At 65.1% G+C, this 57,671-nt stretch carries 49 protein-coding genes (1 of these 49 running past the window's edge); 9 read left to right on the forward strand and 40 right to left on the reverse strand.

Annotation, left to right across the window (positions count from 1 at the left end; genetic code table 11):
* Nucleotides 1-106: 106 nt before the first annotated feature.
* The 7 genes from carB to M2432_RS22570 form a co-directional block, all read right to left on the reverse strand.
* The gene (gene carB / locus M2432_RS22540) at nucleotides 107-3,451 is read right to left on the reverse strand and encodes a carbamoyl-phosphate synthase large subunit (RefSeq protein ID WP_280829066.1); all 3,345 of its coding nucleotides are present in this window, start codon (nucleotides 3,449-3,451) and stop codon (nucleotides 107-109) included.
* Nucleotides 3,452-3,454: 3 nt separating this feature from the next.
* A complete protein-coding gene (gene carA, locus M2432_RS22545; protein ID WP_280829164.1) occupies nucleotides 3,455-4,579 on the reverse strand; it encodes a glutamine-hydrolyzing carbamoyl-phosphate synthase small subunit in 1,125 nt (374 codons plus the stop codon).
* A gap of 8 nt (nucleotides 4,580-4,587) precedes the next feature.
* Nucleotides 4,588-5,091 carry a transporter gene (locus tag M2432_RS22550; protein ID WP_280829067.1) on the reverse strand — a complete coding sequence of 168 codons (504 nt, stop codon included), beginning with the start codon at nucleotides 5,089-5,091 and terminating at the stop codon, nucleotides 4,588-4,590.
* Between the two features lie 73 nt (nucleotides 5,092-5,164).
* Nucleotides 5,165-6,454 carry a dihydroorotase gene (locus tag M2432_RS22555; RefSeq protein ID WP_280829165.1) on the reverse strand — a complete coding sequence of 430 codons (1,290 nt, stop codon included), beginning with the start codon at nucleotides 6,452-6,454 and terminating at the stop codon, nucleotides 5,165-5,167.
* An 8-nt stretch (nucleotides 6,455-6,462) separates the two neighbouring features.
* Nucleotides 6,463-7,413 carry an aspartate carbamoyltransferase catalytic subunit gene (locus M2432_RS22560; RefSeq protein WP_280829068.1) on the reverse strand — a complete coding sequence of 317 codons (951 nt, stop codon included), beginning with the start codon at nucleotides 7,411-7,413 and terminating at the stop codon, nucleotides 6,463-6,465.
* Nucleotides 7,410-8,006: a bifunctional pyr operon transcriptional regulator/uracil phosphoribosyltransferase PyrR gene (pyrR, locus tag M2432_RS22565; RefSeq protein ID WP_280829069.1), complete on the reverse strand. Its 597-nt coding sequence runs from the start codon at nucleotides 8,004-8,006 to the stop codon at nucleotides 7,410-7,412. Before pyrR ends, M2432_RS22560 begins: the two co-directional genes overlap by 4 nt.
* Nucleotides 8,007-8,070: 64 nt before the next feature.
* Entirely contained in the window at nucleotides 8,071-9,375 is a 1,305-nt protein-coding gene (locus M2432_RS22570; protein ID WP_280829166.1) for an MFS transporter, read from the reverse strand.
* Between the two features lie 97 nt (nucleotides 9,376-9,472).
* On the opposite strand from M2432_RS22570, the gene M2432_RS22575 reads away from it, so the two are divergent.
* Both M2432_RS22575 and M2432_RS22580 read left to right on the forward strand, forming a co-directional pair.
* Nucleotides 9,473-10,690 (forward strand): serine hydrolase domain-containing protein, encoded by a 1,218-nt coding sequence (locus M2432_RS22575; protein WP_280829070.1) that lies wholly within the window; start codon nucleotides 9,473-9,475, stop codon nucleotides 10,688-10,690.
* A gap of 96 nt (nucleotides 10,691-10,786) precedes the next feature.
* Nucleotides 10,787-11,104 (forward strand): type VII secretion target, encoded by a 318-nt coding sequence (locus tag M2432_RS22580; protein ID WP_280829071.1) that lies wholly within the window; start codon nucleotides 10,787-10,789, stop codon nucleotides 11,102-11,104.
* Nucleotides 11,105-11,154: 50 nt separating this feature from the next.
* Here M2432_RS22580 and M2432_RS22585 read toward each other — a convergent pair whose 3' ends face one another.
* From M2432_RS22585 to M2432_RS22645, 13 genes are all read right to left on the reverse strand, one after another.
* Nucleotides 11,155-11,595 (reverse strand): hypothetical protein, encoded by a 441-nt coding sequence (locus M2432_RS22585; protein ID WP_280829072.1) that lies wholly within the window; start codon nucleotides 11,593-11,595, stop codon nucleotides 11,155-11,157.
* A gap of 73 nt (nucleotides 11,596-11,668) precedes the next feature.
* The gene (locus tag M2432_RS22590) at nucleotides 11,669-13,504 is read right to left on the reverse strand and encodes an alpha/beta hydrolase (protein WP_280829073.1); all 1,836 of its coding nucleotides are present in this window, start codon (nucleotides 13,502-13,504) and stop codon (nucleotides 11,669-11,671) included.
* Nucleotides 13,505-13,594: 90 nt separating this feature from the next.
* Nucleotides 13,595-15,265 (reverse strand): sulfatase-like hydrolase/transferase, encoded by a 1,671-nt coding sequence (locus tag M2432_RS22595; protein ID WP_280829074.1) that lies wholly within the window; start codon nucleotides 15,263-15,265, stop codon nucleotides 13,595-13,597.
* A gap of 131 nt (nucleotides 15,266-15,396) precedes the next feature.
* Entirely contained in the window at nucleotides 15,397-18,084 is a 2,688-nt protein-coding gene (locus M2432_RS22600; RefSeq protein ID WP_280829075.1) for a fumarate reductase/succinate dehydrogenase flavoprotein subunit, read from the reverse strand.
* Nucleotides 18,081-18,824: an ABC transporter ATP-binding protein gene (locus M2432_RS22605; protein ID WP_280829076.1), complete on the reverse strand. Its 744-nt coding sequence runs from the start codon at nucleotides 18,822-18,824 to the stop codon at nucleotides 18,081-18,083. The genes M2432_RS22600 and M2432_RS22605 overlap by 4 nt, the downstream gene beginning before the upstream one ends.
* Nucleotides 18,825-18,852: 28 nt before the next feature.
* Nucleotides 18,853-19,725, reverse strand: coding sequence for an ABC transporter permease (locus M2432_RS22610; protein ID WP_280829077.1), 873 nt, complete (start codon nucleotides 19,723-19,725; stop codon nucleotides 18,853-18,855).
* Complete coding sequence (locus M2432_RS22615) at nucleotides 19,722-21,143, reverse strand: ABC transporter substrate-binding protein (RefSeq protein WP_280829078.1); 1,422 nt, start codon at nucleotides 21,141-21,143, stop codon at nucleotides 19,722-19,724. Before M2432_RS22615 ends, M2432_RS22610 begins: the two co-directional genes overlap by 4 nt.
* 16 nt (nucleotides 21,144-21,159) lie before the next feature.
* Complete coding sequence (locus M2432_RS22620) at nucleotides 21,160-21,390, reverse strand: ferredoxin family protein (protein ID WP_280829079.1); 231 nt, start codon at nucleotides 21,388-21,390, stop codon at nucleotides 21,160-21,162.
* The gene (locus tag M2432_RS22625; protein WP_280829080.1) at nucleotides 21,387-22,142 is read right to left on the reverse strand and encodes a GntR family transcriptional regulator; all 756 of its coding nucleotides are present in this window, start codon (nucleotides 22,140-22,142) and stop codon (nucleotides 21,387-21,389) included. Before M2432_RS22625 ends, M2432_RS22620 begins: the two co-directional genes overlap by 4 nt.
* A 200-nt stretch (nucleotides 22,143-22,342) precedes the next feature.
* Nucleotides 22,343-24,574: a molybdopterin-dependent oxidoreductase gene (locus M2432_RS22630; protein WP_280829081.1), complete on the reverse strand. Its 2,232-nt coding sequence runs from the start codon at nucleotides 24,572-24,574 to the stop codon at nucleotides 22,343-22,345.
* 134 nt (nucleotides 24,575-24,708) lie between these two features.
* A complete protein-coding gene (gene nusB / locus M2432_RS22635; protein WP_280829082.1) occupies nucleotides 24,709-25,191 on the reverse strand; it encodes a transcription antitermination factor NusB in 483 nt (160 codons plus the stop codon).
* Between the two features lie 20 nt (nucleotides 25,192-25,211).
* Nucleotides 25,212-25,775 carry an elongation factor P gene (gene efp, locus M2432_RS22640; RefSeq protein ID WP_280829083.1) on the reverse strand — a complete coding sequence of 188 codons (564 nt, stop codon included), beginning with the start codon at nucleotides 25,773-25,775 and terminating at the stop codon, nucleotides 25,212-25,214.
* 28 nt (nucleotides 25,776-25,803) lie between these two features.
* A complete protein-coding gene (locus M2432_RS22645; RefSeq protein WP_280829084.1) occupies nucleotides 25,804-26,895 on the reverse strand; it encodes a Xaa-Pro peptidase family protein in 1,092 nt (363 codons plus the stop codon).
* 33 nt (nucleotides 26,896-26,928) lie between these two features.
* Between M2432_RS22645 and M2432_RS22650 the strand changes: the two genes are divergently transcribed.
* The gene (locus tag M2432_RS22650) at nucleotides 26,929-27,495 is read left to right on the forward strand and encodes a B-4DMT family transporter (RefSeq protein WP_280829085.1); all 567 of its coding nucleotides are present in this window, start codon (nucleotides 26,929-26,931) and stop codon (nucleotides 27,493-27,495) included.
* Nucleotides 27,496-27,557: 62 nt separating this feature from the next.
* Here the strand turns inward: M2432_RS22650 and aroB are convergent, their stop codons facing one another.
* The 8 genes from aroB to alaS all read right to left on the reverse strand — a co-directional run bounded on the left by aroB (nucleotide 27,558) and on the right by alaS (nucleotide 36,501).
* On the reverse strand, nucleotides 27,558-28,637 hold the full coding sequence (gene aroB / locus M2432_RS22655) for a 3-dehydroquinate synthase (protein WP_280829086.1): 1,080 nt from the start codon (nucleotides 28,635-28,637) through the stop codon (nucleotides 27,558-27,560).
* A gap of 96 nt (nucleotides 28,638-28,733) precedes the next feature.
* Nucleotides 28,734-29,369: a shikimate kinase gene (locus M2432_RS22660; RefSeq protein WP_280829087.1), complete on the reverse strand. Its 636-nt coding sequence runs from the start codon at nucleotides 29,367-29,369 to the stop codon at nucleotides 28,734-28,736.
* A 4-nt stretch (nucleotides 29,370-29,373) separates the two neighbouring features.
* Nucleotides 29,374-30,567 carry a chorismate synthase gene (aroC, locus tag M2432_RS22665; protein WP_280829088.1) on the reverse strand — a complete coding sequence of 398 codons (1,194 nt, stop codon included), beginning with the start codon at nucleotides 30,565-30,567 and terminating at the stop codon, nucleotides 29,374-29,376.
* 173 nt (nucleotides 30,568-30,740) lie between these two features.
* Nucleotides 30,741-31,178, reverse strand: coding sequence for an A24 family peptidase (locus tag M2432_RS22670; RefSeq protein WP_280829089.1), 438 nt, complete (start codon nucleotides 31,176-31,178; stop codon nucleotides 30,741-30,743).
* Nucleotides 31,179-31,239: 61 nt separating this feature from the next.
* Nucleotides 31,240-32,025, reverse strand: a complete 786-nt coding sequence (locus M2432_RS22675) for a shikimate dehydrogenase (protein ID WP_280829090.1) — start codon at nucleotides 32,023-32,025, stop codon at nucleotides 31,240-31,242.
* Entirely contained in the window at nucleotides 32,022-33,299 is a 1,278-nt protein-coding gene (locus M2432_RS22680) for an endolytic transglycosylase MltG (protein WP_280829091.1), read from the reverse strand. The genes M2432_RS22675 and M2432_RS22680 overlap by 4 nt, the downstream gene beginning before the upstream one ends.
* Nucleotides 33,296-33,802, reverse strand: coding sequence for a Holliday junction resolvase RuvX (gene ruvX, locus M2432_RS22685; protein WP_280829092.1), 507 nt, complete (start codon nucleotides 33,800-33,802; stop codon nucleotides 33,296-33,298). The genes M2432_RS22680 and ruvX overlap by 4 nt, the downstream gene beginning before the upstream one ends.
* Nucleotides 33,803-33,807: 5 nt before the next feature.
* Nucleotides 33,808-36,501 (reverse strand): alanine--tRNA ligase, encoded by a 2,694-nt coding sequence (gene alaS / locus M2432_RS22690; protein ID WP_280829093.1) that lies wholly within the window; start codon nucleotides 36,499-36,501, stop codon nucleotides 33,808-33,810.
* A 196-nt stretch (nucleotides 36,502-36,697) separates the two neighbouring features.
* Between alaS and M2432_RS22695 the strand changes: the two genes are divergently transcribed.
* Entirely contained in the window at nucleotides 36,698-37,321 is a 624-nt protein-coding gene (locus M2432_RS22695) for a hypothetical protein (RefSeq protein WP_280829094.1), read from the forward strand.
* A gap of 98 nt (nucleotides 37,322-37,419) precedes the next feature.
* On the opposite strand, the gene M2432_RS22700 is transcribed toward M2432_RS22695, so the two are convergent.
* The 8 genes from M2432_RS22700 to M2432_RS22735 all read right to left on the reverse strand — a co-directional run bounded on the left by M2432_RS22700 (nucleotide 37,420) and on the right by M2432_RS22735 (nucleotide 48,412).
* Nucleotides 37,420-38,763 carry a replication-associated recombination protein A gene (locus M2432_RS22700; RefSeq protein WP_280829095.1) on the reverse strand — a complete coding sequence of 448 codons (1,344 nt, stop codon included), beginning with the start codon at nucleotides 38,761-38,763 and terminating at the stop codon, nucleotides 37,420-37,422.
* A 37-nt stretch (nucleotides 38,764-38,800) separates the two neighbouring features.
* Nucleotides 38,801-39,640, reverse strand: a complete 840-nt coding sequence (locus M2432_RS22705) for a DUF3097 domain-containing protein (RefSeq protein WP_280829096.1) — start codon at nucleotides 39,638-39,640, stop codon at nucleotides 38,801-38,803.
* A gap of 108 nt (nucleotides 39,641-39,748) precedes the next feature.
* Nucleotides 39,749-40,072, reverse strand: coding sequence for a DUF4333 domain-containing protein (locus tag M2432_RS22710; protein WP_280829097.1), 324 nt, complete (start codon nucleotides 40,070-40,072; stop codon nucleotides 39,749-39,751).
* Nucleotides 40,073-40,127: 55 nt separating this feature from the next.
* Entirely contained in the window at nucleotides 40,128-41,048 is a 921-nt protein-coding gene (locus M2432_RS22715) for a transglutaminase family protein (protein ID WP_280829098.1), read from the reverse strand.
* Nucleotides 41,045-43,657 carry a circularly permuted type 2 ATP-grasp protein gene (locus M2432_RS22720; protein ID WP_280829099.1) on the reverse strand — a complete coding sequence of 871 codons (2,613 nt, stop codon included), beginning with the start codon at nucleotides 43,655-43,657 and terminating at the stop codon, nucleotides 41,045-41,047. Before M2432_RS22720 ends, M2432_RS22715 begins: the two co-directional genes overlap by 4 nt.
* Nucleotides 43,657-46,950, reverse strand: coding sequence for a transglutaminase family protein (locus tag M2432_RS22725; protein ID WP_280829100.1), 3,294 nt, complete (start codon nucleotides 46,948-46,950; stop codon nucleotides 43,657-43,659). Before M2432_RS22725 ends, M2432_RS22720 begins: the two co-directional genes overlap by 1 nt.
* 66 nt (nucleotides 46,951-47,016) lie before the next feature.
* Nucleotides 47,017-47,928, reverse strand: coding sequence for a DUF389 domain-containing protein (locus tag M2432_RS22730; protein WP_280829101.1), 912 nt, complete (start codon nucleotides 47,926-47,928; stop codon nucleotides 47,017-47,019).
* Between the two features lie 10 nt (nucleotides 47,929-47,938).
* Entirely contained in the window at nucleotides 47,939-48,412 is a 474-nt protein-coding gene (locus tag M2432_RS22735) for a helix-turn-helix domain-containing protein (RefSeq protein WP_280829102.1), read from the reverse strand.
* Between the two features lie 107 nt (nucleotides 48,413-48,519).
* Here M2432_RS22735 and M2432_RS22740 point away from each other — a divergent pair, with 107 nt between their 5' ends.
* Nucleotides 48,520-49,722: a thiolase family protein gene (locus M2432_RS22740; protein ID WP_280829103.1), complete on the forward strand. Its 1,203-nt coding sequence runs from the start codon at nucleotides 48,520-48,522 to the stop codon at nucleotides 49,720-49,722.
* 52 nt (nucleotides 49,723-49,774) lie between these two features.
* Here the strand turns inward: M2432_RS22740 and M2432_RS22745 are convergent, their stop codons facing one another.
* Nucleotides 49,775-49,987, reverse strand: a complete 213-nt coding sequence (locus M2432_RS22745; protein ID WP_280829104.1) for a hypothetical protein — start codon at nucleotides 49,985-49,987, stop codon at nucleotides 49,775-49,777.
* A gap of 113 nt (nucleotides 49,988-50,100) precedes the next feature.
* Nucleotides 50,101-51,903, reverse strand: a complete 1,803-nt coding sequence (aspS, locus tag M2432_RS22750) for an aspartate--tRNA ligase (protein ID WP_280829105.1) — start codon at nucleotides 51,901-51,903, stop codon at nucleotides 50,101-50,103.
* Between the two features lie 73 nt (nucleotides 51,904-51,976).
* Between aspS and M2432_RS22755 the strand changes: the two genes are divergently transcribed.
* Nucleotides 51,977-52,870: an oxidoreductase gene (locus M2432_RS22755; protein ID WP_280829106.1), complete on the forward strand. Its 894-nt coding sequence runs from the start codon at nucleotides 51,977-51,979 to the stop codon at nucleotides 52,868-52,870.
* 95 nt (nucleotides 52,871-52,965) lie between these two features.
* On the opposite strand, the gene M2432_RS22760 is transcribed toward M2432_RS22755, so the two are convergent.
* Nucleotides 52,966-53,781, reverse strand: a complete 816-nt coding sequence (locus M2432_RS22760) for a universal stress protein (RefSeq protein WP_280829107.1) — start codon at nucleotides 53,779-53,781, stop codon at nucleotides 52,966-52,968.
* A gap of 134 nt (nucleotides 53,782-53,915) precedes the next feature.
* Nucleotides 53,916-55,409, reverse strand: coding sequence for an AAA family ATPase (locus M2432_RS22765; RefSeq protein ID WP_280829108.1), 1,494 nt, complete (start codon nucleotides 55,407-55,409; stop codon nucleotides 53,916-53,918).
* A gap of 165 nt (nucleotides 55,410-55,574) precedes the next feature.
* Here M2432_RS22765 and M2432_RS22770 point away from each other — a divergent pair, with 165 nt between their 5' ends.
* The 3 genes from M2432_RS22770 to M2432_RS22780 all read left to right on the forward strand — a co-directional run.
* A complete protein-coding gene (locus tag M2432_RS22770) occupies nucleotides 55,575-56,639 on the forward strand; it encodes an NAD(P)H nitroreductase (RefSeq protein ID WP_280829109.1) in 1,065 nt (354 codons plus the stop codon).
* Nucleotides 56,640-56,668: 29 nt separating this feature from the next.
* Nucleotides 56,669-57,523: a universal stress protein gene (locus tag M2432_RS22775; RefSeq protein WP_280829110.1), complete on the forward strand. Its 855-nt coding sequence runs from the start codon at nucleotides 56,669-56,671 to the stop codon at nucleotides 57,521-57,523.
* A 66-nt stretch (nucleotides 57,524-57,589) separates the two neighbouring features.
* On the forward strand, nucleotides 57,590-57,671 hold the start of the coding sequence (locus M2432_RS22780; RefSeq protein ID WP_280829167.1) for a response regulator transcription factor. Its footprint extends 566 nt past the window's final position; only the first 82 of its 648 coding nucleotides appear in the window; its start codon is at nucleotides 57,590-57,592; its stop codon lies off the right edge, out of view.

The following is a 57,671-nucleotide window of genomic DNA, read 5'->3' on the forward strand; positions in this document are numbered from 1 at the left end:
TGCTCCTCGCGTGCACCGGAACCTGATTGCTCCTCGCGTGCACCGGAACCTGATTGCTCCTCGCGTGCACCGGAACCTGATTGCTCCTCGCGTGCGCCGAAGCTGGTCACTTGCCGTTACCGAGCTGGCTGTGCAACTCCTGCAGCGATCGCACCCCGATGTCACCGCGGATTCCGGCCTCGATGCCCTGCACGGCCGCAGACGCGCCCTGCACCGTGGTGACGCACGGGATGTTCACCGACACCGCCGCCGACCGAATCTCGTAGCCGTCGATGCGCGGTCCGGAGTTGCCGTACGGAGTGTTGATCACCATGTCGACGTCACCGGCCTTGATGGCATCCACCGCCGACACATCCGGGCGGCCCTCGCCCGGATGCTCAAAGTTCTTGCGCACCACTTCGCACGGAATACCGTTGCGGCGCAACATCTCTGCGGTCCCCTCGGTGGCCAGCACCCGGAAACCCAGATCCGCCAGACGTTTGACCGGGAACACCAGCGAGCGTTTGTCCCGGTTGGCCACGGACACGAACACCGTGCCGCCCGACGGCAGCGATCCGTAGGCCGCAGTCTGGCTCTTGGCGAACGCCGTGCCGAAATCGCTATCGATGCCCATGACCTCACCGGTGGATTTCATCTCCGGTCCGAGGAGCGAATCAACCTGCGTGCCATCGGCTTTGCGGAAGCGATGGAACGGCAGCACAGCTTCCTTGACCGCAATCGGCGCGTTGGGCGAAACGGTGGCACCGTCCCCCTCGGCAACCAGGATGCCTTCGGCGCGCAGCTGGGCGATGCTCTCGCCCAGCATGATGCGGGCGCAGGCCTTCGCCAGCGGGACCGCAGTGGCCTTGGAGACAAACGGCACCGTACGGCTCGCTCTGGGGTTGGCCTCCAGGACGTACAGCACATCGTCCTTGAGTGCGTACTGCACGTTGAGCAGGCCGACCACACCGATGCCGTGGGCGATGGCCTCGGTGGCCTTGCGTACCGCTGCGATATCGGTGCGGCCCAAGGTAACCGGCGGCAGTGCACAGGCCGAGTCGCCGGAGTGGATGCCGGCCTCCTCGATGTGCTCCATCACGCCGCCGATGTACACCTCGGTGCCGTCGCACAGTGCGTCGACATCGATCTCGATGGCGTCTTCCAGGAAGCGGTCGACCAGTACCGGGTGCTCGGGCGAGAGTTCGGTGGCCCGCTCGATGTAGCCCTGCAGGTTCTGCTCGTCGTAGACGATCTCCATGCCGCGGCCGCCCAGCACGTAGGACGGGCGCACCAGAACCGGGTAGCCGATGTCGGCGGCGATCCGGCGGGCCTGCTCGAAACTCGTTGCGGTGCCGAAGCGCGGCGCCGGCAGCCCGGCTGCGCGCAGTACCTCACCGAACTCACCACGGTCCTCGGCCAGATCGATCGCCTTGGGGCTGGTGCCGACGACGGGCACCCCGGCCTTCTCCAGGCGCTCGGCCAGACCCAGCGGGGTCTGGCCGCCGAGCTGGACGATCACCCCGACCACGCCGGGACCGCCGGCCCCGGAGGCCTGTTCGGCGTGGTAGACCTCGAGCACGTCCTCGAAGGTCAGCGGCTCGAAGTACAGCCGGTCGGCGGTGTCGTAGTCGGTGGACACCGTCTCGGGGTTGCAGTTGATCATCACGGTCTCAAAACCGGCCTGGCTCAACGTGGTTGCCGCATGCACGCAGCTGTAGTCGAACTCGATGCCCTGGCCGATCCGGTTCGGCCCGCTGCCCAGGATCAGCACCTTGGGCTTCTCGGTCTGCGGGGCCACCTCGGTCTCGGCCGCGGGATCCAGCTCGTAGCTGCTGTAGTGGTACGGCGTGCGCGCCTCGAACTCGGCGGCGCAGGTGTCGACGGTCTTGTACACCGGTCGGATGCCCAACCGCTCCCGCAGTGCCCGAACCCCGGATTCACCGGCCAATTCCGGTCGCAGCGCGGCGATCTGGCCATCGGACAGACCGTTGTACTTGGCCCGGCGCAGCAGCTTGGCATCGAGCACCGGGGCGTCGACCAGCTCGCCGCGCAGCGCCACCAGGGTGGCAATCTGATCGACGAACCACGGGTCCACGCCGGAGGCCTCGGCGACCTGCTCGACAGTGCCGCCCACACGCAGTGCCTGCTCGATGTCGTACAGCCGGCCGTCGGTGGCGGTGCGCAGCCCCGTGAGCAGCTCCTCGAGCGTCTTGTCCGAGTCGGCCGCGGTCCAGAACCCGGCGCGCTTGGTCTCCAGTGATCGCATCACCTTGCCGAGGGCCTCGATGAAGTTGCGGCCCAACGACATCGCCTCTCCCACCGACTTCATGGTGGTGGTCAGCGTCTGGTCGGCGCCGGGGAACTTCTCGAAGGCGAACCGAGGAGCCTTGACGACGACGTAGTCAAGGGTGGGTTCGAAGCAGGCCGGGGTTTCCTTGGTGATGTCGTTGACGATCTCATCCAGGGTGTAGCCGATGGCCAGCTTGGCGGCGATCTTGGCGATCGGGAAACCCGTTGCCTTGGAAGCCAATGCGCTGGAGCGGGACACCCGGGGGTTCATCTCGATGACGATCAGCCGGCCGTCGGCCGGGTTGACGGCGAACTGGATGTTGCAGCCGCCGGTGTCGACGCCGACCTCGCGCAGGATCGCGATACCCAGGTCGCGCAGCTTCTGGTACTCCCGGTCGGTCAGCGTCATCGCGGGTGCGACTGTCACCGAGTCGCCGGTGTGCACGCCCATCGGGTCGAAGTTCTCGATCGAGCAGACCACAACGACGTTGTCGCGGCCGTCGCGCATCAGCTCGAGCTCGTATTCCTTCCAGCCGTAGATCGATTCCTCGATCAACACGTTCGCTGTCGGCGAGGCGGCCAGGCCGTCGCCGGCCATCCGCTCGACGTCGGCACTGGTGTAGGCCATGCCCGAACCCAGGCCACCCATGGTGAACGAAGGCCGGACCACAACCGGCAGGCCGAGGTCGGCGACGGTGTCGCGCACCTCTTCCATCGTGTGACAGACGCGGCTGCGGGCGGATTCACCGCCCACCTTGGCGACGATGTCCTTGAACTTCTGCCGGTCCTCACCGCGCTGGATGGCTTCGAAGTCGGCGCCGATGAGCTCGACGCCGTACTTCTCCAACACCCCGTTCTCGTGCAGCGCGACAGCTGTGTTCAGTGCGGTCTGCCCGCCCAGGGTGGCCAGCAGCGCATCAATCTTGTTGCCGCGCTGGGCCTGTTGGGCGATGACCTTCTCGACGAAGGCCGCTGTGATGGGCTCGACGTAGGTGTGGTCGGCGTACTCCGGGTCGGTCATGATGGTCGCCGGGTTGGAGTTGACCAGGCTGACTTCCAGGCCCTCGGCGCGCAGCACGCGGCACGCCTGGGTACCCGAGTAGTCGAATTCGCAGGCTTGGCCGATCACGATCGGGCCGGAGCCGATTACCAGGACGTGGTTGAGGTCTGTGCGACGTGGCATTACTTACTTCTCCCCCGCCATGAGATCGGCGAACTTGTCGAACAAGTACTCGGCGTCGTGTGGGCCGGCCGCCGCTTCCGGGTGGTACTGCACCGAGAAGGCGCGCCCGTCGAGCAGCTGTACCCCTTCCACCACACCGTCATTGGCGCAGGTGTGGCTCACCACGGCGCGGCCGAACGGAGTGTCGAACTCTTCTCCGGCTTCACCTTCCAGTGCGAAGCCGTGGTTCTGTGCGGTGATGGCGACGCGGCCGGTGGCGCGCTCCAACACCGGGATGTTGATGCCGCGGTGGCCGAAGGTCATCTTGTAGGTGTCGCGGCCGAAGGCTCGGCCCAAAATCTGGTTGCCGAAGCAGATGCCGAACAACGGAATTCCGGCACTTAGCACCTGCTTGGTGAAATCGACCATGTGGTCGGCGGTGGCCGGGTCGCCCGGGCCGTTGGACAGGAACACGCCGTCCACCTTCAGGTCGGTGATTTCATCGAAGGTCACCGATGCCGGCAGCACATGGCTGCGGATGCCGCGGCGGGCGAAGTTGCGTGGCGTATTGGTCTTGATCCCGAGATCGATTGCCGCGATCGAGAAGCGTTGCTGGCCTTCAGGTTCGACGATGTACCGGTCATCGGTGCTGACCTCGCCGGCTAGGTCGGCGCCCAGCATCGACGGCTGGATGCGCACCCGGTCGACCAGGGTGTCGGTGTCGGCCAAGGCATCTCCGCTGAAAACCCCGGCCTTCATCGAGCCGAAGTTGCGCAGGTGCCGCACGATGGCGCGGGTATCGACACCGGCGACGCCGACGATGCCCTGGCGCACCAGCTCGTCATCCAGGGTTCCGGTGGCGCGCCAGTTCGAGGCCCGCGGCGACGGGTCGCGCACCACGTAGCCGGCGACCCAGATCTTGTCGTCGCGGCTCTCATTGTCCTCGCCGTTCCAGCCGGTGTTGCCGATCTGCGGGGCCGTGGCCACCACGATCTGCCGGTGGTAACTCGGATCGGTCAGGGTCTCCTGGTAGCCAGACATACCGGTGGAGAACACCGCCTCGCCGAGGCTCTGGCCGACGGCACCGAACGGGGTTCCGGTGAATACCCGGCCGTCCTCAAGTACCAGTACCGCGGTCTGATCGCTCATGCTCAGGGTCACTTGCTGTCCTCCTCAACCCATTTGGCCAGTTCGCGACGCTCGTCGCTGCGGAATCCGGTGTCGATTTCGGTGCCCGACGGCAGCCGCCACCGAATCGCCAGAATCCCGTCGTAGGTAAGAACTTTGCCCGCGATGCCCCGCTCGGTGCGGATCGCAGTGATCGATTCGTCAGGAATCCAGATCGGGCTGCCGCCGGTGAGCTGCAGCATGATGCCCTCCGGATAGCGGGTCAGCACAGCCTTGCTGCGAAAACCCAAGGCGCCCACTGCAATCCGGTCCTGCCAGCTCGGCGCGAAGGTGCTGCCGACATACATGCCCTTGGTTGCCGAAACGATTGCCGGGCCGACGGTGTCCGGCAGCGCGGGCAAGAGTCCAATGGAGCCGGCTTGCCGCTGCACCCGGTGCATCCAGCCCTTGAGCATGGCCCGGATGGCCAGCACCATCAGCACCACGATCACCGCGGCCAGCACCAGATACGCGACCAACGTCGGAGTGTTCACGCCTCACACCGCCCAAACGGACAAACGGGCCGCAAAGTGCGGGTAAAACCGGCCATATCGTCGATCTCGGCGCTCATGCGGGGCTCTGTCCGTCCCGCGCAGTCACCTTGCCGCGCAGCATGGTCAGACTCACGGTGGCCGGCAGCTTCATCGACTCGTACGGGGTGTTGTCCGACCGGCTGGCCAGCTGCGTGCCCTGCACTGTCCAGGTGGCAGCGGGGTTCACCACCGTCAGGTTGGCCGGCTCACCGACCGCGAGCGGACGCCCCTGGTCGGGCAGGCCCACAATGGCAGCCGGCGCCTCGCTCATCACCCGCGCTACATCGCGCCACGACAGTAGGCCCGGGTTCACCATGGTCTCGACCACCACCGACAGCGCAGTCTGCAGCCCCAACATGCCGGGGCGGGCCTGGGAGAATTCGCACATCTTCTCGTGCTCGGCGTGCGGGGCGTGATCGGTTGCCACACAGTCGATCACCCCGTCGGCCAGGGCCTGGCGCAGCGCCTGGGCGTCACTGGACTCACGCAGCGGCGGGTTGACCCGATTACGGCCGTCGTAGTCGGCCAGCCGGGAGTCGTCGAGCAGCAGATGGTGCGGCGTGACCTCCGCTGTGATCGAAATACCCTGTGCCTTGGCCCATTTGATCAGCTCGACGGTGCCGGCGGTCGATGCGTGGCAGATGTGGACCCGGGTACCGGCGTCGCGGGCCAGGATCGCGTCGCGCGCGACGATGGATTCCTCGGCCGACCGAGGCCAGCCCGCAAGACCAAGCTTGGCCGCGTTCGGGCCTTCGTGCGCAACGGATCCCACAGTGAGGCGGGGTTCCTCGGCGTGCTGAGCGATCAGCACACCCAATCCGGCGGCGTACTCCAGCGCACGGCGCATTACCAGCGGGTCGTGCACACAGATGCCGTCGTCGGAGAACATCCGAACCTGCCCGACTCCGGCAGCCATCAGGCCCATCTCGGTCAGCTGCTTACCGTCCAGGCCGACCGTGACTGCACCGACCGGGTGCACGTCGACAAGGCCGACCTGCTGCCCGCGGTGCCACACGTGGTCTGTAACCACCACGGTGTCGGCGACCGGATCGGTGTTGGCCATGGCGAACACCGCGGTGTAGCCACCCAATGCGGCTGCCGCCGAACCGGTTTCGATGTCCTCGGCGTACTCCCGGCCGGGCTCGCGCAGATGCGTGTGCAGGTCGACGAACCCGGGCAACAGGACTTGTCCCTTGGCGTCGATCACCTCGGCGCCGGCCGCAGCCAGGCCCGATCCAATTTCAGCGATCTGGCCATCGGCCACCCGCACGTCGACCGGATCACCCTCGCCGTACAGCAGGACACCACGAATCACAAAGCCCACATCAGAACTCATGCGTCGATCACCTCCCTGCCCGCGCCGACCAGCAGATGGAACAGCACCGCCATACGAACATGAACTCCATTCGAAACCTGTTGTAACACTGCCGATTGCGGTGCATCAGCCACCGAATAGGCAATCTCCATGCCGCGCAGCATCGGACCGGGATGCAGCACCACGATGTCTTCGGACAAACCGGCCAGCCGCTTCTCGGAAAGGCCGTAGCGCACCGAATATTCGCGGGCCGACGGGAAGAATGCCCCGTTCATCCGCTCGGCCTGCACCCGCAGCATCAAAACCGCATCGGCGGCAGGCAATTCGGCATCCAGGTCGTGCGAGACCGTCACCGGCCAGTCGGCGACACCGGTCGGCAGCAGCGTCGGCGGCGCCACGAGCACCACCTCGGCGCCCAGGGTGGACAGCAACCAGACGTTGGAACGGGCCACCCGGCTGTGCAGGATATCCCCGACGATCACCACCCGCTTGCCTTCGATGGTCCCGAGCCGTTGGCGAATGGTCAACGCGTCGAGCAGCGCCTGGGTGGGATGCTCGTGGGTGCCGTCGCCGGCGTTGATCACGTTCGGCCCAGCGCCGCCCGACTCCCGCGTCCAGGCCGCAAGTTGTTGTGCCGCACCGGAAGCCGGATGCCGGATGATCAAGGCATCGGCGCCGGCCGCGCGCAGGGTCAGCGCGGTGTCACGCAGCGACTCCCCCTTGGCCACCGACGAGCCGGACGCGCTGACGTTGATCACGTCCGCGCTCATCCACTTACCGGCTACTTCGAACGACACTCGGGTCCGGGTGGAGTTCTCGTAGAACATGGTGATGATGGTGCGGCCGCGCAACGTCGGCAGTTTCTTGACGTCGCGACCGATCAGTGCCTCTCGGAACTTGTCTGCATCATCGAGGATCGCGGTGGCCGCGTCGCGGGATAGGTCGGAGGCTGACAGCAGATGCTTCACCTGGCGGGTCCTCCATGGGACGCGATGGACACGTGATCGTCTCCTCCGTCGTTCTCTGCCAACCGGACCTTCACGTTCTCGGTGCGTGACGTCGGGACGTTCTTACCGACGTAGTCGGCGCGGATTGGCAGTTCGCGGTGGCCACGGTCGACCAGTACCGCCAGTTGGACCATCCGGGGTCGGCCGATGTCACGCAACGCGTCCAATGCCGAGCGCACCGAGCGGCCCGAGTAGAGCACGTCATCGACCAGGATCACCGTCGCGTTGTCGATGCCGCCGGCAGGGATAGAGGTGGCCGCCAGCGCCCGGGGCGGTTTGAAGTTCAGGTCGTCGCGGTACAGCGTGATGTCCAGGGCGCCATGCGGCAGTTCGACGCCGGAGAATTCCTTGACTTTCTCGGCGACGCGGGCGGCCAGCGTGACGCCACGGGTCGGGATGCCGAGCAGGATGACGCGGGGGGCGTCAGCCGCATCGAGTGCGGTCTTTTCGATGATCTGGTGCGCGATGCGCGAGATGGTCCGGCCGACATCTGCGGCGGACAGCAATTCCCGGTCAGGTGTGGTGGGATCCGCTGGACCCGAGGCAGCCACCATGAACCGAACCTCCTTCTCCGCCTCTCGGGACGGATCGTTAAAGGACGTCGAACTGGTGCGTAGCTTAGCAGGCAGGCACAGTGTTGCCGTCGTCACATGCTTTCGTATCGTCGGTCAGCGCGGCACCCCTGGTTTCCGGAAGCAGCAGCGTGCTCACGATGCTGACCAGCACGAACGCTGCAATCATCAGGCCGATCGCCCAACTACCCAGAGCTCCGACCAGTGGCCCGGCAACCAGCGGCGGGATAGCACCGCCGAAGATGCCGGCCAGATTGAAGGCCATCCCGGCGCCCGTATACCGGTAGCGAGTGGCGAATATCTCCGGCAGGAACGCACCGATGGGCCCGTAGGCCAGCCCGAAGATGGCGAAGATGCCCGCGATGGCCGCCGCGAACCCCAGCGCGGACCGCGAGTCGATCAGCGGCATGACCAGGAAGGCCCACGGCAGGGCCAACCCGAAGCCGATCAGGATGACGCGGCGACGGCCGTACCGGTCGCACAGCACCGCCGAGATCGCCGTGAACGCCATCAGCGTCACCCCGGCGAGCACCCCGACGCCCAGGATCAGGCTGCGCGGGTGGTGGACGTGGGTGTTCGCGTAACTCATCAGGTACGTGCCGCCCAGAAAGCTCATGGTGAAAATGCCGACCATGCAGCCCGCGCCGAGCACCACCTGCTTGGTCTGTTCACGGAACAGCTCGGTAAACGGTGCCCGCGGCACCACACCGCGGCGTTGCTCGTCGACGAACACCGGAGTCTCGTCGATACTCAGCCGCACGTACAACGCGACGACCAGCAGCAGCGCGCTGAACAGGAACGGCAACCGCCAGCCCCAGTCCAGGAACACGGCGCTCTTCTCGCCGATGGTCACGTTGGCGATCCAGACCACCAGGTTGCTGACGGCCAGGCCGGCGCCGGCGCCCAGTTGAGTGAACATGCCGTACGTGCCACGCTTTTCGACCGGGGCGTATTCGGCACTGAGCAAAGCCGAGCCGGCCCATTCGCCGCCGACGGCAAACCCCTGCAACAGGCGCAGCGTCAGCAAGATGACGGGAGCGGCGATACCGATGGACGCTGCGCTGGGCACCAGGCCGACGCCGACTGTCGACAGGCCCATGATCAACAGGGTGGCGACCAGAGTCTTCTTGCGGCCCAAGCGATCTCCGAAATGACCGAACACTGCTGCGCCCACCGGGCGGGACAAGAATGCGACCGCGAAGGTGGCCAGCGACGAGATGGTCGCCATCGTCGGGCTGAGGTTCGGGAAGAATACGTGCGGGAAAATCAGCGCTGCGGCGGTGCCATAGATGTAGAAGTCGTAGAACTCGATCGCTGTGCCGATGAAGCTGGCGAACGCCACCTTGTTCATCCCGCTGCTCACTGTCGGCCTTTCTGAACGCCCGCTGAAGGTCTGCTGAGGCAGTATGCCAACGTCGCCCTTAACCGCTGACGCTAACGTGGCACGGGTGAATCTCGATGCGAATACCGAATCGGTCACCGCGGCCATCGACGCAGGTCTGCTTGCCGGGGCCGTCACCCTGGTCTGGCAGGACGGTCAGGTGCTGCAGGTCAACGAACTCGGCCATCGCGATGTGGAGGCCGGTCTGCCGATGCAGCGCGACACCGTCTTCCGGATCGCGTCGATGTCCAAGCCCGTGACGATCGCCGCCGCAATGACGCTGGTGGACGAGGAGAAGCTGGCACTGACCGATCCCATTGCCCAGTGGGTGCCCGAGTTGGCCAACCCGCGGGTGATGACGAGCCTGACCGGGCCGTTGGATCGCACCGTGGCGCTCCGCCGGCCGATCACCATCGATGATCTGATGACGCACCGCAGCGGGTTGGCGTACGGGTTCTCGGTGCCGGCACCGCTTGGTACGGCGTATACCAAGCTGCAGACGTTGCAGGACCCTGACCGTTGGCTGGCCGCGCTGGGCGAACTGCCGCTGGCGCATCAGCCCGGCGAGCAGCTGACCTACAGCCAGTCGACCGATGTGCTGGGCTTCATCCTGGCCCGCATCGAGGGAAAGCCGCTGTCGGATGTGTTGGCAGAGCGCATCTTTGAACCGCTGGGCATGGTGGACACCGGCTTTTCGGTGACGACATCGGGCCGTCGGCGCGCGGCCACCATGTACCGGCTGGTTCCCGGCGACAACGACGATGTCACGCTGCAACACGGTGTCATGGGGCCGCCGCAAGTGGTGCCGCCGAAATTCTGCGCGGGCGGCGGTGGGTTGTGGTCGACGGCCGACGACTATTTGCGGTTTGCCCGAATGTTGTTGGGCAACGGCGAGGTTGACAGAGTACGGGTGCTGTCGGAGGAATCCGCGCAGTTGATGCGCACCGACCAGTTGACCGCCGAGCAGAAGTCGCAGGATTTCCTCGGCGCACCGTTCTGGATCGGTCGTGGGTTCGGGCTGAACCTGTCGGTGGTGACCGACTCGACCAAATCCGCACCGTTCTACGGGCCGGGCGGGGTGGGCACGTTCAGTTGGCCGGGCGCCTTCGGCACGTGGTGGCAGGCCGATCCGCAGGCGAACCTGATCCTGATTTATCTGATTCAGAACGCACCCGAACTCAATGTGGACGCCGCAGCCGCGGTGGCCGGCAACACGTCACTGATCAAATTGCGTTCTGCCCAACCGAAATTCGTGCGCCGGACGTACAAGGGGCTGGGGTTCTAACGCATCTGGATGGCCCCCAGGCTGGTTCAGTTTGTGCAGTTCAACCACCCTCGGCGGCCATACAATTGGGCTAGCAACTTCTTTTCAGGGGGCCCTATGAGCACGTTGATAACGAACTCGGGCGCGATGGATGGCTGGTCGCGGTCTCATGACGACGTCGGGACAGCGGTCAAGGGCGTGGCAGACGAGGCCGATAGGGATCCGAACCTCTTCGACAGCCACGGGGCGATCAGTCAGCCCATTCTCGCTGCCCAGAATGCCACGGATGCAGCCCGAAACGATGCAGTGGGCGCGACCCACACGGCGTCGACCACCATCGCAGAGTTGCTGAGCAAGGCCAGGCAAGCGTACGACGACGGCGAAGCCGCCGCTGCTGACCGCATTCGGGGTACCGCAGCCGGCGGTCCTGGCTAGCGGTAAACCGGGGGTGTTCCCGGCAGCGGACAGCACGTCCGCCGCCCCAGTTAAGTCCCGAAGACGATCGGCTCGGTACTACCCTTTGTCGCCTTTGTTGTGGTGACATCCCGGCACTCGCCGCGAATGTCGAAATTCCGAGTCTCGAAGAAATCGTTTTGCCTGGCGAAGTCGACTACCACATTGTTTTTCTTCAGTACCGAGCCGTGGGAATAAAAATCCGGATCGCCTGACCAACCGTGTTCCTGGAGCACCCTGATCATATTGGCAAGCTCTGCATCAGCTTCGGCGGACGACGCCGCTTTCGGATATCCGACTATGCCTGCGCCACGAAATGGCGGGTCCTCTTGGTCGTTGCAGGATTCGAGCCACACATTCGCCTTCCCATCTACAACGCGCAAGCCCAACAAGCCAACAACTTCACGAGCAGCGTCGATCACTTGGGCCTTCGCCTGATCAGGAGTCAGCGGGTTCGATACTGAATTTGTCATTCCACATTCTGACACTGAGAACATCACCGAGAGGACTACTTGAATGCTCCGAATCGCAGCACGAGGGTACCGACTACGTGTGCTCATGACCACCAGTCCCTCGCCTGGTAAATTCTGGATCGTCAAATAGCGGCAGGTCCGGAATCTGCACGCCAACTTTGGACAACGCGTCCCCAAGCGCGCCCAAACCCGGATGCCGATGCGCGGCAGTCATTTGATCATGTTCGAGAGCATCACCGTGTCCAGAAGCAATATCAGACATACTGAACAAGGATTCACTGCCTGGCTGGTAATAGTGACTGTGGTCCTCCCAGAACTTGGCATTGAACCCTGGGACCTCCGCCTTAAACCGCGTCGAGCCAAAACCGTCCATAGCCGGGTCATTCCCGAGCGACACCTGGTTTCCGGTCAAACCCATGCCAGGGAGTAGGCCTTGCGGGATTTTGCTGAATTGTGGCACAGGGTCACTTGAAGCGTCGCCGACGTATACATGACCTCCATCGAGATGAAAATCTGCGGCAGTCCTAGCCAGATCAGTACCCGGACAACCAAGCAGGACAACGTCATTGGCGTGCATATTGTAACCTGCCGCCGCATCGGACACCGTTGTTGATCCATATGAATGCCCAACGACTGTTAAATGCGAAGGCCCGTCATGAATTGCACTCAACGCATTGACATCCTGCGCCAACAACGAGGCGCCCCGGTGGGCGAGCGCAGTTTGTCCGACCTCGGGGTCGAGCATGCTATCCGGCGCTTGATAGCCCATCCATGCAATCACAGCAGTGTGATTGTCGTAGTCGGCCTTGTTCGCCTCGTTAAAGAGATGTGAAGCGTCGGCCGAATCCAACCAGCCTTTTGCCACACTATTTCCAGTTCCTGGAACTACTACCGTCGTATTGGCCGCCTTGTCCGGGTCACCCATGGCAATGGCTGCGCGTCCCCGCCCATCGAACTTGTCAGGTTCGTAGATCTGCAGGTAACTGGGTGCATTCGTCCGCTTCGCGGTAACGTCCAACCCCTTCTGCACCTGGCTGGCGTTGTTGTATCTCGTGACATCATTTGGCGACAAGCCATAGTTTTCCGGCTGGGCGGTGACTTGATCTGCGCACACATGGTGCTCCCGCGCCGCGTTGTTCACCCTGTCAAGATCCTGTTGCAGCACAGCACGATTCGCGGCGTCACGCCCTACCGGTGGTTCGCCTGATCCCACAGTCGGAACCCCGTTGAGGCCGCCGATCTTGTCGGAGTGGTCTTTGACAAGTTGCTGCTGTTGCGCGGGTGTTAGCGAGTCCCACCACTTCTTGCCGTCCTTGGGGTCCTTGCTCTCCGGAATCTGCGGCTCGGGGTCCGGCGGCTTCGGAATGGGCCCGTCCTTGTCTCCCGGCCCATGCTTCGGTGGTCCGAATTTCTGAGTGTTACCGAGCGCGGCATATTCAGCAGTGATGCCGTTGAACCGCTGCCCGCCCTCGGCTTGGACCTTGGTGGTCTTGAGCATGGTGTCCTGAATTTCCCCCACACCGCTACTGACCAACTTCATCATCAGCGTGCGGTCACCAAGTTTGGTCTCATCGAGCCTGGCTGCGGCCGCCATGAACTTCAACCTGGTGGTATCCAAGCTCCGCCGTCCCGCCATGACCACGGCAGCTGACTTGTCGATCTCAGCGGTATACCGGTTATCCAGGTCAGCAAGCTTGCCGAACACCTCGGCGTGATCCTTGTTGACCCTGGCGTATGCCTCCGACGCGGCGCCCTGCCAACGATCATCGGGAGCCGCTGCCGTGACGGAATCCCGCAATTGCCGAAACTGTGCGCTCTTGTCGAAACGCTCTCCGCCCTGCGGAGTGCCCCGCCCGTATGTCTCGTAGGCCTGTTTCCAGACCGCGTCAAACGCGTCCTTGAGACTCACTACAGCCCCCGCCCCCACAGCTGACAATCAACCTTAAGTATCCCGCAGGTTCACCAGCGTTCAGGACAGAACTTTGGTTTGGAGTCCGCCTCAACCCGCCCGGGCCACCGTCAGCTTCTGCATGTCCGCGAGCCCCTGTTCCTGGGCGTCTCGCAAGAACGCCGGCAGTGGCGCCCGCAACTCCGGCAGTACCTGGTGGTCCAATAGCCCTTGCAGCGCGGCCTGTTTCGCGCTTCGTCCGGCCAGATTCTCCAATTCATGCGCACCGGAAGGTGTTTCGTAGTCGTACAGCTCGTAATTGATGGGTCGGGCGGTGTCGATGTCCATGCCACCGCGTTTCCAGTACGAGTACATGCCGAACTTGGCGTCCGGGGTCCGTACCGCGACGATGTGGCTGGGCGCCGATGTCGGAATCTCCGTCGACGCTGGACCACCACCGAAAATCTTCTGCACCACAGGCGATTTCATCAGTGTTGCCATCTCCTCGACCGACATATCGTCGGTTGCGTGCGCAATCCAGGGTCGACCAGCGGCTGCGGGGTTGGCAGCGATCGCCGCAATGTCGCCGCGGGCCTGAAGGTAGGTAAACCGTCCTTCGGTGCGCCAGCCGTTGCCACCCGTAGCGATGGCCAACAGCAGCGGCGCGATGTCCGCGCTGGAGGTCAGCTGCTGGCGCGCCGCACCCGGTTTCGGCGTCAACCGGCCTGACGGGTCGTGGATGTACAACGGCACGCGGATGGACTCTTCGTAAATGGCCGCGCCCTTGCCGCGCAGGCCATGCGACCCGGCGTATTCGCCGTGGTCTGAGGTGAATACGACGATGGTGTCGCGTTCGACATCCGGGCGCGACGCCAGAGTGGTCAGGACGCGACCGATCTGCGCGTCGACCTGTTGCTGCAGCCACAGATACATGTCCAGACACCGCGCCCACTGCACCGCCATGTCCGGACCGGAGTAGGGCACCGCGCCGGTCATCAGCGGCGACATGAAGTTCATGTAGTCGATCTGCAACTGCGGTTTGCCATGCCGGCGCATGTCCTCAGGCGTCTCGAAATTGACCGGTGTCGTCAAGAACTGATGCGGAACATTATCCGGCAGTGGGTTTTTGGGCCACCAACAAATGTCGTGTGGGTTGACCAGCGACACCGTCACGCACCACGGCCCAGTGCCGGAGTGTTCGGCGAACCAGCCGTCGAATTGGTCGACGATGGTGTGGTCGACCTCGAGCCCCTGGTTTGGCGCGCCGTTGGGTGACGGATAGGTGCCACCTGAAAATCCATGTGCGTCAAGGCCATCCGGCGTGGTATCGGCAAGGTGACCGAGGTGCCATTTGCCCCACCACCAGGTCTGGTAGCCCTGCTCGCGCAGCATTGTGCCCCAGGTGGGAAAGCGTGGCGCCAAGGTCGATTCTGTAGGCCCCTCACCGGTGTAGAGGCAGCCGGTCTGGTGCGAATACAAGCCGGTGGTCAGCACACCCCGCGACGGCACACACATGTTGGACGCGGTGTAGTGCGCGTCGAATGACACGCTGCGCTGCCGCAGCTGGTCCAAGTTGGGCAGCAGTTCGCCCAATTGCTTGGCATCGGGAAACCACTGGGGGCTGCGCATCTGGTCGACGATGATCACCAAGATGTTCGGTTTAGCTGCGCCGTGCCGGTCCCCCAACCTGCTCAGCAGCTGATATCCGCCGAAACCCGCGGCTGCCGCGCCTGCGGCAACCGCACTGCCTTTGAGAACCGCGCGCCGGTCGATGTCCGCCATGACCCCACACTAGGAGCTCATGCTGGGAATCGGGCCGATTAGGCCCTTCGCCCAGCTCAACAGGACCACCGAAACGACGTCGATGGTGTGGATTTCACCGATTTCGCGCCATCAACCGTAGTTTCGACCACTCAGGGGACGGCCAGCGCGTGCCGCGCGTACGCCCGAACGTCGGCGTCGCCGTCGTTCAAGGCAAGATCCAGCGCCTGACGTGCGGCTTCCTCAGATGAGGCCCACCGGGTCAGACTCAGCACCGCTGCCTTACGTACGTCGAGGTGCGGGTCGCTGAGGGCTTGTGCCAACGGCTCCACCGCCACCGACGCCGAGGCACCGGACAACGCCCGGACCGCCCCCTGACGTAGCTGCCACGCCGACTCCCGCAGTGCGCGTTGGACTTCCGGTACATCGTCCACCGCACATCCGACAGCGGCCAGTGCCGCCAAGGCTGCGGCCCGCACCAGCGGGTCCCGGTCAGAGAGCAGACGACGCACGGTGGCCGCGCCGGCCCGTAAGGTGGCCAGGCCATTGCTGGCTGCGATCCGCACCTCGCGGTTATCATCGGCAGCGGCTGCCGCAACCCCGTCCACATCGTCGACAGATACCAGGGCCCGTACTGCCTCGATACGCACCCGGTGGTCCGAATCATCCAGTGCTGCACGATAAGCCGCCGCCGATCCCACCCGCCGCGCACTCAGCACATACAGCGTCGCGGCCCGCACCACCGGATCGGGCGAATCCACCAACGGGGCAGCAAGAACAGGCTCGGGCAGCACCTCAACCAGCTCCCGCAACGCGTTTGCCGCCTCCGAACGCACCGCGCTGTCCTCGTCCCCCAGGGCCGAAACCAGCGGTGGCTGATAGCCCTCGGGCAGGTTTTCCACCAAAGAGGCCACTGCGGCACGGCGCACGCCGGCGTCCGTGTCGATCAGGAATCCTGCCAGATCCTCCAGCGTGGGCTCCTCCAGTGCCACCACGGCAGCGATGCGCGGTGACGGCGGAGTGGTCGGCTCGGCCGAACGCAGCCGCGAGCCCGCAGTCGTGGGGGCCTTACCGCCGATCAGATCGGGCTGATGCAGGTGCTGCACGGCGTGATCCGATGGCAGATGGTCCAGATCCGGCACCGGCACGAAATACGGTGCGACGGGCCGCTTCAAGAACTGCATCTCACCATCGGCACCCTTGCGCAGGTTCAGGTGGTAACGCCACTGTTCATCGTCACGCACAGGCATGTCGGCGCGTTCGTGATACAAACCCCACCGCGACTCGGTGCGAGTCAACGACGACCGGGCAGCCATCTCGGCACAGTCCCTGATGAACGACACCTCGACAGTCCGCATCAGCTCGTGCGGTGTGCGGGCACCCATCTGCTCGATTTCCTCGGCCATCCGCTCGAAAGTCCGCACCGCGATGGACAACTTGCTGGCTGTCTTAGGCGGAGCCACATAGTCATTCACGAACCGACGCAGCTTGTATTCGACCTGAGGCTGCGGCGCTCCGTCCGGGTGCCGCAGCGGCCGGTAGATCAGCTCGTGCGCGTCCCGCAGTTGATCTGCCGGCAATTCAATAGGAGCCGCAACGGATTCCAGCGTGGACGCCGCATGCTCACCGGCCAAATCGCCGTAGACGAACGCACCAATCATGTAGTTGTGCGGGACGCAGGCCATGTCACCGGCGGCATACAACCCGGGCACCGTGGTTCGAGCGTGCTCGTCGACCCACACGCCGGACGCGGAATGTCCACTGCACAAACCGATCTCGGAGATGTGCATCTCGATGTCGTGCGTGCGGTAGTCGTGACCACGATTTGCGTGGAAGGTGCCGCGGGTCGGTCGCTCGGTGGTGTGCAGGATGCCTTCGATCGCGGTCAGCGTCTCGTCCGGCAGGTGGCTGAGCTTCAGATAGATCGGACCGCGGGCCGACACGATCTCGCTTTTGACTTCGGCCATCATCTGCCCCGACCAGTAGTCCGAGTCGACGAACCGCTCCCCCAGCGCGTTGACCTGGTATCCGCCAAAGGGATTGGCGACGTACGCGCACGCCGGACCGTTGTAGTCCTTGATCAGTGGGTTCACCTGGAAGCATTCGATGCCGGACAGTTCCGCGCCGGCGTGATACGCCATCGAGTATCCGTCACCGGCGTTGCACGGGTTCTCGTAGGTGCCGTAGAGATAGCCCGACGCGGGCAGACCCAGCCGTCCGCTGGCCCCGGTGGCCAGGATCACGGCTTTGGCCGCCACCGTCACGAATTCCCCAGTGCGCGTGTTGAATGCGGCTGCCCCTACTGCCCTGCCATTATCGGTGAGTACGCGCACCGGCATCAACCGGTTCTCGATGCGGATCTTCTCGCGCATCGACCGCTGCCGCAGCACGCGGTACAGCGCCTTCTTGACGTCCTTGCCCTCCGGCATGGGCAGCACGTATGAACCAGAGCGGTGCACCCGACGCACCGCATACTCGCCGTGCTCGTCCTTCTCGAACTTGACCCCGTACCGCTCCAGGCGCTGCACCATGGCAAATCCGCGGGTGGCGGTCTGATAAATGTTGCGCTGGTTGACGATTCCGTCGTTGGCTCGGGTGATCTCCGCGACGTAGTCCTCCGGAGTGGCCTTGCCCGGAACGACGGCGTTGTTCACGCCGTCCATACCCATAGCCAACGCACCGGAATGCCGAACGTGCGCCTTCTCCAACAACAGCACCTGTGCACCGTTCTCTGCGGCGGTCAACGCCGCCATGGTGCCCGCGGTGCCACCACCGATGACAAGAACGTCACAGTCCAGGCGGATGGCATCGGCGATGTCAGGTATCTGCACAGTGCTCATTGGTGAAGTGCTCCAAGGATTTCGGCCCGCAGGTCGGTGCGGGAGACATCAGGGTCACGGGGATTCGGAACGTCCAGCAGGGCTCGTAGCGGTTGTCCGGCACGCCCTAGAACGGCTACCCGGTCCCCCAACGTCAGCGCTTCGTCGACATCGTGAGTAACGAACACGACTGTCGTCGGGTGGGCCTGCCAGGTCTGAATCAGCAAGTGCTGCATTGCGGCTCGAGTCTTGGCATCAAGTGCGGCGAAGGGCTCGTCCATCATCACCGCTCGCGGTGCGCCGGCCAGCCCCCGGGCTAACTGCACCCTTTGTCGCATACCGCCGGACAGGTTCTTCGGTAGGAAGTCGGCGAAACCATTCAAGCCGACCTCGTCGATCCAGCGGTCGGCCCGCTCTCGGCGCCCGGTCTTCGGTTCACCCCGCAGCTTGAGTGCCAGTTCGATGTTGGACCGCACAGTGCGCCACGGCAACAGTGCACTGTCCTGGAACACCATGCCCCGATCGCGTGAGGTGGTGGTGACCCGCGACCCATCTGCCAGCACCTTCCCGTAATCTGGTTTGAGCAGCCCGGCCAGCGCACGTAGCACCGTGGACTTGCCGCAACCGGACGGCCCGGTCAGTACCAGAATCTCTCCGGGCTGCACGGTCAGGCTGAGCCCGTCGACCACCGGGACTCCGGTGTAGGACAACCGAACTCGGTCGAGCTCCAGTTGCAATCCAGCTGTCAGGGTGGTCGTCATCGGCGCACTCTCCTCTTCGCGCAAGCGCTCATCGGGCGTTCTCCTCACCGCGCGGCAGCCATCGAGTGAGCCGGCGGCCGATCAGTTCCACCGCCGCCGAGGTTCCGAATCCCAGCGCACCGATGGTGATGATGCCGACGAAGACGCTCGGATAGTCCAGCACTGTGTAGGCCTGCCAGGTGCGATAGCCAACGCCAAGCCTGCCGGAGATCATCTCGGCCGACACCACACAGATCCAGGCCACACCCATACCGACCGACAACCCACCGAACAGTCCCGGCAGCACACCTGGAAAGACGACTTGCCGCAGCACATCCCAGCGGCCGCCACCGAGGGTACGCACCGAGTCCTCCCACAGTGTCGGCAGTGCGCGCACAGCGTGCCGGGTGCTCACCATGATCGGGAAGAACGCCGCCAGGAAGGTGATGAACACGATCCCGGCCTCGTCAGTCGGAAACAGCAGGATAGCTACCGGGACCAGCGCGATCGCGGGAATGGGCCGGGCCAGTTCAGTCAAGGGGCCGACGATGTCGGCGAACAACCGTGATCGCCCCAGCGCGATCCCCACAGCCGCACCGACTACGGCCGCCAGCCCGAAGCCGCTGACGATCCGCACCACCGACTGCGTAAGGTCAAGCCAGTACTGCGAAGTACCCACGCGTTCAACGAACTTCGCGCCGATCTGGGTGACTGTTGGCAAGGTGTCAAAACGCAGCCACAAGCGCACATGCCCGGCGGTCAGTACCTGCCAGATACCTACGGCGGCGAGGACCGATGTGGCCTGGATGGCGCGGCTGCGCCATCTTGGTGCGAGCCGGCGCAGAGTATCGGCAGGTGCAGTCGCGTTCACCGGTGCCGGAATGACGACGCAGACGTCGCCCGGGTGACTGACGGCGGTCATGCCACACCCGCCAGCGCCTGTTGATAGCTGACCTCGGTCGCACCCGGATGTGTCGCGACGTAACCTTTTGCGCCCGCCGGGGTGTCGAAGGGGACGAACTCGCTGCCCTGCTGCACCCATACCGATTTGTCTGCCAGCCAACGGGTTCCGAGCTGGGCGTCGGGAACGTATGCGGCCCGAACCTTGGCACCCTTGGCGTTGGCCGCGCGAATTGCCCTGAGCAGGCATGTCGGATTGGCCGCCGGCTGAGTGGTGCTCGCGCCGTCCAGCCACAGTTCACTGGCCAGGGCCGCGTTGTCGATCGGCGCGTTGCACACCGGGTCGGTGCCGCCCAGCGCCGACGGATTGGATACCCGGGCCAACTCCGCGTTGTAATCGCGACTCCGGGTGCCGTAGGCGGTCCGCAGTGGCCCGTCCTGGACAAAGCCGGCGACGTCCAAATCAGCGAAGTCGCCGATCGACTTCAGATATGGCACATCGCTTTTCAGCGCATTGACCAGGGAAGGCTTGAGCGTCGGATCAAACGACGTGCCGCCCGGACCGTTGTACAGGTAAACCACTTCCTGCGGCAGCCCACTGTTGTCTGCGACGATGCGGGCGGCCTCGAGTGGCTTCTGGTTCAGAAAATCAGTGGCATCCAACTGAGCCTGCAGGAAGGCGTCCAGGACTTCCGGATGGGCCGCTACATAGGCCCGCCGGGCCACCACGCCGTGCAGTGTCGGGTAATCGAGGTCGGCGCCGTCATAAAGCAGCTTAGCCTTGTTCTGGAAAACCAGCAGCCCCGGCCAGGCCACGAACTGCGAAAGTGCCTTCACCTGATCGGATTCCAGTGCCGATGCGCCGATCTGTGGCTGCTGATTGAGCACCTCGACACCGGTCTTGGGGTCGAGGCCGGCCTTTGACAGCGCGCGGACCAGGGTGCCGTGTCCGGCCGAACCGACGCTGGCCGACACCTTTTGCCCGGTCAGATCGGTAAGTGTCTGGGCTGACGAATTCGGTGCCACCACAACCATGTTCAGCGCGCCCTTGGGATTGTAGCCCGTGACCGAGACCAGTTCGGTCTTGGCGCGTTCGTTGGCCTGCGTCTTGGATCCGTTGATCAGCAGCGGGTAATCACCCATGGAGCCGATGTCGATCTTCTCGGCGACCATCTGGGCGGTGATCGGCGCTCCGGTGTCGTAGTCCTGCCACTCGACGTGGTACTTGGTGCCGGTCTTGGCAGTGATGTCGCCGAGTCGGTGTTCGAGATATCCCTGTGCGCGCAGCAAGGTTCCGGCGGTGACGGTGTTGATGGTCTTGGACTGGTAACCCACAACTACGTTGACGACGTCGGCGTTGTCGGATGTCGACTCCAGCGAGCACCCACTGGCGGCTACGACGAGTGTTGCGGCCAAGGCGAAGAACCGGGTGGATTTCATGGTCTTCCTATCGGAGCTATCGGATGAGGTATGGCATGTTGACGGAGACGGCGCCCGTGGGACAGCGCGCCGCACACGGGCCGCAGTACCAGCACTCATCGACGTGCATGTACGCCTTGCCGTCGTCCGGATTGATCGCCAAAGAGTCGAGCGGGCAGATGTCGACACACAACGTGCAGCCTTCGATACAGAGCGACTCGTCGATGGTGACGGGCACATCGGCGCGTTGGTTGTTGACCAGCGTCATGATTCACTCCTCATCAGGTTGCCGCGCATGGTGATTCGGTCACCTCGCAGTCGGATGTATTCGAGGTCGACGGGACGCCCGTCGTCGAGTGTGGTGAGCCGCTCCAGCATCAGGATGGCCCCGCCGCTGGGGATATCCAGCGTGACGGCTGTGTGGGGATCGGCTGAAACCGCCTCCAGCGCAATGGTTGCCGATCCGAGCCGCCGACCGGTGACCTGTTCGATAAGTGCGAACACGTCGTTGGTCTCCAACGAGCGTTCGAGCACGGGCGCGCCGATGTCTGGTACCAGGTAGGTCAGGTCCAGGCTGAGCGGGAGGTCGCCGAGAAAACGCAGTCGTTCGATGAAGACCACTGGCTCGCCGGGGTTCAGCTGTAACCGACGGGCCACCGCCGGCGGAGCGGACAGCTGCATCGCAGCGCGCACCTCGTTGCGGACCTCGCCGTGCTCCTTGAAGGTCTCCTTGAGACCGACCAGCGCATCGAGACCGTGGTCGTATTTGCGTTGCGCAACGTGGGTTCCCACCCGGGGGCCGCGGTCGATCAGGCCCTCGGCCTTGAGGATCGTGAGCGCCTCACGAATAGTGTTGCGGGACACAGAGAATTCGGCGCACATCTCCTGCTCGGTCGGCAGGGCGTCGCCGTATCCATCTTCACGGATCTGCTGACGCAGCACATCGGCGACTTGGCGGGCCCGGTCGGCACGGGCACGCCGCAGCGGCACTGGGGCGGAGGCAGGCTGTGACACGCACATCACGTTAAGGCCGATCGGTACCCGTCGGCAGTACGGTGAAATCGCTTCGGCGACAGGTTAACTGATTACGCCGCTCAGATACCGCCCGTACCTGCTCAAACCTATCGCGTTTCCGGCATTACGCCACCTGCTCCGCACAAAGAATTTACGAATCGCGATGATCTGAAATCGAACGAACACCCGCATACTGGTGCGCGCGCTCAACTACCTGCAGCGCTCACTATCACCGGGATGCCGTTCAACGCGCCATTCCCGGACGGCTCGTCGATGAAGTCCGGCAGCGACAAGATGTTCGTGTTGACTCCGGGTGACGCGTTGGCGACACCGAGCCGGGTACCGGGCTTGCCGTGGCCCCAGCCGTGCGGCATCGACACCACGCCGGGCTTGATCGCATCGGTCACCTCGACGGGCACCACGATCTTCCCGCCGGCGGACGCCACTTCGGCGCTGTCGCCGTCGGCGATACCGCGCTGCACGGCGTCCCGGCTGTGCATCAGCAAGGTGCACCGGTCGCGGCCCTTCATCAGCGCGCCGACGTTGTGCAGCCAGGAGTTGTTGGACCGCAGATGCCTTCGGCTGACCAGCACCAGCTCATCGGGCGGGCGGTTCAGCCGCTCAGCCAGCCGGGGCAGGTCGTCGAGCAGATACTGCGGCGCCAGCCGGATTTTCTTGTCGGCGGTGCCGAGCACCTCGGGCACCCGCGGCACCATCGGGCCGAAGTTGATGCCGTCCGGGTGGGTCTTGAGCTTGTCCAGCGTCAGGCCGTCGGGGTTCTCGCCGTAGCGGTCACCGAAAAGGCCGGTCCGAAGGGTCAGGTCGAGCATGCGTTCCGGGCCGCCGTGCTCGTAGTGCTTGCGAATCTCCGCGCCGTCCAGCCCCTGGGTGAAGCACAGGTAATCGAACCAGCCGTCGTCGAGCGCGGCGATGTCGACGTCTTCTGCCGGGGTGCCGGTACACAGCCCGGTCAGCCGGATCAGGATTTCCCATTCCTCTGGTGCGTCCGGATCCTCGCGATGAAACACCGGCGGCGAGTACCGGGCGAAGCTGTTGACCGCAGCGCCCAGCAGCAAATCGGCAGAATGTGGCTGCTCGAGCGCCGAGGCTCCGGGCAGGATGACATCGGCGTGTCGGGTGGTTTCGTTCAGCCACAGATCCACCGAGATCATTGCGTCCAGCTGCGGCAGCGCCTCGTCGAGCCTGTCGCCGCCCGGCGTGGACAGCACAGGGTTGCCGGCCACCGTGATCAGCGCCTTGAGCTGCCCTTCGCCGGGGGTGACGATCTCCTCCAGCATGCACGACACCGGCACCTGGCCCAGCACCTCTTTGGCTCCGCGCACCCGGGTCCGGTAGCGGCCGAACACCGGCGCGCCGTCCTCAAGCCCCGGGATGGTCTGGCTGGTGACGGTCCACGCCGTCGGGCTGGCGAACATCGCGCCGCCGGGGGTGTCGAAGTGGGCTGTGACGATGTTGACGACGTCGACCAACCAGCTGGCCAGGCTGCCGAACTCCTGGTTGCAGGTACCGATCCGGCCGTAGACCACCGCTCGCGGCGTAGTGGCCAGTTCACGGGCCAGAGCACGGATCCGTTCAGCATCGATACCCGTTGCAGCAGAGACCCTTTCGGGTGACCAGTCGGCTGCCACCTGCTGCAGGGTGGCAACGCCGTCAAGATGGCGTTCCAGCTCGCCCAGGTTCACCAGGCCCTCGTCGAACACGGTGTGCACGATGCCCAGCAGCAGCGCCGCATCAGTACCCGGGGTGATCGGCAGCCACTCGTCGGCCTTGGCGGCGGTGGCGGTGCGTACCGGGTCTATGACAATCACCTTGCCACGCTTACGAATTCCGGCGATGATGCCCATCACGTCGGGGGCGGCCAGCAACGAACCCTGTGAGGCCGCGGGGTTCGCACCCATCACCACCAACAGGTCGGTGCGCTGAATGTCCGGTGTCGGGAAGGCCCACCAACTGCCGTACATCAGGTGCGACGACAGGTTCTTCGGCCACTGGTCGATGGTGCCCGGCGAATACGTGATCGGCATACCGGACAGACCGAGTAGGATCGCCGCGTACCGTGACAGCGAAAACGAGTGCGCCAGTGGGTTTCCCGTGTAGGCCGCCACCGCGCCGATGCCGTACTTCTCGATGACCGGGGCAAGCAGTTCGGTGCAGCGCCGGAACGCGGTGTCCCAGTCCACATCGTGCCACTGGCCGTCGACCTTGATCATCGGCCGGCGAATCCGGTCGGGATCGGAGTGCACCGCAGCCAGCGACGCACCCTTCGGGCAGATGTGACCCGCACTCCACTGGTCGGACTTGTTCGGTCGGACACTGGCGACCGCGCCGTCCTGCACACGAATCTCCAAGCCGCACATGGCTTCGCACAGCGGACACGCGTGCAGATGCAAACCGTCCTCACCGACGGCAGCAATCATTCTCGGCTCTGTACCCATCAGCGGCCTCCGGATGTCATGTACGGGTAGCGATACACCGTAACGACATTGTGGCCCCAAAAAGTATCGAACTGTCCCGATGATCGGGACAGTTCGATACAGACACTGATTTTGACTCAGCCCTCTCCGGCTGCAGTCCCACGAACCGCCGCGGCGGCCGCACGAATCTGCGGCGTCACCAGCATCACCTGGCCGAGCACCCCGTTGACGAACCCCGGAGAGTCATCGGTGGACAACGACTTGGCCAACTCGACCGCCTCGTCGACCGCGACCGGCTCAGGAACATCGTTGGCGTGCAACAGTTCCCACACCGCCACCCGCAGGATCGCGCGATCCACCGCGGGCAACCGATCGAGCGTCCAGCCCTGTAGGTGCGCCGAGATCAGGTCGTCGATGTGGGCAGAGTGCTCGGTCACGCCGTTGGCGACAGTGACCGTGTACGGGTTCAAAAGCGAGATCTCCGGATCGGTCTCGGCCAGGGCGTTGCGCAGCCGCGCGCCTTCGGCCGGAGTGATCCCGCGAGCCTCCGCCTCGAACAGCAGGTCGACGGCCCGTTTGCGAGCCTGGTGCCGACCTTTGTCCGAACGACGGTCAGGCATGGTCGCGACCCCCAATGCCGTTAGGCATTAACTCGGCCCAAGTAACTGGCGTCGCGGGTGTCGACCTTGAGCTTGTCACCGGTGTTGATGAACAGCGGCACCTGGATCTCGGCGCCGGTCTCCAACGTCGCCGGCTTGGTGCCCGCGTTGGAGCGGTCGCCCTGCAGACCCGGCTCGGTGTGGGCCACCACGATCTCGATGCTGACCGGCAGCTCCAGGTACAGCGGCTCGCCGTTGTGGAAGGCGATCTGCACCTGCAGGTTTTCCAGCAGAAAGCCGGCGGCGTCACCGACCAGGGCCTCCGACAGCGGGTGCTGCTCGAAGTCCTCGGCGTCCATGAAAACGAAGTCGCTGCCATCGCGGTACAGGTAGGTCGCGTCGCGGCGGTCGACGGTGGCGGTCTCCACCTTCACACCGGCGTTGAAGGTCTTGTCCACAACCTTGCCCGACAGCACGTTCTTGAGCTTGGTCCGCACGAAGGCCGGGCCCTTACCGGGCTTGACGTGCTGGAACTCGATGATCTGCCACAGCTGGCCCTCGATGTTCAGGACGAGGCCATTCTTGAAGTCGGCTGTCGATGCCACGGTCGGTACTGCTCCTAGCTCTCTGTCGTCAGAGGATGGCCAGTTCCTTGGGGAACCGGGTTAGTAACTCTGGTGTGGATGTCTCGTCGCTGCCCACGACCAACGTGTCCTCTATACGGACGCCGCCCCGGCCGGGCAGATAGACACCGGGCTCCACGGTGACCACGGAGCCAGCAAGCAGTGTACCGGCGGCGGAGGCATTGATTCCCGGCGCTTCATGGATCTGCAGTCCGACGCCGTGGCCGAGCCCGTGCGAGAACGTCTCGCCGTACCCGGCGTCGGTGATCACTTGCCGGGATGCCCGGTCGACGGCCGCCAGCGAAGCGCCCGCTGCCAGCGCCTCACGTCCCGCCCGCTGGGCGCTGGCCACCAGGTCGTAGATCTCCAGCTGCCACTGCGCTGCGTCGCCCAGCACGAAGGTGCGCGTCATGTCGGAGTGGTACCCGCCGACCAGCGAGCCGAAGTCGATCTTGACGAAATCCCCAGCTGCCAGCACCGCATCGGTGGGCCGGTGGTGCGGTATCGCCGAGTTGGCCCCGGTCGCGACGATGGTCTCGAACGACGGCCCGTCTGCGTCGTGGTCAAGCATCCGGGACTCCAGGTCCCGTGCCACTTCTTTCTCGGTGCGACCCGGCCGCAGGCCACCGGCTTCCACCAGGTCAGCCAGTGCGGCGTCGGCCGCCTCGCAAGCCAGCCGCAGCAGCGCAACCTCGCCGGCATCCTTGACCTCACGCAGTGCCTCGACGGTGCCGGGCGCCCGTATCAGCTCGGGGCCCGCGTTGATCCGCTCCAGCGCCGCATGCGCGTCGACAGTCATCACGTGACTCTCGAATCCGAGCCGGCCCACCCCAGCCTTGACGGCCGCGCGCAGCAGCTGCGGCGCACACGCCCGCTCGATTACGACCCGCACGTCCGGCGCCTGCTGCGCCGCTTGGGTGCGATACCGCCCATCGGTCGCCAGGGTCGCGGTGTCGTCTCCGGCGCAGATCAGCAGCGCCGCGTTGGAACCGGTGAACCCGGATAGATATCGCACGTTGACCAGGTCGGTTACCAGCATCGCGTCCAGTCCGACCTCAGCCAGACGACGGCGCAAAATGTGGCGCCGGTGGGATATCGTCACGATGTGTGACGCTACTCGCTACTCTGTGACCTCATGAGTAAGTGGTTGCTGCGCGGAGTGGTCTTCGCGGCGTTGATGGTGATTGTCCGACTGCTCCAGGGAGCGATGATCAGCGCCTGGCAGGCCCAGGCCCTCTGGATCAGCATCGGCCTGGTTTCGGTGTTCACCATCGCCGCCTTCGTCTGGGGTGTTCTCGACGGCCAGAGCGACGCCCGCACGCAGCCCGACCCCGACCGCCGCGAGGATCTGGCCATGGCCTGGCTGCTGGCCGGCCTGTTCGCCGGAATCGTCAGCGGCCTGGTGTCGTGGATCATCGGCCAGTTCTACGACAACATCTACGTCGAGAGCATTCTCAACGAGCTCACCACGTTCGCCGCGTTCACGGCGCTGCTCCTGTTCGTGGCCGGAGTGTGCGGCGTAACCCTGGGTCGGTGGCTGGTCGACCGCAATGCGCCGCCGGCACCCAAGCATGAGCACGCCGGTGAACGGGCCGATACCGACGTCTTCGCAGCAGTCACCGCGGGCGAGAACGGTTCGGCCGAAGCAACCGAAGCTACCGAAGCAACCGAGACGGCCAAGGAACCCAAGCCCGAGGCCTGAGCGCAGACAACAAAATCGCGGCCGGTTGCACCGGCCGCGATTTTTTATGCACGGAATGCGCGTCAGTCTTTGGCGATCTCCGAATACGCGGCGGCCAGCAGTGACGGATCGGGGCCCTCCAGCCGACCCGGCTTGGCCAGACCGTCGAGCACGACGAAACGCAGCACTCCGGACCGGGTCTTCTTGTCCCCGGCCATCGACTCCAGCAGCTGGCCGAAGGCATCGCCGTCATACGACACCGGCAACCCCAGCGACGTCAGTACCCGACGGTGCCGGTCCGCGGTCTCGTCATCGAGACGCCCGGCCAGGCGGCCCAACTCGGCGGCGAACACCAAACCCACCGACACCGCGGCGCCGTGCCTCCACTGGTAGCGCTCACGGCGCTCGATGGCATGCGCCAAGGTGTGGCCGTAGTTCAAGATCTCGCGCAGCGACGACTCCTTCTCGTCGGCGGCCACCACCTCGGCCTTGACCGCGATGGCCCGGCGGATCAGCTCCGGCAGCACCGTGCCGGTCGGGTCCAGTGCGACCTGCGGATCGGCTTCGATGAGGTCCAGGATCACCGGGTCGGCGATAAAGCCGGCCTTCACGATCTCAGCCATGCCGGCGATGATCTCGTTGCGCGGCAGGGTTTCCAGCGTCGCGAGGTCGACCAGCACCGCGAGCGGCTGGTGGAAGGCGCCGACCAGGTTCTTGCCCGCGTCGGTGTTGATGCCGGTCTTGCCGCCGACAGCCGCGTCGACCATGCCGAGCAGCGTGGTGGGCACGTGGACGATGTCGACACCGCGAAGCCAGGTGGCTGCCGCAAAGCCGGCGACGTCGGTGGCCGCACCGCCGCCGAGGCTGACGATGGCGTCCTTCCGGTCAATACCGATGCGCCCCAACACTTCCCAGATGAACCCGACGACAGGGAGGTCCTTACCCGCTTCGGCATCCGGGATCTCGATGCGATGCGCGTCAGTTCCGTTGTCCGCCAAAAACTTCCGGATCGCCTCAGCGGTCTCGGTGAGCACCGGCTGGTGCAGGATGGCCACCCGGTGCCGACCGGCCAGCACCCGGCCCAGGTCGCCGAGCAACCCGGTACCGATGATCACCGGATACGGCCGGTCGACGTTCACATCGACGACCACGGGTTCAGTCATGCATAGCCTCCGCGCTTCTGATCATTTCGAGCCACCGGCTCGCTGGTCATTTCGAGCCACCGGCTCGCTGGTCATTTCGAGCCACCGGCTCACTGGTCATTTCGAGCCACCGACTCGGCGAGCCAACGCCGCGGGACTGGGCGGCGCATCAGTGGCGGGTCCGGGATTGAGGACGGTAGGCAGTCGGCGCCACGCCGAACGGCGGCGGCGACGGGGGTGCTCGTCGCAGCGCGGCTGCTCGAGTTTGTGCACGATGTGCCGAACCACCGCACCGGGATTGCGCCGGTTGGTGTTGACCCGGAAGCTGGCGACCTTGCGGAACAGCGGCGCACGCTGCGCCATCAACACGCGGTACTTGGCGCCGGGGTCGTCACCCGCCAACAGTGGTCGGCCGCCACCGGCGGTGCGCCGAATACCTTCTGCCGCACTGATTTCCAGATATACGACGGTGTGTCCGGCCAGCGCCTCGCGTACTTCGGGGGTGGTCACCGCGCCGCCGCCGAGCGACAGCACACCATCGTGTTCGGCCAGCGCCTCGCGGATGACGTCCGCCTCGATCTTGCGGAACACCGACTCGCCCTCGGCAAAGATGTCGGCAATGCTGCGGCCCGTGGTCTCGACGATCTTGACGTCGGTATCCAGCATCGGGACCTGCAGCGCCTTGGCCAGCCGACGACCGATGGTCGACTTGCCCGAACCCGGCATGCCGACCAATACCGCCTTGGGCGCCATCGATTTATCCCGACATTTGCGGTTCGCGTTCACGCACCGACCGCAGGTAGTTCTCGACGTTGGCGCGCGTCTCGGCCAACGAGTCGCCGCCGAACTTGGCCAGCGCGGCACGGGCCAGCACCAATGCCACCATGGCCTCCACCACCACGCCGGCAGCGGGGACGGCACACACGTCGGAGCGCTGGTGGATCGCGACGGCTTCCTCGCCGGTGGCCATGTCGACGGTGGCCAGCGCGCGCGGCACCGTGGAGATCGGCTTCATCGCAGCACGTACCCGCAGAGCCTGACCGTTGGTCATGCCACCCTCCAGGCCGCCAGCCCGGTTGGTGGACCGGGTGATGCCGTCTGGGCCGGGGTAGATCTCGTCATGAGCGGCACTGCCGCGACGACGCGCGGTTTCGAAGCCGTCACCGATCTCGACGCCCTTGATCGCCTGGATGCCCATCACGGCAGCGGCCAGTTGGCTGTCGAGGCGGTTGTCGCCGCTGGTGAACGAGCCCAGGCCGATCGGCAGTCCGGACACGACCACCTCGACGATGCCGCCGAGGGTGTCGCCGTCCTTCTTGGCGGCCTCGATCTCAGCGATCATGGACTCTTCAGCGGTCTTGTCGAAGGCGCGCACCGGGCTGTCGTCGATGGCATCGAGGTCCTGTGGCTGCGGCACCGGGCCGTCATAGGGCTTGGATGCGCCGATGGAGATGACGTGCGAGATGACCTCGACACCAAGGGCCTGCTTTAGGAAGGCGCGGGCAACGGTGCCGGCGGCCACGCGGGCTGCGGTCTCGCGGGCGCTGGCGCGTTCGAGCACCGGGCGGGCATCGTCGAATCCGTATTTGAGCATGCCGGCATAGTCGGCGTGACCGGGCCGTGGCCGGGTCAGCGGGGCATTGCGGGCAACATCGAGTTCGGCCTGGTCAACCGGGTCGGAGGCCATCACGGTCTCCCATTTGGGCCATTCGGTGTTGCCGATTTCGATGGCGATGGGGCCGCCGAGGGTCTGGCCGTGCCGAACCCCGCCGAGCAGGGTTACCTCGTCCTTTTCGAACTTCATCCGGGCGCCGCGACCGTAGCCGAGGCGCCGGCGCTGCAATTGGGTCGCGATGTCATCGGAGGTGACGGAAAGTCCGGCAACCATGCCTTCGACCATGGCCATCAAGGCGCGGCCGTGGGATTCACCTGCTGTGGTCCATCGCAACACGCGTCCCATTCTCCCATGACGGGGTTTACCGGCTGAAATCCGTCACTTCAGGGTGCATTGCAGCAGCACGGTGTTCCGGACGGAATGCGCGTAGATCTCGGCGATGACGGGCAGATCAGCCGGTGTGGCGGGACGGGTGCTCATAGTGTGCGCAACGCTACCGAGCTGTTTGTCTAAACCACCGCCAGCGCCACGGCAGCCGCACTGGACAGACACATCGACGGGCCGTGTGGCACCGTCTTGCCCCGACGGCACAACAGTGCGACCACCGCGTAGCCCGCGGTCAGTACCGGCGCACCCACAGACCCCAGCACCCACACATCGACTCCGAACATCCCGGTCAACGCGCCCAAGCCCAGCGCCAGTTTGACGTCTCCGCCGCCCATCGCCTTCGGGTTCAACAGGTGCACCAGCAGATAGCACCCGAACAAGGCGCCGGCGCCCAGCACCGCAGCGGTCCCGCGGCCATCGATGTGGGCCACCGTCACGATCACCGCAGCGCCCGGCAAGGTCAGCCAGTTCGGCAGCCGCCGCTCCCGCAGGTCGTACCCGGACAGCACGATCATCCAGATGCCAATGGTCAGGATTCCAATAACGATGCCCGCCCCCATGCTTCGAGGTTAAGGCCGCCGCCGCAGGCCAACCGACGCCAATGTGCCGCGGTCAGGCCGGTCAGGCTTGGTTCAGGGCTGCTGCCATCGCCTCGCGCGGTGCGGGCATCCCGGTGAACTGCTCGACTTGAGCGAAAGCCTGGTTCAGCAGCATCTGCAGTCCGCTGACCACCCGGCCACCCGCCTCGGAAACTGCCTGTGCCAGGGGCGTCGGCCACGGGTCGTAGATGGCGTCAAGCAGCACCTCGGCGGCGGACACCGAACCGGAGAACTCGCCGGCAACCTCCGACGGCAGCGTATTGACCACCACACCAAGGGAATTCAGCGTCTCACCCAACTGCACCCAACGCGCTGCAACCCCCAACCGGTCTCCCAGTTCAACCAGCGGTTCCGCCTTGGCTGCATTGCGCGCAACGACGGCGAGGTCCGTAATGCCGAGTTCGGCCAGGGCAACGACCGCCGCCGGCGCCGTCCCACCCGAGCCGAGTACCGCGGCCGGACCGGACACCGCACCCAGCGCCCCGATCACTCCGTCGACGTCGGTGTTGTCGGCACGCCAGCCACCTGACACTCGCACCAGGGTGTTGGCCGAACCGACCAGTTCAGCCCGCTCAGTGCGTTCATCGGCGAACCGCAGGGCGGCAAACTTGCCCGGCATCGTGACAGATACGCCGACCCACTCCGGCCCGAAACCGCCTACCAATTCCGGTAATTGGGCCTCGGTGCACTCGATGCGCTCATAGGTCCAATCGGTCAACCCAAGAGCTCCGTACGCGGCCAGATGCAACTGCGGCGAACGCGAGTGCGCGATCGGCGAACCGAGCACCGCCGCCCGGCGTGCGGTCATCGGGAACTGTCGAGCACACCGTTGTGCTTGGCCTGCTCGATGTTGGCCAGGTGCTGCTGGTAGTCGCGGGTGAACAGAGTGGTGCCCTGCAGATCGGTGGTCACGAAGTACAGCCAGTCACCCTCTGCCGGTTCCTGTGCCGCAGCCACCGCCGGCTGACCTGGCGAGCAGATCGGCGTGGCCGGAAGTCCTTCGCGCACATAGGTATTCCAGTGAGTCGGCTGCGCCCGGTCGCTGTCGGTCGTCGCCACTTCCTGACGGTCCAGCGGATAGTTGACGGTCGAGTCGAACTGCAACTGCCGGTGGTCCGGGGTCGCGAGGCGGTTGTAGATGACGCGTGCCACCTTCGCGAAATCCTGCGGCTTGGACTCTTTCTGCACCAGGGACGCCACCACCAGGACCTGATACGGCGTCAGGTTCGCGGCCGGCCCGGCATCCAGCAGTCCGCCCTGCTCGTACTGGTGGGCGCTCTCGCTGATCAGCCCCGCCAGAATCGATGCCGCCGGCGCCGATGGGTCGACGTTGAAGGTACCCGGTGCGATCAGCCCCTCGAGCCTGCGATGGTCGCTGCCCAGAGCCTTCACCGGCGCCTGGGCCCATACCGGAATCGACAGTGCCTCAACATCGGCCGCGCCCGCAGCCTGCTTCAGGTCGGCAGCGGGCACACACTTGCGGTTGCCATCCAGGTCGACACAGCTGGCTTCCGAGATCAGGCTGAAAATGCCCTGGTTGACCTTGTTGGTCTTGACGTCGGAGGTGTCATCGAGCTGGCGGCCTTCAGGAATGACCAGGCGCCCTACCCGATTGTTCTTGTCTGTCAGCCGAGTAACAGCGTCGGCAGCCGGAATCTCGGTGCGCACCTTGTAGAAACCGGGCTGGATCTCGGTCATCTGCTTGTTGCGACCAGCGGCGTCGACAAAGGCCTTGACGGTGGCGACGACCCCATGGTCATGCAGGTTCTGCGCAATGGCAGTAGTCGAGTCACCGTTGTGGATCTCGATCACCAGGTCATTGCGACCGCTGCCGGAATAGTCGTTTCCGGGGCCGAAGATTCCGTGCCACATACGGGAGCCGAGGAATACCGCGCCGATCACCACCACGATCAGCACAGCCACTGCTACCCCACTGAACGCGCCGCGCCGCTTGCGATCCCGCTCAGCCCGGATCCGGTTGGCGCGGCTCCGATTTCTACGTGGTGGCCCCACGGACTCCGGTTGAGAGCGGGTGCTGACCCAATCATCGTCATCGTCGACAGCCGTGTCGTTAGAGGTCATACACCGCCCTCACTGTCTGCCCGCGCCGCCAGCACCACTCGGCGCTGATCGAGCCAGGTCTGCAGGATGCCCACTGCCGCAACCTGATCGATCATCTGTCGCTGTCCTTTGGCCCGCACCCCTGCCTCCCGCAGCGAGCGCTGGGCGCTGACCGTCGTCAACCGTTCATCCGCCATCCGCACCGGGATGGGACTCAGCCTGGCAGCGAGTGCGTCGGCCACCGCAACCGCGTCGTGCGCAGAGTTGCTGGCTTTGTCTTTCAACGTACGCGGCAGCCCGACGATGATCTCCACGGCATCCTGCTCGCCGGCCAGTTTCACCAGTCGGGCCAGATGCTTATCGGTTTTGTCGCGGCGCACGGTTTCCAACGGGGTGGCCAGGATTCCATCCGGGTCGCATACTGCAACGCCGATCCGGACCGTCCCGACGTCGATGCCCAGCCGCCGCCCACGCCCGGGGTCGTCGCTCCCGGGCCGGTCGGGCATCCTGTCGGTATAGGTCACGAAATCTAGCTCCGGCCCAGCTCTGCGCGCAGCGCGGCCAGACCCGCGTCGATACCCGCCGCTCCCTTGCCGGAACCCTGTGCCAGATCGGCTTTTCCGCCGCCACGACCGCCGACCGCCGCACCAAGCTGCTGCACCAGTTCGTTGGCTTTCAGTCCCAGGTCTTGCGCGGCGCCGTTGACGGCCACCACGTACGGCACCGAGTCGCCTTCGCCCTCGGAGATCAGCGCGATGACCGCCGGGTCCGCGCCCAACTTGCCCTTGATGTCACCGACCAGGCTGCGCAGATCTCCGCCGGAGAAGCCGCCGGCCATCCGCTGCGCGACCAATCGCACCTTGCCGACCATCTCAGCACCGGCCGCAGCATTGGCGGCCGCGGCCTTGGCGCCGGCCAGGCGCACCTTGTCCAGTTCCTTCTCGGCCGCCTTGAGCCGGTCGACCAGGTTGGCCACCCGGCCGGGCACCTCTTCAGAAGGCACCTTCAGCGACGACGCCAAACCTGCCATCAATGCACGCTCTTTGGCCAGGTGCCGGAACGACTCCAGCCCGACGTAGGCCTCGACACGTCGCACACCCGAACCGACCGAAGACTCGCCGAGGATGGTCACGGGGCCGATCTGGGCCGACCGCTGCACGTGGGTGCCACCGCAGAGTTCCAGTGAGAACGGCCCGCCGATCTCGACCACCCGCACCTCGTCGGGGTATGCCTCGCCGAACATCGCCATGGCGCCCATCGCCTTGGCTTTCTCCAGCTTCTCGTTGAAGGTGTGCACCTCGTAGTCGGCCTGCACCGCCTGGTTGGTGACTTCCTCGACCTGGGTGCGCTGCTCGTCGCTCAACGCGCCCTGGTAGTTGAAGTCGAACCGCAGGTAGCCCGGCCGGTTCAGCGAGCCGGCCTGAACAGCGTTGGGGCCCAACACCTGTCGTAGCGCGGCATGCACCATGTGCGTGCCCGAGTGGCCTTGCGTCGCGCCCCGCCGCCAGGTCGGGTCCACCGCAGCCGTCACGGTGTCGCCCTCGACGAACTCACCGGACTCGACGTTGATGGTGTGCACCCACAGCGACTTGGCGATCTTCTGTACGTCAGTGACCGCCGCCTTCGCGGTGGCCGACGAGCCGGTGCCCGTGATGGATCCCGTGTCGGCGATCTGACCGCCGGATTCGGCGTACAGCGGGGTGCGGTCCAGCACCAGTTCGATGGTGTCCCCGGCGGCAGTCTCGCCGTGGGTGACCACCGGAACGCGCTTGCCGTCCACGAAAATGCCGAGAATCCTTGCCTCGGAAGTCAATTCATCAAATCCGGTGAATTCGGTGGGGCCGGCGTCGACCAGGTCGCGGTAGGCCGACAGGTCGGCATGCGCGTGCTTGCGGGCCGCGGCGTCAGCCTTTGCGCGCTGCCGCTGCTCGGCCATCAGCGACCGGAAGCCCTCTTCGTCGACCGACAATCCTGCTTCGGCGGCCATCTCCAAGGTCAGCTCTACCGGGAAGCCATAGGTGTCGTGCAGGGTGAAGGCGTCCTTGCCGGACACCACTGTGGACCCCGCCGATTTGGTTGCAGCGGCGGCGTCTTCGAAGAGCTTGGAACCGGAGGCCAGGGTGCGATTGAACGCGGTCTCCTCGGCGACGGCGATACGGTTGATCCGCTCGAAATCCGTTACCAACTCGGGGTAAGACGGGCCCATCGCGTCGCGGACAGTGGCCATCAGGTCAGCCATGATCGGCTGTTCGACGCCGAGCAGCTTGGCCGCGCGGATGATCCGGCGCAACAGGCGGCGCAGCACGTAGCCACGGCCCTCGTTGCCGGGGGTGACGCCGTCACCGATGATGATGGCCGCGGTGCGGCTGTGGTCGGCGATGACGCGGTAGCGCACGTCGTCGGCGTGGTTGCCGGCGCCGTAGTGCCGGGGCGCCACTGCGGCCACCTTGTCGATCACCGGACGGACCAGATCGGTCTCGTAGACGTTGTCGACGCCCTGCAGCAGGCAGGCGATGCGCTCGACACCCATGCCGGTGTCGATGTTCTGCCGCGGCAGCGGGCCGAGGATTTCGAAGTCGGTCTTGCTGGTGCCCTCGCCACGTTCGTTCTGCATGAACACGAGGTTCCAGATTTCGATGTAACGGTCCTCGTTGGCCTCCGGGCCGCCGTCGATGCCGTATTCGGGTCCGCGGTCGTAGTAGATCTCTGAGCACGGGCCGCAGGGGCCGGGGATACCCATGGACCAGTAGTTGTCCGCCTTGCCGCGGCGCTGGATGCGCTCAGGCGGCAGCCCGGCGATTTCCTCCCACAGCGCGATGGCCTCGTCGTCGTCGAGATAGACGGTGGCCCACAGCCTTTCCGGATCGAACCCGTAACCACCCTCGGACACCGAGTTGGTCAGCAGATCCCAAGCCAGTTCGATGGCGCCACGCTTGAAGTAGTCACCGAACGAGAAGTTGCCGGCCATCTGGAAGAAGGTGTTGTGCCGGGTGGTGATGCCCACCTCGTCGATGTCCGGGGTGCGAATGCACTTCTGGACACTGGTGGCCTTGTCGTACGGCGGCGTGCGTGCACCCAGGAAATAGGGCACGAACTGCACCATTCCGGCGTTGACGAACAACAAGTTGGGGTCGTCGAGGATCACCGATGCACTCGGCACTTCGGTGTGGCCCGCTTTCACGAAATGATCAAGGAAGCGCTTCCTGATCTCGTGGGTCTGCACGTTATGTCGTCCTTGCGTCTCGCCGCGAGTCTGGCTGCTGCCGACTGATAGTTCGACCGTCTACAGTACCGGTCCGCAGGTTGCAGGCTTTAACCCCAGCCCGAACATGCATTGTGCGTCTCGCCGTCGCGGAGGAGAGTGGTCGATATCCGGCGGCGCCACCGGAGCGCCGCCCCGAATAATGAGGGAGTGGACCGTGTTCGCACGTTCTACCACGATGACGGCGCGCCCAGAGCAAATCGACGCCGGCACTGCGTTCGTACGGGACCAAGTGATGCCTGTTCTGCAAGAACTCCCCGGCTCGATCGGGCTGTCGTTGATGGTCGACCGGCAATCGGGCCGGTGCATCGCCACGAGTTCCTGGGATTCCGAGGACGCCCTGCGCGACAGCGCCGACGAGGGTCGTCGGCTCCGCAACTTGGCGGCCGAACAGTTTGGCGGCGGCAATCCGACAGCCGAAGACTGGGAGATCGCCGTCCTGCACCGCGAGCACGGTTCGGACAACGGTGCGTGCGTACGAGCTACCTGGCTCACGGTGCCGCCGGACCTACTCGACGCAGGCATCGAATACTTCCGCGAGGCCGTGCTGAGGCAGGTCGAACACCTTCCGGGCTTCTGCAGCGCCAGTCTGCTCGTCGATCGTGGGTCGGGTCGCGCGGTGTCGTCGGTGTCGTTCCGCAACCGCGCGATGATGGCGGACTACTGGGACCAGGCCACGGCGCTCAAAGTCGAATCGGTTAAGGCAGCCGGGGCGTCGGAGATAGCCGACTGTGCGTTCGATCTGGTGATCGCACATCTGCGGGTGCCTGAACTGGTCTAACCCCAAGGTCGGATGGATATTGTTGCGCCGCAACACCTCGGCGCGAGTTTTCGATTGCGCGCACAGCCCATCGCGACTGGGCCACGCGAGGCGCTGCGTCAGCGCCGCCGGCGGATGATCGCCCGCAGCTTCTCAAGCCGACCGGCGATCTCGCGCTCGGCACCGTAGGAGGTTGGGCGGTAGTAGTCGACGCCGACCAACTCATCGGGTGGATATTGTTGTGCTGCAACGCCTCCCGGATGATCGTGGGCGTATTGGTAGCCCTGCGCATTGCCCAGCGCGGCCGCACCGGCATAGTGCCCGTCGCGCAGATGCGCCGGGACCATTCCGGCTTTGCCGGCCTTGATGTCGGCCATCGCGGCACTTAGCGCCGTCGTCACCGCATTCGACTTGGGCGCTGTCGCCAGGTGCACGGTGGCGTGTGCCAGCGTCAACTGTGCCTCGGGAAGGCCGATCAACTGCACGGTCTGGGCCGCGGCGACCGCCAGCGGCAGTGCCGTCGGGTCGGCGATACCGATGTCTTCGCTGGCCAGGATCATCAGCCGGCGGGCGATGAACCGCGGGTCCTCCCCTGCGGTCAGCATCCGGGCCAGGTAGTGCAGTGCGGCGTCGACGTCCGAGCCGCGCACCGATTTGATGAAGGCACTGATCACGTCGTAGTGCTGGTCGCCGTCACGGTCATAGCGCACGGCCGCCTTGTCCAGTGACTGCTCGATGACCTCCACCGTGACGCGCTCGCCGGCGGACCCTGCTGTTTCCGAGGCGACCTCCAGTGCGGTCAGCGCCCGCCGCGCATCGCCTGCGCTCAAGGTCACCAGCAGATCGACCGCCTCGTCGTCGACCTCGATGGCGCCGGCCAGCCCGCGCGGGTCGGCGATGGCCCGCTGCACCACCGTCCGGACCGCTTCGGCGGTCAGCGGCTGCAACTGCAGGATCAGCGACCGTGACAGCAACGGCGCCACCACGGAAAACGACGGGTTCTCGGTGGTCGCGGCCACCAGCAGCACCACCCGGTTCTCCACCGCGGCCAGCAGGGCGTCCTGCTGGGTCTTGGAGAACCGGTGCACCTCGTCGATGAACAACACGGTCTGCCGGCCGTGAACCGCCGAGCGCCGCGCTTCATCTATCACTGCGCGGACGTCCTTGACCCCTGCCGACAGCGCCGAGAGCGCCTCGAACCGCCGTCCCGTGGCACCGGATATCAGCGACGCCAGCGTGGTCTTCCCGGTACCGGGCGGACCGTAGAGGATGACGCTGGCCGCGCCCGAACCCTCGACCAGCCGGCGCAGCGGCGACCCCGGCTTGAGCAGGTGGTCCTGGCCGACGACTTCGTCCAGGCTCTCCGGCCGCATCCGTACGGCCAGCGGAGCCTGCATCGAGGACGCGGCGGCACGACTGCTCTCAACGCCGCCGCCGTCTACTTCGAAGAGACCGTCGGACACAGTTCAGACTTACCACGCCCGGCCTCAAGCCAGCGGCTCAGCCGTCTGCAGGTTGGGTCACGAAGTCGATCAGCTCCTCGACCCGGCCGATCAGCTCGGGTTCCAGGTCGTTCCAGTCCCGCACCTGGCGACGGATGCGCTGCCAGGCCCGGGCGATGTCGGCCTGGTCGGCGTGCGGCCACCCGAGCGCCTCGCACACCCCGTGCTTCCACTCCACCCCGCGAGGGATCACCGGCCAGGCCGGCTTGCCGATCCGGGCGGGTTTGACCGCCTGCCAGATGTCGATGAACGGATGACCCACCACCAAGGTGTGTTCTCCGCCGGGACCGCGGCGCACCTGCTCGGCAATCCGGGCCTCTTTGGACCCGGCCACCAGATGGTCGACCAGGACCCCCAGCCGCCGGCCCGGGCCGGGTCGGAACTCGCGGACGATGCCGGCCAGATCATCGACACCGCCGAGGTAGTCGACCACCACGCCCTCGACCCGCAGATCATGTCCCCAGACCTGTTCGACCAACTCGGCATCGTGCCGACCCTCGACGTAGATTCTGCTGGCCAACGCGGTGCGGGCCCGAAGTCCTTGGACGGCAACCGATCCCGACGCCGTGCGGGTGGGCGCCGCGGGTGTGTTGCGTTTCGGTGCGGTGAGAATGACGGGCCGGCCGTCGATCAGATACCCGGGGCCAAGGGGGAACGGCCTGCGGTGGCCGTCGAAATCCTCCAACTCCACGCGGCCGTGTTCGACCCGGGTCACCGCACCGACGTATCCGGTGGCGGCATCCTCGACTACCAGGCCGATCTCGGCGGGCTGCTCGGTCGAGCGCTTCTTGGCGTTCGGGTTGCGGGCCAGGACATCGGATCCGTATCGGTCACTCACCCAGCCGATCCTAGGAACGGCGGCGAGCCAAATCCGGTTGCGCCACTCGCGTTTTCGTCACGGGACGGTCACGATGCGGCGACCCGGCACCTGGCGCGGCCCGAAGGGCTACTTGGCCGGATCGACCTTGATATCCAGCGTGACCTTCTGACCGTCCACCTTGGCGATCTTCATGTGCGCGACGTACTTCACCGAGCGCGGCCCGGTGAATTGGCATTCGAACTTGCCGCCTACCTTGGCCGGCACATCGGCCGGGCACGTGACGTCCGTGGGCCGGAAGTTGTTCTGGCTGGCCACCAACTCGGTCACCTTCTGGGCGGCATCGTCCGGCTTGACGGTGTTCGTGGTGTTCGCGTTGCACGCGGTCAGTTGTAGAGCTGCCACGCCCACGAGGACTGCAGCTCCCGATCGCCAGATAGTTACGCGCGCCATAGGCGGATAGTGCCCTTACCACCGGGTTGGCGTCAATGCGGCGCGCAGGGCCGTCTTAGGACACCAGCGGTGCGACGTCCACCGACACATCGATGGTGCTGCTGTCTGAATCGGTGTAGATAATACCGCGAAGCGGCGGCACGTCCTCGTAGTCAGGCCCGAACCCGACGATGATGTAGCGCTCGTCGGCCATCTGATCGTTGGTCGGATCCAGGCCCAGCCAGCGACCGTCCGGCGTCCACACGGCCGCCCAGGCGTGGGTGGCGTCGATACCGATCATGCGCTCCTTGCCCGGCGGCGGATCGGTGGCCAGATAACCTGAAACATAGCTGGCCGCAAGGCCATTGGCACGCACGCAGGCGATGGCCAGGCGGGCGAAATCCTGGCAGACGCCTTCTCGTGCACGCATCACCTCAGCCACCCGGGTGGAGACCGTCGTCGATCCGGACCGATAGGTGAAGTCGGTGAAGATCCGGGAATTCAGGTCGGCCAGCACCTCGTTCAACGGGCGGCCCGGGGCGAAACTCGGTGCGGCGTAAGCACGTACCTCGTCGGTGATCTCCGCAGGCCGCAGATCAAGCGCGAACTCGACGGCCAGCGCGCCCGACGGACCGACCGGGCGGGACAGCTCCCACGGTGCACCGCCCGAACCCTCTGAATACCACTGCGCCGGTGGCGGATCAACCTCGACCGTCGAGCTCGCGGTGATGATCAACTCCCGATGCGATTGCGTCACATGGAAATACGAGCTGATGTTTCGATAGGCATCCGGACTTGTCGAACGATCCGACGGCTCGGGGTCGACCACCAGGTCATGCGTCAGCAAACGCTGGCGGGTGCCGTGCCGCGGCGTCAGATAGCCGCGACCATACGAGCTGGTCACATCGTCCGAGTACCGGTAGGCAGTTCGGTGGGTGACCAGGTATCGCCTGGTGTCTGTGGGTTGCCCGTTGTTCGGGGGTAACTGGCTGGTCATGGCATCACCCTGCGTTCGTCCGGCCCCCACAGAGGTTGCATACCGACGGGCACCGCCAGATGCGTCGTCCGGATCACGTCGGAGAGCTCGCGCAGGTCTGCCTGCATGCCCCCGAGCAGTCCAGCCAATTCGTCACGGATGCCGTCCTCGTTGATGTGTTCCAGGTCCGCCGGGTCCAACCGGCGCAGCCGTGCAGCGATCTCCTCGACCAACCGCTCCGGCCGCGACGAACCCGTCGAGGACGGCAACGCCCGCAGGTCGGCCCGCATCCGATCGAACTGGAAGGCCAACGACCGTGGGTTCTCCTCGTCGAACAGCAACAGATCGGCCACTGCTGCCACGCTGACCATGCCCAGCGTGCGCCGTCGGTAGATCACCGAGGACTCGCAGACAACCAGCGCCGACTCGGTGACGATGCGTTCGGTCTCCGGGTCTCGAACGGTGCTGAGGGTCGCGTGCCACAGCGCGGTCTGCAAAAGGGCCCGCTCGATGCGCTTGCCGATGTCCATCATCGCCCAGCCCGCGTCGCGGACCATCGATTCGGCCGCGACGCCGGACAGCGCCAACATCCCGGCCAGCGTCTGGGTGTGCGCTGTCGCCAGGTACGCCTCGGCTGCGGCCTTCGACTCTGGCGGCGGCAGCGTGCCGTCGCGACCCACCCTGGTGTTGATGGCCCGCACCGCGTGATCCACCGAGGCCAGCACCATCCAGGTGTCGTTGGACATCTGGTCCCGCACGGCACGCGCCGCCAGTCCTAGCCGCTCGACCGATTGCGCCAGCGATCCGGGACGGTTGCGATCGGCCGTCAGCGCCCACAAGGTGCTGAGCGCGGTCGCCACCATCTCGGCGTAGTCGCCGGCGGTGCCGGTGTCGGTGCCGGTGATCTCGCCCAACGTGCCCAACAACACGGGCACACAGTCGCCGCCGGGCTGACCCGGACGGTACCGGAATTCGTGATACCGCTCCCGGGTGACGGTGAGCAGCCTCGCGGTGAATTCGGCCCGTTCCGCATACCGGCCCAGCCAGAACAGATCCGACAGCACACGCGGCGAGCTGATCACCCGAGTCGGGCTGGCCGGGGCCGCCGGCAACTCCACCACCGGCGCCGCCACGATGCGCTCCGTGGATCGAATCCAAATATCTTTTGCCGCAATGGTTTTCATCTGATAAGCGGCATCTCCCCCGGCCACCACGTAGCCCAGGCCGCCGATCATCGGCGCGTATCCGCCGCGCTGAGCGACGGTGAACAACCGCATTCCGACGCCGGCTGCGGACAGTCCACCGCCGAACAGATCGGTCGGCGCCGAGGAGAACTCCGGTAGTTCCTGCCCCACCCATCGCCACGGCTCGGCGTTGATCCGCGCTGACAGTTCGACACACTCGGCCGATGACAGCTGCGGGCCGACGATTGCAGATCCGCCGTCAACCGGCCGGATCAGCAGTGTCGGTAGCCGGCTGACGAGATGCGAAAGCTCCGACGGGGTGCCGCCCCAGTACATCGGCGGGGTCAGCAGCTGCGGCGGGTCTTTGCCCAGAAGTTCGGCCAACTCGGGCAGAAACCGCTGTATCCCGGGGCTTTCCAGAACGCCACTGCCGAGGGTGTTGACCACTGTCACGGCGCCGCGCCGCAACACCTCGACCATGCCGACCACGCCCAACCGCGAATCGGGTCGCAGGTCCAACGGATCGGCATAATCGGCATCAACCCGGCGCAGTATCACGTCGACGCGCTTGAGGGTGCCCAGCGAGCGCATCCACATCCGGCCGTCGCGGACCACCAGATCGGCGCTCTCCACGAGCGGAAAGCCCAGCACTCCAGCCAGATATGCCTGGTCGAACGCCGTCTCCGAGTGGATGCCGGGGCTGAGGACGACCACGACGGGTTCCTCGGCGGACTCCGGGGCGACGTTGATCAGTGCCGATCGCAGCGCCTGCGCCCACGGAGACACCGGGCGCGGCCCGACGTGTTCGTAGAGGTCCGGCACCGCGTGCGCAATGACCCTGCGGTCGGCCAGTGCATACCCGGCTCCCGATGGCGCCTGGGTCCAGTCGGCAGTGACCCGAAAGCTTCCGTCCTTCGCACGACTGATGTCGCAGCCGTGCAGGAACAGCTGATGACGGCCCGGAACCAGAATGCCGCGGGCCGCAGGCAGATAGCCGGGGTGGGCGTAGAGCAACTGCGCGGGCAGCACCCCCGAGGTGATAGATCTGCGCTCGCCATAAAGATCGGCGAGCACGGCGTCCATCAACCGCGATCGTTGAATCAGCCCGGATTCCAACATGTTCCAGTCATCAGCTGACAACAGCAGCGGCAGCGCATCGAGGTGCCACGACCCGGGAGCGGTATCCCCGCGGCCAACAGCCGAACCATAGCTGATGCCGTCGTGGTCCACCGCTTCGCGCACTGCACGGTGCAACTGGTCCATTCCGGCCCAGCCCCGGACCGCGACACAGTCGGCCAATTCCTGCCACGCCGGGCGGATGGCGCCCACCGGGTCGACGAATTCGTCGTAGCCCGTGCTGGCGCCGTGATACCCCGAAATACTGTCGGCAGCCTGGCTCGTCGACGCACTGGCGGGCGTCGAGGCGGTGTTCGTGCGCAGGACCATTACCTGAGAACGGTACGCACCCGGCGGAGATCAAGGATGCCCGGCGCACCGACATCGGTGGATTGGCGGGCCTGTTTCTCCCGAAGGTCAGCTAGGTCGACCGGGCCCGCAGTGAATCCGGCGGCCTCGAACCTGCGGCCACGCCGCGACTCGGCTGCGACCGCATTGACGGGCGGCGTGTCGTAGGCCCGGCCGCCCGGGTGCGAAACGTGGTAAGTACAGCCGCCTTTGGAGACCCCGGTTGCGACGTCGATCAACTCGAACTGCAATGGTCCGTCCACGGTGATTGTCGGGTGCAGGGCGCTGGGTGGCTGCCAGGCCCGGAACCGCACCCCTGCGACCTGAATATCCGGCCTGTCGGTGGCCAGCAGCGGCACCGGAAACCCATTCACGGTGACGACGTGGCGGTGCCGATCGGCGCCGACCAGTCGTACCTGCAGCCGTTCCACCGATGAGTCGACGTAGCGGGCGGTGCCGGTGCCGGTGGATTCCTCACCCAGTGTGTTCCACGGTTCGATGGCACCGCGCAGTTCCAGTTCGACTCCGTCGAGTACCGCGCTACCGATCCGGGGGAACCGGAACTCGGTGAACGGGTCGAGCCAGCTGGTGTCGAATGCGAGACCCACCCGGCGCAGGTCGGCCGCAACCTCGGCGATGTCTTGAATGATGAAGTGCGGCAACAGGTACCGGCCATGCAGGTTCTCACCGTGGCGAATCAACGGTGCCTGCAGCGGCTGATCCCACAACCAGGCCACCAATGACCGGACCAGCAGCGACTGCACCATCGCCATCTGGAAGTGCGGCGGCATCTCGAAGCCGCGCAGTTCCAGTAGGCCGAGCCGGCCGCGGGCGCTGTCCTGGTTGTACAGCTTGTCGATGCAGAATTCGGCGCGGTGGGTGTTGCCGGTGATGTCGGTGAGCAAGTGCCGCAGTGCGCGGTCGGTGGCCCAGGGTGGTGATGCGTGCCCCGCGGTGACGCGAGCGATCTCGGCGAACGCGATCTCCAGCTCATAGAGCGCTTCGGGCCGGCCTTCGTCCACGCGGGGTGCCTGTGAAGTGGTGCCGATGAATCGACCGGAGAACAAGTAGGACAGTGCCGGGTGACGCTGCCAGTAGGTCAGCATGGAAACCAGCAAGTCGGGGCGGCGCAGCAGCGGCGAGTCGGCCGGTTTGGCACCGCCCAGGGTGATGTGGTTGCCGCCGCCCGTGCCGCCGTGGGTGCCATCGAAATCGAACGACTCGGTGGACAACCGGGCCAGGCGGGCCTGTTCGTAGAGGGTCTGCAGTTGATCGGCCTGCTCTGCAAAACTTGCCGTCGGTGCGACGTTGACCTCGATCACGCCGGGGTCCGGAGTGACGGTCATCTGGTGCAGGCGGGCGTCGGCCGGCGGGCCGTAACCTTCGATGACGACTTTGGTGCCGGCCCGGGACGCGGCTGCCTCGACGCGGCCGACCAGGTCGGCAAAATCATCGAATGTTGTTGTCGGCGGCAGGAATACATAGAGCAGGCCGTCTCGAACCTCGGCCACCATCGCAGTGGGCGGAGCGCCGTCCGCGCTGACCACTCCCGCGGGCCGAGTGTCCGATTCCGCTGGCTCCCCGGCCAGCGGATCGGTCTCGTAGTCCGGTCGCGGGGGGTGCCAGCTGATCGAGTTGAGCGGCAGCCGAAGACCCGCGGGCGAGTCCCCGCCCAGCAGCACCAGTCGACCACGCCGCAGCCGCCAGTCCGCCGAGACCCATCCGGATTCATCGTCGCTCCGGTGCAGCGGCAGCACGTACGCCGCCGGACCTCCGGTGCGGGAATCCAGCTTGTCCAGCAAGGCCTTTCGTGAACCAGCAGTATCGCTGGTCAGGTCGTCGTCAGCGCCGACCGGTTCACCGGCGGGCTGGCGGGTGGCCTCGGCGAGCCGGGCGAGCCCATCCTCATATGCCGGCCGCACCTGGGTGTCGGGCAGCCCCAGACCCGCCGCGATCGCGGTCAGCAGCAGCCGCGGCGATTCCGGTGCGACCCGTTCCACGGCTGCGCCCGAGTCCGCCGCCCAGGGGTCGGCGAGCCGATCTGGGTTGAGCCACAGCGGCGTGCCATCGGTGCGCCACATGATGCCGATCTGCCACCGCGGCAAGGGCTCGTCCGGATACCACTTGCCCTGGCTGCGTTGCACCAAGCCACCCTGCGCCCAAGTTTTGGCGAGCCGGGCGGTCAGTGCGGAGGCCAACTGCCGCTTGTGGGGGCCATCGGCTTCAGTGGTCCATTCCGGGTCGGTCTGGTTGTCGATCGAGACAAAGGTCGGTTCGCCTCCGACGGTCAGCCGGATGTCCCGGTCGGTCATCAGCTTGTCGATGGTGGTGCCCAAAGCACAGATCGACTTCCACGCCGCATCGGTGTAGGGCAGGGTCACCCTGGGATCCTCGTGTACCCGGGTCACGACGTTGGCGAATTCCATTGTGGATTCGCAAGGTTCGACCGCTCCGGTGATCGGCGCCGCCGATTCCGGATGGGGCGTGGCCGACAGCGGTATGTGCCCCTCGCCGGCAAACAACCCAGAGGTCGGGTCCAGACCGACCCAGCCGGCGCCGGGCACGTACACCTCGGTCCACGCGTGCAGATCGGTGAAATCGGCGGCCGGACCAGAGGGCCCGTCCAGAGCCGGGATGTCCGAACTCAACTGGACCAGGTATCCCGATACGAACCGGGCCGCAAAACCCATCTGCCGCAGGATCGCCACCAGCAGCCAGGCCGAGTCGCGGCAGGAGCCGATACCAGTGCGCAGCGTGTAATCCGGCGTCTGGACGCCGGGTTCGAGCCGGACGCTGTAGCCGACATCGCGGTTGAGTGCCTGATTGAGCGCGACCAGGAAGTCGATGGTGCCGGTGCCGGGGGCGATCACGAAGTTCTGCACCCAGGCCCGGACCAGTTCGTCGGCGTCCTCAACTGGCCGCAGATACGGTTCCAGATCCGCCAGCAGACTGTCCGGGTAGTCGAACGGAACAGATTCCGCCCAGTCCTCGATGAAGAAGTCGAAGGGGTTGATCACCTTGAGGTCGGCGATCAATCCGACGGTGATGGTCAAGCTCCGGGCTCGCTCCGGAAAAACCAAGCGGCCCACAAAATTACCGAAAGCGTCCTGCTGCCAGTTGATGAAGTGGTCGGCGGGCTCGATCTTGAGCGAATAGGCCTCAATCGGAGTCCGCGAGTGCGGCGCCGGGCGCAGCCGCACCACGTGCGGGTACACCTGCACCAACCGGTCGAACGTGTAGCTGGTGCGGTGCTCCAGCGCCACCTTGATTGCCATAGCGTTTGATCCCACCACAACAACGGGCAGGTTGCAGCACACGCGGAGTACCGGGCCCGGCTGTCCTCACTCAGGCCGGGTGCGCTGAAAAATAAACAGCACAACACTGCCCGCCGCCACGATGCCCACCATGTTGACCGCCAGCTGTGCCAGCGAGTCCAGCGCCACATCCCAGTCACCTACGGTTGCAGCCACCACCGCAAGGCCGGCCGCAGGAACCGTGGTGACCGAGATGAAAACCCCAACCAGCGCAGAGGATTTCGAGGTCACGAGCGAAAGCATGCCGGCCGCCCCGGCCAACAGCGCAACCACCAGGGAGAAGGGGCCAACCTGGAAGATGAAGGCAACCTGTCGCAGGTCGTGGGTGCTGGCCAAGTCCACCAAACCCAATTCCTCGAAGGCCAAGGTAGCCGCCGCGGTAATTGCCATTGCCAACGGGAAGCCGACCAGCAGCGCCGCCAAGGCACGCTTGGCCAGGTAACCCTTGCTGCGCACCAACGCCACCGCGATCGCCGCCAGTGGCCCGAATTCCGGTCCCACCACCATTGCACCGACGACCGTGACAGCCGAGTCGGTCAGCACGCCGACCGCAGCCAGCAGGCACGCTATGCACAGAAACGTCAGAAACGTCACGTTCAGGCTGGATTCCTCGCGGGTGCGCAGCACCAGCTCATCCCAGATGACTGCATCAGCGCCCTCGCCCTGGGCTTCATCCTCGGCGTGATAGGCCGCGGTGGACAGCACGGTGTCGAGCGCCTCCATGGTGATGGCGCCGTCCTGGTCGACCCCGCGTGCCTTGAGCCCGTCGATCAGTGCGTTGGCAGCCTCTCGGGCAACATCGGCGGTGATGACGTCGCCCGCCGGGTCGATGGCGGCGCCGCGGTGCACCACCACGTTGGTCACACCGTGCCGGCTCCGATATAGGTCCAGTACCGATTCGGTGAGTTCCGGCGGTGTGATGGCCCGTAGCTGCAGCACAACCCGCAGGTTATCGCGATTTGCGGGTCAGCTTCATGCCCAGCTCGTCAGGCGGGACTTCGTGTCCCTCGGCGCACCGGATCTCCACTGTGGCTTCGGCGCCGCAGTGCAGGTGGGTCAGCCGCAGTCGGGAATCCTTGACGTAGTGCCGGCCCCATTCGAACATCGCCCAAACCACGGGCATGAACGCGGTACCGGCGTCGGTGAGGACGTACTCGTCGCGGCTTCGTTGCCCCGGCTCCCGGTACGGCCGCTTGGTCATCAGGCCAGCCTCCACCAGCTCCGAAAGTCGCGCCGAGGTGGCTGCCTTGGTGATCCCGACCCGGCGGGCGAAGTCGTCGAAACGCGTTGTGCCGTAAAAGGCCTCGCGCAGGATCAGCATGGCCGACTTGGTGCCGACCAGGGTCATGGTCTGCTCGATCGGGCACTGGCCGATGGCCGACCAGTCATCCCGTTCGGCGAGCGGGCCGAGCAGCATTGTCATGCAGATCACTCTACAGCTGGGTTGTTGTAGGTGAACCCAGCTGTTACACCTGATGTAGGTACCTAGGTATAGGAACCGATACTCAGTGTGGAGTTCAGGAGGATTAAATGTCCGGATACACCGATCGCGATGCCGTCATCGTCGCCGCGGTACGCACCCCCGTCGGCAAGGGCAAGCCCGGTGGCGCGTTGCACGACGTACTGCCCGCCGACCTGCTCGCCCACAGCCTGCGCTCGGCGGTCGAGCGCACCGGCATCGATCCTGTCCTGATCGACGACGTCATCAGCGGCGCTGTCACACAGGTTGGCGATCAGGCCGTCAACATCGCCCGCAACGCCCTGCTGGGCGCGGGGTTCCCGGAGAGCGTGCCCGGCACCACCGTGGACCGCCAGTGCGGCAGCTCGCAGCAGGCCATCTCCTTTGCTGCCCAAGGCGTTCTGGCGGGAGCGTACGACGCGGTGATCGCCGCGGGCGTCGAGTCGATGTCCAGGGTGCCGATGGGTTCGAGCGTGTTGCCCGGCAGCGACCCATTCGGCGTCGGGATGGCCGGACGGTACCCGGAAGGCCTTGTCCCCCAAGGTGTCAGCGCTGAATTGATCGCCGCGAAATGGAACCTGTCGCGCACCGAACTCGACGAGTTCTCTGCAGGCAGCCACGAGAAAGCTGCCCGAGCAACCAAAGACGGGCTGTTCGACAATGAACTGGTACCGATTGGGGGGCTCAGCGCCGACGAGATCATCCGCCCCGGAACGTCCGTACAGACCCTCGCCGGGCTCAAGCCGGCGTTCTACAGCGCGGGCTATGCCGAGCGCTTCCCCCAAGTCCGCTGGGAGATAACGCCGGGCAATTCGTCACCGCTGTCGGACGGCAGCGCCGCGGTGATGATCACCAGCGGCGCCTTCGCTCGACGTCACGGTCTGCGGCCCCTGGCCCGAATTCATACCACCACTGCCGTCGGCTCGGATCCGCTGTACATGTTGACCGGGGTCATCCCGGCGACCGAAAAGGTGCTGTCACGGGCCGGGCTGTCGTTGTCGGACATCGACCTGTTCGAGGTCAACGAGGCGTTCGCACCGGTGGTGCTGTCGTGGGCTTTGGAACTGGGCGGGGCAAGGGCATCCGACCTGCTTTCGAAGACCAACGTCAACGGCGGCGCGATCGCCATCGGCCACCCATTGGGCGCTTCTGGGGCTCGCATCATGACCACGCTGGTCAACGCTCTCGAGCAGCGCGGTGGGCGCTACGGCCTGCAAACGATGTGTGAGGGCGGCGGCATGGCCAACGCGACCATCATCGAGCGGCTCGGCTGACGCGCAATACCGAAGGGGCCCCGGCGCGAAATTCGTGTCGGGGTCCCGCGCCTCAGTGGGCGTCGACCGCGGTAATGCGCGTCAACTCATGCCTGGCACGCCGCTCTACGAGCAGAGGTACAAAATCTCGAACCCTGCTGGCGGAGAACGACTGTCGCACATCGCCGATCACAGTGGCCACCCGGGCGGGCGGGACGCTGGCGAACTCGGCCGAAAGGCGGTCTTCGATCTCCAGGAAGGTCTGCGTCTCAGACTTGCTCACCATGACGTCAATTATCGGCAGTAAACTTGACACGCGTCAAGTTTCCGGGTGAAATGTTAGCTAGCTAACAGTGGGTGAGCACATCCCATCCTGCCCTCGTGTATCAGACGCGAATTTCACGCCTTGGCGTCCTTGAGCGCAAGGTGCTTCGCGTCCTTGGATTCCGGCTTGAAGTCGATCCCTGACTCTTTGCGCTGAGCGGCGGTGATCGGCGCAGGCGCGTCGGTCAACGGGTCGACGCCACCGCCGGACTTCGGGAACGCGATGACCTCTCGGATCGAGTCGACCCCGGCCAGCAGCGCCGTGATCCGGTCCCAGCCCATCGCGAAGCCGCCATGCGGGGGCGCACCAAAGGTGAAGGCGTCCAACAGGAATCCGAACTTCTCCTGAGCTTCATCGTGGTCGATGCCCATCATCGCGAACACCCGTTCCTGGGTGTCGCGGCGGTGGATGCGGATCGAGCCGCCACCGATCTCGTTGCCGTTGCAAACGATGTCGTAGGCGTCGGCAAGCGCCGAACCCGGGTCGGTGTCGAACGTCGCGATTGACGCTGCCTGCGGCGAGGTGAAGGCGTGGTGCACCGCCGTCCAGGCACCCGAGCCGACGGCGACGTCACCCGAGGCGGTCGCGGCTTCCGTGGACTCGAACAACGGCCAGTCCACCACCCAGGTGAACGCCCAGGCCGCCGGATCGATCAGGTCGAGCCGCTTGGCGATCTCGATGCGCGTCGCGCCGAGCAGCGCCCGCGCGCCCTTGGCCGGTCCGGCCGCGAAGAAGATGCAGTCCCCCACCTTGGCACCGACGTGCTCGACCAAACCAGCCCGCTCAGCGTCTGTCAGGTTTTTGGCCACCGGACCGCCCAACTCGCCGTCCTCGCCGACCAGCACGTAGGCCAGGCCCTTGTGGCCGCGCTGCTTGGCGAACTCCTGCCACCCGTCCAGCGTGCGGCGCGGCTGCGAGGCGCCGCCCGGCATCACGACCGCACCGACGTACGGCGCCTGGAACACCCGGAACGTGGTGTCCTTGAAGTACTCGGTGCACTCGACCAACTCGACGCCGAAGCGCAGGTCGGGCTTGTCCGAACCGAATCGGCGCATGGCCTCGTCGTAGCTGATCTGCGGCAACGGAAGCGGCAGGTCGTAGCCGATCAGCGCCCACAGCGCCTTGAGGACCTGCTCGCCGATGGCCATGACGTCATCGGCCTCAACGAAGCTCATCTCGACGTCGAGCTGGGTGAACTCGGGCTGCCGGTCAGCGCGGAAGTCCTCGTCGCGGTAGCAGCGCGCAATCTGGTAGTAGCGCTCCATCCCAGCAACCATCAGCAACTGCTTGAAGAGCTGCGGGCTCTGCGGCAGGGCATAGAACGAGCCCGGCTGCAGACGCGCGGGGACCACGAAGTCGCGAGCACCCTCGGGGGTCGAGCGGGTCAACGTCGGGGTCTCGATCTCGATGAAGTCGTGCTCGGCCAGCACAGCGCGTGCGGCGGCGTTGACCTTGGACCGCAGCCGAATGGCGTGGCCCGGGCCCTCCCGGCGCAGGTCCAGATAGCGGTACTTGAGGCGGGCTTCCTCACCGGCGGTCTCGTCCAACTGGAAAGGCAGCGGAGCGCTCTCGCTGAGCACCTCCAAAGTCGTCGCGTTGACCTCGATCTCACCGGTCTCGATATCCGGGTTGGCGTTGCCCTCCGGCCGCAGTTCGACGACGCCGGTTACCAACACGCAGAACTCGGCGCGCAGCCGGTGCGCCTGCTCCAGCACACCCGGGTCACGGAACACCACTTGCGAGACCCCGGATGCGTCGCGCAGGTCGATGAAGATGACGCCGCCATGGTCGCGCCGGCGCGCCACCCATCCGGCCAGGTTGACCGTCTGACCGGCATCGGTGGACCGCAACGAACCGGCGGTATGGCTGCGCAACACGAAAACTCCTCAAAGTCGCGGGGTGAATCGACCGCTAAGTCTAAAGGGCGGCTTAACCGGTACTTTGGCGACAGTGAGCTTTGCACTCGTGGGGCCCGGCGCCATCGGATCGACCCTCGCCGCGTTGCTGCACACGCAAGGACATCCGGTGTTGCTGTATGGCCGCAGCGCACGCGACCACCTCGAGGTCCGGCCGGACGCCGACGTTGACGATGGAAAGCCGATCGTCGTGCCCGGCCCGGTACACACCGACCCGGCGAGCGTCACGGGGCCGGTCGATGTGGTGTTGCTGGCCGTCAAAGACACCCAGAACGCGGACGCCGCGGCCTGGCTGGCCCGGCTGTGCGACCACAACACCGTTGTTTGCGCACTGCAGAACGGCGTCGAACAGGTACAACGGGTCGGCCGGTACTGCCCGGCGGCCTCCGTGGTGCCGGCCGCCGTGTGGTTCTCGGCCGAGGCCCAGCCGGCCGGCTGGGTACGGCAACGCACTCCGGCACGGTTGGTGCTGCCCGATGAACCGGCCGCGCGTCGACTGCAGGAGCAGCTTCAGGGTCCCACGCTGGCGGTCGAAATCGATCCCGATTTCCTGACTGCAGCCTGGCACAAGTTGCTGGTCAACGCGGTGGCCGGACTGATGGTGCTGACCGGTCGCAAGTCGGGCATGTTCCGGCGCGCTGATGTGGCCGGTCTGGCCCGGGCCTATGCCACCGAATGCCTGGCGGTGGCCCGAGTCGAGGGCGCCAACCTGCCCGACAACGTCGCTGACCAAATGGTCGAGATGTTCACCGCGCTACCCACCGACATCACCACCTCGATCCTGACCGACCGGGAACTGGGCCGGACCCTTGAGTGGGATATCCGCAACGGGGTCATCCAGCGCAAGGGCCTCGCACACGGAATCGCCACGCCGATCAGTGATGTGGTGGTGCCGCTACTGGCCGCAGCCAGCGACGGACCGGGCTAACCACCAGTGTCCGCGCGGTACGGCTCCGGTAGTCGATCACGATCCGGCCTTGAATTTTTCCCTGCCGTCACCGAGCGTGACAACAAGGCCTTTCGTCACCGGATGACCATCAGCGAACAATCTGAATCCTGCAGGAGCTTGCGGGTCCGGTCATCGGTCAGCTCATCGACCAGGTCCGTGCGGTCACCAGGGACAATGAAAAGTTGGTCAATGCAGGCACTCTGCCGTAGCAGATTGGTCAGATGTTCTGGCATGGGCAAGGTGACCGACTGCACATGGTGGTTGGTCGAATCCTTCAGATACCGTTTCAGCGCGGCATGCTCCGGAAGGCTGGCATCGGCCTCGTTTCTCGAATGCGACCACGATTCGAGCACCAGAATGGGAGCATCGCGCGTCGCTGCCTCATCCTGGGCGGCCTTCAACGTTTCTGTGACAGCCTCCGATTCATCGGCTGCCACGACGATCCACTTGCGGTGGTCGAATTCATTGTTTGGATGCGCTCGGCGGACGATGGCGACCGAACCGTACGCCTTCCGGGCGACTTCTACAGCAGTGGAGCCGGGCGGAACCTTGGGCCGGTCGTCGCCATCGCGATGTCCCACGCAGGTCAACGTCGCGTACCGGGATTCTTCGATCAGGCAGTCGGCCGGGCGTCCGGATGCAATCTCTGATTCGATCTTGACGTCGACCTGGGTGTCAGCCACCGCAGCCCAGGCTTCACTCAAGGCCCGCTGAGCCACGTCGATGCTTTCTTGCCGATCGGCTTCATCTGTTTCGATGACGTATACCAGACGCAATGTCGCGTCGCGGCTTGCCGCCTCGACCGCCGCCCACCCCGCGGCCCGCATGGCTTGTTTGGAGCCGTCGATTCCCACCACCACAACTGGTTTGCGCGATGTCGGAGCATTCATATTCTGTGTTCGCTTCTACTCAACGTGCGCGAGATCTGTTGATCTCCAAATACATCCGACCACTTGCAGTCCCGCACCGACAGTGTCGAAAGTCCCTCGGTGATAATGTTGCCGTCCCGAGAAACACTCGACAGCTACAGCACAGCGGAACAGACCGCGACGGCTCTGTCGACCGATTCTTCCGGCGTCAGGGTGGTGTCGATGCTGACTGCCTCGGGCCAATCCGCACTGTCCTGAGCCATGCGGACGGCCAGCTCCGGCGTCACCTCTGAGGTGCTGTTGCACCTATTGACAATTCGGCGCTGTGCGATGGGAACCGTTGCGGTACATTGCAATTCAGAAACCGGACAGCTGTATTGGGAACCGAGCGCCCTGGCACATTCGCGTGCATGAAGATCGCGCCAGGTCCCGTCCAGAACTACGGAGTACCCCTGCGCAAGTAGCGCTCCGGCTCTACTCAGCATCTCCTTGTAAACCGTTTCCACCTGTCCAGGGCTGTAGCGTCCGGCTCCGTAGCGCCCGGCAGGTCCATCCAGCCGTCCGGCATATAGGAGTTCGGCGCGAACATCATCGGTCGAGATCAACTCAGCTGACAACCGGTTGCCCAATAGTCTTGACAGCGTGGTCTTTCCAGTGCCTGGGCCGCCTCCGACCAGGATCAACCGCACCGTCGCCGCGCGAAGACTGGTGATGGCGAGATCTAGGTGGCGCAGCGCATTGCTGCGCGCTGACGTTTGATTCTGCTCCATCCGGATGCAGTCGACTTTCGCCCGCACCACAGCCCGGTACGCACAGTAGAAATGCGCCAACGAAGGCGGAGCACCGTCGTCGGCGGCAAGCCGGTAGCTCGCCAGAAATCGGTCGGCCATTTCGTGAGCACCTAGGAATTGCAGGTCCATTGCTAGAAATGCCGCGTCGTCCAACCCATCGACGTAACGGAGTTGGTCGTCGAATTCAAGACAGTCCAATATGACCGGTCCGTCGTCTGTACAGAAAATGTCACCAGCCTGCAGGTCACCGTGACCGTCAACGATCCGTTTCTGATCGATTCGTTGTGCGAACAGCTTCGCACGCCCATCGACGTACCGGCGGAACAGCCGACCAATCTCGTTGATGGAACGTACTGCGTCAAGCGTCACCGCCCGCCGGCCGAGTTCAACGAGGTTCTCCTCCCACCGCACGACGATCGCCGTCCGCCGCCCGGCGGCGTCGATTTCCTTGCTGTGCGCCGATGCCGCGTGAAGGTGCGCTACCTGCTGCGCAATGGCATCCAGATGACCGCCGGCCGGTAGTCCTGCACACACGATCTCGGACAGTCGTTCCCGGTCCGGATAGCGGCGCATCTCGATCACCGGCTCACCTGGGCCGCCATCGGGGCCAACGAAGTGCGCCAGACCGAGATAGCTCTCTTTGGCCAACCTGCGATTCAACTCGATCTCTCGAGCGCAGGCGTGCTCGCGGCTCGCTCTGGTGCTGAAGTCCAGAAAGTCGGTGACCACCGGTTTCTTCGACTTGTACGCACGATCACCGGCCAGTATCACAATGCCGGTATGCGTCTCGCGCACCTCGACCTCATTCCCGGGAATCGGGCCAGCCGCGCGGACGGGAACTGAAGCATCGAGGGTCATGGCCGAAATCCTCGCCGTCCCGGGGAGTCACGTTCTGCTGCCTTCTGACCTCTCATCGCCGCCAAAGGTCACACCATTACACTAGGTGACTTCTGACTCTGTCGGTTCCGAAGCTCAACGGGGCAGCGTTGCGACTGAAAGTTGTAGCGCTGCGGAGGACATCTCATGCCGAAAACCACTATCACGCTTCAGGAAATCGAAGATGCGGTGCATCTGGCCTGCCGCGCCCCGTCATTCCATAACAGCCAACCATGGAAATGGGTTCTGGAGTCGAACACGCTGAAGCTGTTTCTCGACCCTGATCAGCTGGTTGCCTCCGACACCTCCGGGCGCCAGGCACTGTTGAGTTGCGGCGCAGTGCTGGACCACCTTCGGGTCGCGATGGCCGCCGTCGGTTGGATCACCGACGTCGACCGCTTTCCCAATCCGAACAACCGCCACCATCTCGCTGACATCGATTTCCGTCCGGCTCCAGGAGTAACTCGCACACAGCTCAAAGCAGCCGACGCAATACTGTCCAGGCGGACCGACCGGCTGCCATTCGACGCGGTCCCCGACTGGCCGGCGTTCCAACAATTGCTGTGGTTGGCAGTGCAGGGCCGCCCAAGTCACGTCGACGTCCTTGATGCCAAACAGCGCCCCAAACTGTCCGAAGCGTCCCATCTGACCGAGGTGCTGAGGATGTATGACGCTTCGTACGATGCCGAACTATTCTGGTGGACATCACAATTCGGTGCCACCACCGGTATCCCGCACAGTTCCCTGGTATCCGCCGCGGAAAGCGATCGTGTTGATATCGGCCGATCGTTTCCGGTGACGCACACTCGCGAACGGCGTCAACAGATAGGGGACGACAAGTCCACGGTTGTGGTGATCTCGGCCCTTGACGACACCCGCCAGGACATCCTGGCTTGCGGTGAGACCCTTTCTGCGGTGCTGCTAGAGGCCACCATGTCAGGGCTTGCCAGCTGCACGCTTACCCACCTCACAGAGCACCCGGCCACCCGCGACATCGTGGGCACACTTACCGGGCACCAATTGCCACAGGTATTGGTGCGCATCGGAATCGCCCCGACTCTGGATCAGTTCCCACCGCCGACGCCGCGGCGTCCGCTGTCTGATGTCTTCCGTTACCAGCGCGGCGTCCACAGTCAAGACCACTGTCCGCCCACAGTAGGGACTAATTCCTCTGCTGTGGAAAACGTTGTCCCGCCTAACGTCGACACGTAGTCAGCTCGACACATTCAGGAGCGCCCGCCATGTACAGCACAGCTTCACCGTCCCCAGCAGTCGCGGTCGGCATCGACGGCTCACGGTGGTCCGTGGACGCTGCTTTGTGGGCAGTCGACGAAGCGGTCAGCCGCGATGTACCCCTGCGCCTGCTATACGTGGTCGAGCCGCGCCCACACACTACGTTCGACCCACAGCAGGCCGCCCGCGATCTGGCATGCGCCGAAGTCTCCGTGCGCCAGACCCTGGTGGCCGTTGAGTCTGCAGAAAAGCCAGTCAAGATCGAATGGGAAGTGCTGCAGGGCGATCCGACCCGGGTCCTACTGAACGCCGCTCGATCAGCCGACCTGATGTGTATCGGGTCACTCGGTATCGCGCATGCCACTGGCCAGCGGCCGGGATCAACTGCCGCGGCGTTGGCAACATCAGCTCAATGCCCGGTCGCCATCGTCCGGAGTACCCAGCATTGGTCGACGCGACCCCGACAGGTAGTCGTCGAAATCGACGAAAGTCCAGATAGTGTCTACGTTCTCGACGCCGGGATCGGCGAGGCGCGGCTACGCGGCGCACCGTTGACGGTACTTGCGACCTGGCAGAGCGAACTCGACGACGTCCGGGAAACCACCGCCGACGAGAACGTTCGTGCGCAACTGGACAAGCGCCTCGCACGCTATCGTCAAGCGAATCCAGACATCGAGTTCAACACGGTTGCGGCCCGGGGTTCAACGATGAATTATCTTGCCCACCAATCTGATTCGGTCCAGATGGTGGTCGTCGGCCAGAATCGTCGACGCGGCCTAGGGGAAATCGTCGGGTCTGCCCAGACCACCCCTCATCGCATCGACTGCTCGGTCCTGATTTGTCGGCACCACCATCGCTTGTAGCGCGTTTGAGCCTATCGTTGTCCAAGGTGCGCGGGCATCGCAATGAGGATCCAGGAGGTCATCCGAATGGTCACCGTGTTTCTTGTCGACGACCACGAAGTGGTACGTCGCGGCCTCATCGACCTGCTCAGTGCAGACCCTGACCTGC

Source organism: Mycobacterium sp. OTB74 (assembly GCF_029892685.1).
Lineage (GTDB): Bacteria > Actinomycetota > Actinomycetes > Mycobacteriales > Mycobacteriaceae > Mycobacterium.

What these genes read in the sequence shown, in the direction of transcription:
- M2432_RS22625 (WP_280829080.1), bottom strand. Translation starts at nt 22,142, where the DNA reads ATGTGCGTGTCACAGCCTGCCTCCGCCCCAGTGCCGCTGCGGCGTGCC.
- M2432_RS22745 (WP_280829104.1), bottom strand. Translation starts at nt 49,987, where the DNA reads ATGGTGAGCAAGTCTGAGACGCAGACCTTCCTGGAGATCGAAGACCGC.
- M2432_RS22580 (WP_280829071.1), top strand. Translation starts at nt 10,787, where the DNA reads ATGAGCACGTTGATAACGAACTCGGGCGCGATGGATGGCTGGTCGCGG.
- M2432_RS22595 (WP_280829074.1), bottom strand. Translation starts at nt 15,265, where the DNA reads ATGGCGGACATCGACCGGCGCGCGGTTCTCAAAGGCAGTGCGGTTGCC.
- M2432_RS22680 (WP_280829091.1), bottom strand. Translation starts at nt 33,299, where the DNA reads ATGACCTCTAACGACACGGCTGTCGACGATGACGATGATTGGGTCAGC.
- M2432_RS22610 (WP_280829077.1), bottom strand. Translation starts at nt 19,725, where the DNA reads ATGACCGCCGTCAGTCACCCGGGCGACGTCTGCGTCGTCATTCCGGCA.
- M2432_RS22775 (WP_280829110.1), top strand. Translation starts at nt 56,669, where the DNA reads ATGTACAGCACAGCTTCACCGTCCCCAGCAGTCGCGGTCGGCATCGAC.
- carB (WP_280829066.1), bottom strand. Translation starts at nt 3,451, where the DNA reads ATGCCACGTCGCACAGACCTCAACCACGTCCTGGTAATCGGCTCCGGC.
- pyrR (WP_280829069.1), bottom strand. Translation starts at nt 8,006, where the DNA reads ATGGTGGCTGCCTCGGGTCCAGCGGATCCCACCACACCTGACCGGGAA.
- M2432_RS22735 (WP_280829102.1), bottom strand. Translation starts at nt 48,412, where the DNA reads ATGACAATGCTGCTCGGCCCGCTCGCCGAACGGGATGACTGGTCGGCC.
- M2432_RS22585 (WP_280829072.1), bottom strand. Translation starts at nt 11,595, where the DNA reads ATGACAAATTCAGTATCGAACCCGCTGACTCCTGATCAGGCGAAGGCC.
- M2432_RS22670 (WP_280829089.1), bottom strand. Translation starts at nt 31,178, where the DNA reads ATGGGGGCGGGCATCGTTATTGGAATCCTGACCATTGGCATCTGGATG.
- M2432_RS22725 (WP_280829100.1), bottom strand. Translation starts at nt 46,950, where the DNA reads ATGGCAATCAAGGTGGCGCTGGAGCACCGCACCAGCTACACGTTCGAC.
- nusB (WP_280829082.1), bottom strand. Translation starts at nt 25,191, where the DNA reads ATGCCTGACCGTCGTTCGGACAAAGGTCGGCACCAGGCTCGCAAACGG.
- M2432_RS22605 (WP_280829076.1), bottom strand. Translation starts at nt 18,824, where the DNA reads ATGACGACCACCCTGACAGCTGGATTGCAACTGGAGCTCGACCGAGTT.
- M2432_RS22740 (WP_280829103.1), top strand. Translation starts at nt 48,520, where the DNA reads ATGTCCGGATACACCGATCGCGATGCCGTCATCGTCGCCGCGGTACGC.
- M2432_RS22770 (WP_280829109.1), top strand. Translation starts at nt 55,575, where the DNA reads ATGCCGAAAACCACTATCACGCTTCAGGAAATCGAAGATGCGGTGCAT.
- M2432_RS22765 (WP_280829108.1), bottom strand. Translation starts at nt 55,409, where the DNA reads ATGACCCTCGATGCTTCAGTTCCCGTCCGCGCGGCTGGCCCGATTCCC.
- M2432_RS22715 (WP_280829098.1), bottom strand. Translation starts at nt 41,048, where the DNA reads ATGACCAGCCAGTTACCCCCGAACAACGGGCAACCCACAGACACCAGG.
- M2432_RS22720 (WP_280829099.1), bottom strand. Translation starts at nt 43,657, where the DNA reads ATGGTCCTGCGCACGAACACCGCCTCGACGCCCGCCAGTGCGTCGACG.
- M2432_RS22570 (WP_280829166.1), bottom strand. Translation starts at nt 9,375, where the DNA reads ATGAACAAGGTGGCGTTCGCCAGCTTCATCGGCACAGCGATCGAGTTC.
- M2432_RS22650 (WP_280829085.1), top strand. Translation starts at nt 26,929, where the DNA reads ATGAGTAAGTGGTTGCTGCGCGGAGTGGTCTTCGCGGCGTTGATGGTG.
- M2432_RS22630 (WP_280829081.1), bottom strand. Translation starts at nt 24,574, where the DNA reads ATGATTGCTGCCGTCGGTGAGGACGGTTTGCATCTGCACGCGTGTCCG.
- M2432_RS22760 (WP_280829107.1), bottom strand. Translation starts at nt 53,781, where the DNA reads ATGAATGCTCCGACATCGCGCAAACCAGTTGTGGTGGTGGGAATCGAC.
- M2432_RS22660 (WP_280829087.1), bottom strand. Translation starts at nt 29,369, where the DNA reads ATGGCGCCCAAGGCGGTATTGGTCGGCATGCCGGGTTCGGGCAAGTCG.
- M2432_RS22710 (WP_280829097.1), bottom strand. Translation starts at nt 40,072, where the DNA reads ATGGCGCGCGTAACTATCTGGCGATCGGGAGCTGCAGTCCTCGTGGGC.
- carA (WP_280829164.1), bottom strand. Translation starts at nt 4,579, where the DNA reads ATGAGCGATCAGACCGCGGTACTGGTACTTGAGGACGGCCGGGTATTC.
- M2432_RS22675 (WP_280829090.1), bottom strand. Translation starts at nt 32,025, where the DNA reads ATGACCGCACGCCGGGCGGCGGTGCTCGGTTCGCCGATCGCGCACTCG.
- aroB (WP_280829086.1), bottom strand. Translation starts at nt 28,637, where the DNA reads ATGACTGAACCCGTGGTCGTCGATGTGAACGTCGACCGGCCGTATCCG.
- M2432_RS22615 (WP_280829078.1), bottom strand. Translation starts at nt 21,143, where the DNA reads ATGAAATCCACCCGGTTCTTCGCCTTGGCCGCAACACTCGTCGTAGCC.
- M2432_RS22600 (WP_280829075.1), bottom strand. Translation starts at nt 18,084, where the DNA reads ATGAGCACTGTGCAGATACCTGACATCGCCGATGCCATCCGCCTGGAC.
- M2432_RS22620 (WP_280829079.1), bottom strand. Translation starts at nt 21,390, where the DNA reads ATGACGCTGGTCAACAACCAACGCGCCGATGTGCCCGTCACCATCGAC.